Annotated in this window: 63 protein-coding genes and 1 pseudogene (1 of these 64 cut by a window edge); 42 read left to right on the forward strand and 22 right to left on the reverse strand. The window is 48.2% G+C overall.

The features are described from left to right. Positions 1 to 62 precede the first annotated feature (62 nt). Both KNP93_RS08085 and KNP93_RS08090 read right to left on the reverse strand, forming a co-directional pair. Positions 63 to 263 (reverse strand): cold-shock protein, encoded by a 201-nt coding sequence (locus KNP93_RS08085; RefSeq protein ID WP_012370557.1) that lies wholly within the window; start codon positions 261 to 263, stop codon positions 63 to 65. A 286-nt stretch (positions 264 to 549) separates the two neighbouring features. Beyond that, the gene (locus tag KNP93_RS08090) at positions 550 to 810 is read right to left on the reverse strand and encodes a hypothetical protein (protein ID WP_251138720.1); all 261 of its coding nucleotides are present in this window, start codon (positions 808 to 810) and stop codon (positions 550 to 552) included. A gap of 158 nt (positions 811 to 968) precedes the next feature. On the opposite strand from KNP93_RS08090, the gene KNP93_RS08095 reads away from it, so the two are divergent. The 4 genes from KNP93_RS08095 to egtD all read left to right on the forward strand — a co-directional run bounded on the left by KNP93_RS08095 (position 969) and on the right by egtD (position 5,127). Next, the gene (locus KNP93_RS08095) at positions 969 to 1,511 is read left to right on the forward strand and encodes a GNAT family N-acetyltransferase (RefSeq protein WP_214854378.1); all 543 of its coding nucleotides are present in this window, start codon (positions 969 to 971) and stop codon (positions 1,509 to 1,511) included. Positions 1,512 to 1,772: 261 nt separating this feature from the next. Further along, complete coding sequence (gene guaC / locus KNP93_RS08100) at positions 1,773 to 2,756, forward strand: GMP reductase (protein WP_131503668.1); 984 nt, start codon at positions 1,773 to 1,775, stop codon at positions 2,754 to 2,756. A gap of 136 nt (positions 2,757 to 2,892) precedes the next feature. Next, positions 2,893 to 4,164, forward strand: coding sequence for an ergothioneine biosynthesis protein EgtB (egtB, locus tag KNP93_RS08105; RefSeq protein ID WP_251138721.1), 1,272 nt, complete (start codon positions 2,893 to 2,895; stop codon positions 4,162 to 4,164). Beyond that, complete coding sequence (egtD, locus tag KNP93_RS08110) at positions 4,165 to 5,127, forward strand: L-histidine N(alpha)-methyltransferase (protein WP_131503670.1); 963 nt, start codon at positions 4,165 to 4,167, stop codon at positions 5,125 to 5,127. It abuts the gene before it with no gap. A gap of 131 nt (positions 5,128 to 5,258) precedes the next feature. Here egtD and KNP93_RS08115 read toward each other — a convergent pair whose 3' ends face one another. Together KNP93_RS08115 and KNP93_RS08120 are read right to left on the reverse strand one after the other, a co-directional pair. After that, entirely contained in the window at positions 5,259 to 5,597 is a 339-nt protein-coding gene (locus KNP93_RS08115) for a hypothetical protein (RefSeq protein WP_131503671.1), read from the reverse strand. A gap of 99 nt (positions 5,598 to 5,696) precedes the next feature. Further along, positions 5,697 to 6,797, reverse strand: a complete 1,101-nt coding sequence (locus KNP93_RS08120; RefSeq protein ID WP_251138722.1) for an NAD(P)/FAD-dependent oxidoreductase — start codon at positions 6,795 to 6,797, stop codon at positions 5,697 to 5,699. A 270-nt stretch (positions 6,798 to 7,067) separates the two neighbouring features. Between KNP93_RS08120 and KNP93_RS08125 the strand changes: the two genes are divergently transcribed. From KNP93_RS08125 to KNP93_RS08135, 3 genes are all read left to right on the forward strand, one after another. Then, on the forward strand, positions 7,068 to 7,616 hold the full coding sequence (locus tag KNP93_RS08125; RefSeq protein WP_114595662.1) for a hypothetical protein: 549 nt from the start codon (positions 7,068 to 7,070) through the stop codon (positions 7,614 to 7,616). Positions 7,617 to 7,728: 112 nt separating this feature from the next. Next, a complete protein-coding gene (gene corA, locus KNP93_RS08130; protein WP_131503673.1) occupies positions 7,729 to 8,685 on the forward strand; it encodes a magnesium/cobalt transporter CorA in 957 nt (318 codons plus the stop codon). 14 nt (positions 8,686 to 8,699) lie between these two features. After that, positions 8,700 to 9,653: a LysR family transcriptional regulator gene (locus KNP93_RS08135; RefSeq protein ID WP_131972593.1), complete on the forward strand. Its 954-nt coding sequence runs from the start codon at positions 8,700 to 8,702 to the stop codon at positions 9,651 to 9,653. Positions 9,654 to 9,709: 56 nt separating this feature from the next. On the opposite strand, the gene KNP93_RS08140 is transcribed toward KNP93_RS08135, so the two are convergent. Together KNP93_RS08140 and KNP93_RS08145 are read right to left on the reverse strand one after the other, a co-directional pair. Next, complete coding sequence (locus KNP93_RS08140) at positions 9,710 to 13,297, reverse strand: dynamin family protein (RefSeq protein ID WP_214854386.1); 3,588 nt, start codon at positions 13,295 to 13,297, stop codon at positions 9,710 to 9,712. A 266-nt stretch (positions 13,298 to 13,563) separates the two neighbouring features. Beyond that, on the reverse strand, positions 13,564 to 15,024 hold the full coding sequence (locus KNP93_RS08145; RefSeq protein ID WP_188004445.1) for an NAD(P)H-binding protein: 1,461 nt from the start codon (positions 15,022 to 15,024) through the stop codon (positions 13,564 to 13,566). Positions 15,025 to 15,222: 198 nt separating this feature from the next. Between KNP93_RS08145 and KNP93_RS08150 the strand changes: the two genes are divergently transcribed. The 4 genes from KNP93_RS08150 (at position 15,223) to KNP93_RS08165 (ending at position 18,799) form a co-directional block, all read left to right on the forward strand. After that, on the forward strand, positions 15,223 to 15,612 hold the full coding sequence (locus KNP93_RS08150; protein WP_131503677.1) for a hypothetical protein: 390 nt from the start codon (positions 15,223 to 15,225) through the stop codon (positions 15,610 to 15,612). A gap of 260 nt (positions 15,613 to 15,872) precedes the next feature. Further along, positions 15,873 to 17,231, forward strand: a complete 1,359-nt coding sequence (locus KNP93_RS08155; RefSeq protein ID WP_131972596.1) for a phenylacetate--CoA ligase family protein — start codon at positions 15,873 to 15,875, stop codon at positions 17,229 to 17,231. Positions 17,232 to 17,410: 179 nt separating this feature from the next. Further along, a complete protein-coding gene (locus KNP93_RS08160) occupies positions 17,411 to 18,142 on the forward strand; it encodes a DUF5694 domain-containing protein (protein WP_131972597.1) in 732 nt (243 codons plus the stop codon). A gap of 12 nt (positions 18,143 to 18,154) precedes the next feature. Continuing rightward, positions 18,155 to 18,799: a VOC family protein gene (locus KNP93_RS08165; protein WP_131972598.1), complete on the forward strand. Its 645-nt coding sequence runs from the start codon at positions 18,155 to 18,157 to the stop codon at positions 18,797 to 18,799. Here the strand turns inward: KNP93_RS08165 and KNP93_RS08170 are convergent. Continuing rightward, complete coding sequence (locus tag KNP93_RS08170; protein WP_214854389.1) at positions 18,764 to 19,696, reverse strand: zinc-dependent alcohol dehydrogenase; 933 nt, start codon at positions 19,694 to 19,696, stop codon at positions 18,764 to 18,766. The genes KNP93_RS08165 and KNP93_RS08170 overlap by 36 nt on opposite strands. A 217-nt stretch (positions 19,697 to 19,913) precedes the next feature. Between KNP93_RS08170 and KNP93_RS08175 the strand changes: the two genes are divergently transcribed. From KNP93_RS08175 to KNP93_RS08185, 3 genes are all read left to right on the forward strand, one after another. Then, the gene (locus KNP93_RS08175; protein WP_251138723.1) at positions 19,914 to 20,498 is read left to right on the forward strand and encodes a hypothetical protein; all 585 of its coding nucleotides are present in this window, start codon (positions 19,914 to 19,916) and stop codon (positions 20,496 to 20,498) included. 312 nt (positions 20,499 to 20,810) lie between these two features. After that, entirely contained in the window at positions 20,811 to 21,008 is a 198-nt protein-coding gene (locus KNP93_RS08180) for a hypothetical protein (protein WP_131503682.1), read from the forward strand. Positions 21,009 to 21,113: 105 nt separating this feature from the next. Next, a complete protein-coding gene (locus KNP93_RS08185) occupies positions 21,114 to 21,509 on the forward strand; it encodes an RDD family protein (protein ID WP_131503683.1) in 396 nt (131 codons plus the stop codon). Between the two features lie 82 nt (positions 21,510 to 21,591). Here the strand turns inward: KNP93_RS08185 and KNP93_RS08190 are convergent, their stop codons facing one another. Continuing rightward, positions 21,592 to 22,479 (reverse strand): aldose epimerase family protein, encoded by an 888-nt coding sequence (locus tag KNP93_RS08190; RefSeq protein ID WP_214854392.1) that lies wholly within the window; start codon positions 22,477 to 22,479, stop codon positions 21,592 to 21,594. A gap of 174 nt (positions 22,480 to 22,653) precedes the next feature. Between KNP93_RS08190 and KNP93_RS08195 the strand changes: the two genes are divergently transcribed. The 5 genes from KNP93_RS08195 to KNP93_RS08215 all read left to right on the forward strand — a co-directional run bounded on the left by KNP93_RS08195 (position 22,654) and on the right by KNP93_RS08215 (position 29,324). Further along, a complete protein-coding gene (locus tag KNP93_RS08195; protein ID WP_214855125.1) occupies positions 22,654 to 23,646 on the forward strand; it encodes a LacI family DNA-binding transcriptional regulator in 993 nt (330 codons plus the stop codon). Between the two features lie 130 nt (positions 23,647 to 23,776). Continuing rightward, a complete protein-coding gene (gene ganS, locus KNP93_RS08200; RefSeq protein WP_214854395.1) occupies positions 23,777 to 25,051 on the forward strand; it encodes an arabinogalactan oligomer ABC transporter substrate-binding protein GanS in 1,275 nt (424 codons plus the stop codon). A 57-nt stretch (positions 25,052 to 25,108) separates the two neighbouring features. Next, complete coding sequence (ganP, locus tag KNP93_RS08205; RefSeq protein WP_214854398.1) at positions 25,109 to 26,365, forward strand: carbohydrate ABC transporter permease; 1,257 nt, start codon at positions 25,109 to 25,111, stop codon at positions 26,363 to 26,365. Between the two features lie 5 nt (positions 26,366 to 26,370). Continuing rightward, positions 26,371 to 27,219 (forward strand): galactooligosaccharide ABC transporter permease GanQ, encoded by an 849-nt coding sequence (gene ganQ / locus KNP93_RS08210; protein WP_114595678.1) that lies wholly within the window; start codon positions 26,371 to 26,373, stop codon positions 27,217 to 27,219. Between the two features lie 44 nt (positions 27,220 to 27,263). Beyond that, positions 27,264 to 29,324: a beta-galactosidase gene (locus tag KNP93_RS08215; protein ID WP_214854401.1), complete on the forward strand. Its 2,061-nt coding sequence runs from the start codon at positions 27,264 to 27,266 to the stop codon at positions 29,322 to 29,324. Between the two features lie 68 nt (positions 29,325 to 29,392). On the opposite strand, the gene KNP93_RS08220 is transcribed toward KNP93_RS08215, so the two are convergent. Further along, positions 29,393 to 30,277 carry a LysR family transcriptional regulator gene (locus tag KNP93_RS08220; RefSeq protein ID WP_214854404.1) on the reverse strand — a complete coding sequence of 295 codons (885 nt, stop codon included), beginning with the start codon at positions 30,275 to 30,277 and terminating at the stop codon, positions 29,393 to 29,395. Between the two features lie 112 nt (positions 30,278 to 30,389). On the opposite strand from KNP93_RS08220, the gene KNP93_RS08225 reads away from it, so the two are divergent. The 4 genes from KNP93_RS08225 to KNP93_RS08240 are packed head-to-tail and all read left to right on the forward strand — an operon-like array spanning position 30,390 to position 32,587. Further along, a complete protein-coding gene (locus KNP93_RS08225; protein WP_131972609.1) occupies positions 30,390 to 31,127 on the forward strand; it encodes an SDR family oxidoreductase in 738 nt (245 codons plus the stop codon). After that, positions 31,124 to 31,708, forward strand: a complete 585-nt coding sequence (locus tag KNP93_RS08230) for an LbetaH domain-containing protein (RefSeq protein ID WP_370528929.1) — start codon at positions 31,124 to 31,126, stop codon at positions 31,706 to 31,708. Before KNP93_RS08225 ends, KNP93_RS08230 begins: the two co-directional genes overlap by 4 nt. 1 nt (position 31,709) lies before the next feature. Continuing rightward, positions 31,710 to 32,180, forward strand: a complete 471-nt coding sequence (locus KNP93_RS08235; RefSeq protein ID WP_214854407.1) for a cyclophilin-like fold protein — start codon at positions 31,710 to 31,712, stop codon at positions 32,178 to 32,180. Further along, complete coding sequence (locus KNP93_RS08240; protein WP_214854409.1) at positions 32,177 to 32,587, forward strand: cupin domain-containing protein; 411 nt, start codon at positions 32,177 to 32,179, stop codon at positions 32,585 to 32,587. Before KNP93_RS08235 ends, KNP93_RS08240 begins: the two co-directional genes overlap by 4 nt. A gap of 76 nt (positions 32,588 to 32,663) precedes the next feature. On the opposite strand, the gene KNP93_RS08245 is transcribed toward KNP93_RS08240, so the two are convergent. Both KNP93_RS08245 and KNP93_RS08250 read right to left on the reverse strand, forming a co-directional pair. Then, a complete protein-coding gene (locus KNP93_RS08245) occupies positions 32,664 to 33,134 on the reverse strand; it encodes an NUDIX hydrolase (protein ID WP_131503693.1) in 471 nt (156 codons plus the stop codon). A gap of 44 nt (positions 33,135 to 33,178) precedes the next feature. Next, positions 33,179 to 33,928 (reverse strand): SDR family oxidoreductase, encoded by a 750-nt coding sequence (locus KNP93_RS08250; protein WP_131503694.1) that lies wholly within the window; start codon positions 33,926 to 33,928, stop codon positions 33,179 to 33,181. 152 nt (positions 33,929 to 34,080) lie between these two features. Here KNP93_RS08250 and KNP93_RS15640 point away from each other — a divergent pair, with 152 nt between their 5' ends. From KNP93_RS15640 to KNP93_RS08260, 3 genes and pseudogenes are all read left to right on the forward strand, one after another. After that, the gene (locus KNP93_RS15640; protein ID WP_251138724.1) at positions 34,081 to 34,278 is read left to right on the forward strand and encodes a hypothetical protein; all 198 of its coding nucleotides are present in this window, start codon (positions 34,081 to 34,083) and stop codon (positions 34,276 to 34,278) included. 12 nt (positions 34,279 to 34,290) lie between these two features. Then, positions 34,291 to 34,626: pseudogene (locus KNP93_RS15645) on the forward strand (DUF402 domain-containing protein); the annotation flags it as partial. Between the two features lie 256 nt (positions 34,627 to 34,882). Further along, the gene (locus KNP93_RS08260; protein ID WP_131503696.1) at positions 34,883 to 35,545 is read left to right on the forward strand and encodes an HAD hydrolase-like protein; all 663 of its coding nucleotides are present in this window, start codon (positions 34,883 to 34,885) and stop codon (positions 35,543 to 35,545) included. Between the two features lie 64 nt (positions 35,546 to 35,609). Here the strand turns inward: KNP93_RS08260 and KNP93_RS08265 are convergent, their stop codons facing one another. From KNP93_RS08265 to KNP93_RS08275, 3 genes are all read right to left on the reverse strand, one after another. After that, positions 35,610 to 36,314, reverse strand: coding sequence for a class I SAM-dependent methyltransferase (locus tag KNP93_RS08265; protein WP_214854412.1), 705 nt, complete (start codon positions 36,312 to 36,314; stop codon positions 35,610 to 35,612). A 2-nt stretch (positions 36,315 to 36,316) separates the two neighbouring features. Continuing rightward, positions 36,317 to 36,979 carry a creatininase family protein gene (locus KNP93_RS08270; RefSeq protein WP_251138726.1) on the reverse strand — a complete coding sequence of 221 codons (663 nt, stop codon included), beginning with the start codon at positions 36,977 to 36,979 and terminating at the stop codon, positions 36,317 to 36,319. A gap of 187 nt (positions 36,980 to 37,166) precedes the next feature. Further along, entirely contained in the window at positions 37,167 to 37,430 is a 264-nt protein-coding gene (locus tag KNP93_RS08275) for a YciI family protein (RefSeq protein WP_251138727.1), read from the reverse strand. A 219-nt stretch (positions 37,431 to 37,649) separates the two neighbouring features. Between KNP93_RS08275 and KNP93_RS08280 the strand changes: the two genes are divergently transcribed. From KNP93_RS08280 to KNP93_RS08290, 3 genes are all read left to right on the forward strand, one after another. Further along, positions 37,650 to 37,859 carry a hypothetical protein gene (locus tag KNP93_RS08280; protein WP_214854415.1) on the forward strand — a complete coding sequence of 70 codons (210 nt, stop codon included), beginning with the start codon at positions 37,650 to 37,652 and terminating at the stop codon, positions 37,857 to 37,859. Further along, positions 37,786 to 38,352 (forward strand): tubby C-terminal domain-like protein, encoded by a 567-nt coding sequence (locus KNP93_RS08285; RefSeq protein WP_214854418.1) that lies wholly within the window; start codon positions 37,786 to 37,788, stop codon positions 38,350 to 38,352. The genes KNP93_RS08280 and KNP93_RS08285 overlap by 74 nt, the downstream gene beginning before the upstream one ends. A 93-nt stretch (positions 38,353 to 38,445) precedes the next feature. Beyond that, a complete protein-coding gene (locus KNP93_RS08290) occupies positions 38,446 to 38,814 on the forward strand; it encodes a PH domain-containing protein (RefSeq protein ID WP_214854421.1) in 369 nt (122 codons plus the stop codon). Between the two features lie 225 nt (positions 38,815 to 39,039). On the opposite strand, the gene KNP93_RS08295 is transcribed toward KNP93_RS08290, so the two are convergent. Both KNP93_RS08295 and KNP93_RS08300 read right to left on the reverse strand, forming a co-directional pair. Then, on the reverse strand, positions 39,040 to 39,306 hold the full coding sequence (locus KNP93_RS08295) for a hypothetical protein (protein ID WP_371819891.1): 267 nt from the start codon (positions 39,304 to 39,306) through the stop codon (positions 39,040 to 39,042). A gap of 136 nt (positions 39,307 to 39,442) precedes the next feature. Continuing rightward, a complete protein-coding gene (locus tag KNP93_RS08300) occupies positions 39,443 to 40,063 on the reverse strand; it encodes a serine/threonine protein kinase (protein ID WP_214854424.1) in 621 nt (206 codons plus the stop codon). Between the two features lie 144 nt (positions 40,064 to 40,207). Here KNP93_RS08300 and KNP93_RS08305 point away from each other — a divergent pair, with 144 nt between their 5' ends. From KNP93_RS08305 to KNP93_RS08325, 5 genes are read left to right on the forward strand one after another with little or no spacing between them, the layout of a single operon-like run. Continuing rightward, a complete protein-coding gene (locus tag KNP93_RS08305; protein WP_214854427.1) occupies positions 40,208 to 41,686 on the forward strand; it encodes a carboxypeptidase M32 in 1,479 nt (492 codons plus the stop codon). Further along, a complete protein-coding gene (locus tag KNP93_RS08310; RefSeq protein ID WP_214854430.1) occupies positions 41,683 to 42,414 on the forward strand; it encodes a glycerophosphodiester phosphodiesterase in 732 nt (243 codons plus the stop codon). The genes KNP93_RS08305 and KNP93_RS08310 overlap by 4 nt, the downstream gene beginning before the upstream one ends. 12 nt (positions 42,415 to 42,426) lie before the next feature. After that, positions 42,427 to 42,903 carry a hypothetical protein gene (locus KNP93_RS08315; protein ID WP_214854433.1) on the forward strand — a complete coding sequence of 159 codons (477 nt, stop codon included), beginning with the start codon at positions 42,427 to 42,429 and terminating at the stop codon, positions 42,901 to 42,903. Continuing rightward, positions 42,893 to 43,462 carry a guanylate kinase gene (locus KNP93_RS08320; protein WP_131503706.1) on the forward strand — a complete coding sequence of 190 codons (570 nt, stop codon included), beginning with the start codon at positions 42,893 to 42,895 and terminating at the stop codon, positions 43,460 to 43,462. The genes KNP93_RS08315 and KNP93_RS08320 overlap by 11 nt, the downstream gene beginning before the upstream one ends. Positions 43,463 to 43,521: 59 nt before the next feature. Further along, the gene (locus KNP93_RS08325; protein WP_214854436.1) at positions 43,522 to 44,439 is read left to right on the forward strand and encodes a phosphotransferase family protein; all 918 of its coding nucleotides are present in this window, start codon (positions 43,522 to 43,524) and stop codon (positions 44,437 to 44,439) included. A gap of 93 nt (positions 44,440 to 44,532) precedes the next feature. On the opposite strand, the gene KNP93_RS08330 is transcribed toward KNP93_RS08325, so the two are convergent. From KNP93_RS08330 to KNP93_RS08340, 3 genes are all read right to left on the reverse strand, one after another. Then, positions 44,533 to 45,444, reverse strand: coding sequence for a tetratricopeptide repeat protein (locus tag KNP93_RS08330; RefSeq protein ID WP_214854439.1), 912 nt, complete (start codon positions 45,442 to 45,444; stop codon positions 44,533 to 44,535). Between the two features lie 69 nt (positions 45,445 to 45,513). Further along, a complete protein-coding gene (locus tag KNP93_RS08335) occupies positions 45,514 to 45,957 on the reverse strand; it encodes a MarR family winged helix-turn-helix transcriptional regulator (protein WP_026828229.1) in 444 nt (147 codons plus the stop codon). 63 nt (positions 45,958 to 46,020) lie between these two features. Further along, positions 46,021 to 47,100 (reverse strand): GTP pyrophosphokinase, encoded by a 1,080-nt coding sequence (locus KNP93_RS08340; RefSeq protein ID WP_255508309.1) that lies wholly within the window; start codon positions 47,098 to 47,100, stop codon positions 46,021 to 46,023. A gap of 133 nt (positions 47,101 to 47,233) precedes the next feature. Between KNP93_RS08340 and KNP93_RS08345 the strand changes: the two genes are divergently transcribed. Further along, positions 47,234 to 48,373: a Six-bladed beta-propeller, TolB-like protein gene (locus KNP93_RS08345; RefSeq protein WP_214854442.1), complete on the forward strand. Its 1,140-nt coding sequence runs from the start codon at positions 47,234 to 47,236 to the stop codon at positions 48,371 to 48,373. A 201-nt stretch (positions 48,374 to 48,574) separates the two neighbouring features. Here the strand turns inward: KNP93_RS08345 and KNP93_RS08350 are convergent, their stop codons facing one another. Next, positions 48,575 to 48,997 carry an organic hydroperoxide resistance protein gene (locus KNP93_RS08350; protein WP_131503710.1) on the reverse strand — a complete coding sequence of 141 codons (423 nt, stop codon included), beginning with the start codon at positions 48,995 to 48,997 and terminating at the stop codon, positions 48,575 to 48,577. Between the two features lie 105 nt (positions 48,998 to 49,102). Here KNP93_RS08350 and KNP93_RS08355 point away from each other — a divergent pair, with 105 nt between their 5' ends. Beyond that, positions 49,103 to 49,537 carry a MarR family winged helix-turn-helix transcriptional regulator gene (locus KNP93_RS08355; protein ID WP_214854445.1) on the forward strand — a complete coding sequence of 145 codons (435 nt, stop codon included), beginning with the start codon at positions 49,103 to 49,105 and terminating at the stop codon, positions 49,535 to 49,537. A gap of 22 nt (positions 49,538 to 49,559) precedes the next feature. Here the strand turns inward: KNP93_RS08355 and KNP93_RS08360 are convergent, their stop codons facing one another. Further along, complete coding sequence (locus KNP93_RS08360) at positions 49,560 to 50,015, reverse strand: hypothetical protein (protein WP_114595703.1); 456 nt, start codon at positions 50,013 to 50,015, stop codon at positions 49,560 to 49,562. 132 nt (positions 50,016 to 50,147) lie between these two features. On the opposite strand from KNP93_RS08360, the gene KNP93_RS08365 reads away from it, so the two are divergent. The 4 genes from KNP93_RS08365 (at position 50,148) to KNP93_RS08380 (ending at position 53,921) form a co-directional block, all read left to right on the forward strand. After that, positions 50,148 to 50,651: a PH domain-containing protein gene (locus KNP93_RS08365; RefSeq protein WP_251138728.1), complete on the forward strand. Its 504-nt coding sequence runs from the start codon at positions 50,148 to 50,150 to the stop codon at positions 50,649 to 50,651. Continuing rightward, a complete protein-coding gene (locus tag KNP93_RS08370) occupies positions 50,648 to 52,102 on the forward strand; it encodes a PH domain-containing protein (RefSeq protein ID WP_214854463.1) in 1,455 nt (484 codons plus the stop codon). Before KNP93_RS08365 ends, KNP93_RS08370 begins: the two co-directional genes overlap by 4 nt. Before the next feature lie 40 nt (positions 52,103 to 52,142). Further along, positions 52,143 to 53,066 (forward strand): alpha/beta hydrolase, encoded by a 924-nt coding sequence (locus KNP93_RS08375; protein WP_255508307.1) that lies wholly within the window; start codon positions 52,143 to 52,145, stop codon positions 53,064 to 53,066. 66 nt (positions 53,067 to 53,132) lie between these two features. Then, positions 53,133 to 53,921, forward strand: coding sequence for a PP2C family serine/threonine-protein phosphatase (locus KNP93_RS08380; protein WP_131503714.1), 789 nt, complete (start codon positions 53,133 to 53,135; stop codon positions 53,919 to 53,921). A gap of 46 nt (positions 53,922 to 53,967) precedes the next feature. Here KNP93_RS08380 and KNP93_RS08385 read toward each other — a convergent pair whose 3' ends face one another. Then, complete coding sequence (locus KNP93_RS08385; protein ID WP_165871614.1) at positions 53,968 to 54,120, reverse strand: hypothetical protein; 153 nt, start codon at positions 54,118 to 54,120, stop codon at positions 53,968 to 53,970. A gap of 145 nt (positions 54,121 to 54,265) precedes the next feature. Here KNP93_RS08385 and KNP93_RS08390 point away from each other — a divergent pair, with 145 nt between their 5' ends. Beyond that, positions 54,266 to 54,859 carry a hypothetical protein gene (locus tag KNP93_RS08390; protein ID WP_131503715.1) on the forward strand — a complete coding sequence of 198 codons (594 nt, stop codon included), beginning with the start codon at positions 54,266 to 54,268 and terminating at the stop codon, positions 54,857 to 54,859. Between the two features lie 19 nt (positions 54,860 to 54,878). Beyond that, positions 54,879 to 55,835, forward strand: partial view of a hypothetical protein gene (locus tag KNP93_RS08395; protein ID WP_214854466.1) — the 5' portion only. It continues 246 nt past the right edge of the window; 957 of the gene's 1,203 nt are visible here — the first part of the coding sequence; the start codon lies at positions 54,879 to 54,881; its stop codon lies beyond the right edge, outside the window.

Here is a 55,835-nt window from a genome sequence, read left to right on the forward strand (position 1 = left end):
ATAGGGGTAGGCGGAAAAGAATTAAAAAAGAGGATCCGCAGTTGCGGATCCTCTCAGGAAAATTAAAGTTTAGTAACGTTAGTTGCTTGCGGTCCGCGTTGGCCTTCTTCAACTTCAAACGAAACTTCTTGACCTTCGTCAAGTGATTTGAAACCGTCTGTTTGAATAGCTGAGAAGTGAACGAAAACGTCGTCGCCGCTTTCACGTTCGATGAAGCCAAAACCTTTTTCTGCGTTAAACCATTTTACTTTACCTTGTTCCATGTGTGTTGCCTCCTGCGTATGACTAAGTCACACTGATTATTACTACTGTGATCAATTTCATCGAGTCGAAAGTGTAAACTTTGTATCTCCACCGAACAACAATAATTGTTTATAATATACCATGAAAAAATGAAAAAAGGAAGTAATAAACAAAAAAAGTGGCAATCTCCCCTAAAAATATCAAACTCACTTGAAGAAAGGTTATTCCTTGAAGGAATGTATGCATGCAGTTCGAATATCTATAAAATGTTCTTCTTCATATAAGAGGAACAAAATCGCGAAAGGATTAATGGATCGGTTCGCGCTGGGATCGGGCTTGTTTTACAGCAGTAATCAAATAGCCGTGAATAGTAGAATGTTGGTTCGGGCTTGTCCAGACATCCTGAAAAATTTGTCTTAACGTAAGTTGAACTCTTTTTTCGTCATTCAACATACGTGTGAGAAGTAAGTATAAGGACTTTTCGTACCGATCGTATAACGCTTCGAGAGCGTGCTTATTTTTTAATTCGATTTGTTTAAATAACTCTGTATCTGTATTTATACGCATGCTCTCCTCCTTTTAATTGTTTACAACACGTTTGTAAACACTTTGTTACTTATGCAGATATTTTATAATTTTCCCGAAAAAAGAATTATCAAACGCTTTAACTCTCTAAAGTTAAAGAATTATGAATTCATACTATTTTTTTAAGGAGGAAATTAATCATGGGAACCATTTTTCTTCGACCATATCAACTGTCTGATGCAGAACAGCTACTCCGGTTAAGCCTCCGGAATCAATTACATTTTGAATACTGGATGCCTGTAAAACCGAAACCGGATAGTTATACATTGCCGAAGCAACTGGAACGAATCGAACAGATGCTTGAAAACAGTTTGGTGGATCGATCATATGCCTATGGAATCTTTTTAACGGAAAACAATCAATTAATCGGTGAAGTTTCTGCAGCTTTTGTCGAACGGTTTCCGGCAGAGACATGTATGATCGGATATCAATTGGACCGGGAACACAATGGAAAAGGAATTATGGCGGAAGCTGTTCGACAGGCGGCTAAACTTTTATTTGAGACCCATCAGTTTCACCGTCTACGGGCGGAAGTGATGCCGGAAAACATCGGTTCCATCCGTGTGTTAGAAAAAGTGGGATTCAGAAGAGAAGGGCTTGCGAAAAAAAGCTTGTACATCAACGGTGCATGGGAAGATTTTATTTTGTTCGCGCTGTTAAAAGAAGAGTTTGCACCCGGTTAACAGATCCATATCAAAGTGACGTCGTCCTGATGACTGGGCTATAGAAGAAACGGAATCTATCTTTTTTAATGATAAATCACTGAAATGGTCAATCGACAGAGTGAAATGACCTTAAATCCGAACATTAAGTGCTTTTATTTTTCAAAAAGTATGTTTTTTGACGAAATGTTTTTGACAAACCATTAATTGTTCGTTACAGTATTATAGTACGAACGTTAAAGTGTTATTCATAAAAAATATTCGTTATTTGAGGTGTTAGTGATGGATGTAGTATTTGATTACGAAGATATTCAATTGATTCCAGCTAAATCAATCGTCGGAAGTCGTTCGGAATGTGATACGACGGTCGAATTCGGAGGACGACGCTTTAAATTGCCTGTCGTGCCAGCTAATATGCAGACGATCATCGATGAAAAAATCGCAACTTTTTTAGCTGAAAACGGCTATTTTTATATCATGCACCGGTTTGAGCCGGAAACGCGACTGAACTTTGTTCGCACGATGCAGGAACGGGGATTGATTGCTTCCATCAGTGTCGGTGTGAAAACGGAAGAATATGCGTTCATCGAGACATTGGCACACGAAGAATTGACGCCGGAATATATCACGATTGATATCGCGCATGGACATTCAGAAGCGGTCATCCGGATGATCCAACATATCAAACACGTGTTACCGGACAGCTTTGTCATCGCAGGTAACGTCGGGACACCGGAAGCTGTTCGCGAACTGGAACATGCCGGCGCAGATGCAACAAAAGTCGGGATCGGACCAGGGAAGGTTTGTATCACGAAAATCAAAACGGGATTCGGTACGGGCGGATGGCAGTTGGCAGCATTGAGATGGTGTGCCAAGGCTGCCAGTAAACCAATCATTGCAGATGGTGGCATCCGGACACACGGAGACATTGCTAAATCCGTCCGTTTCGGGGCGACGATGGTCATGATCGGTTCATTGTTTGCCGGACACGAAGAGTCTCCTGGTGAAATGCAAGAAGTCGACGGTTTACAGGTGAAGGAATACTTCGGATCCGCTTCGGAATTTCAAAAAGGTGAAAAGAAGAATGTCGAGGGTAAAAAGATGTTCGTTGAATTTAAAGGAAGTTTGTCCGACACCCTGATTGAGATGGAACAAGATTTGCAATCGGCGATTTCCTATGCCGGCGGCAATAAACTGCAGGCGATTCGAACGGTTGATTATGTCGTTGTCAAAAATTCGATTTTTAACGGCGATAAAGTGTATTAAACAAGTCGGAGTGGGACCAGCATGGGGTCTCACTCCGATTTGTTTGCAGTTGATTGTAAACGCTTACTTAAAAGGAAAACGGGTAAAGATAATGGTGCATATTTTCAGAATATTTTATTTGAAGGAAGTGGATGAATTGAGTCAAGAGATTACGACTTACTTAGCAGACAAGTTCAATACGGTCCGGAATCAGACATTAACCTTGATTGAACCGTTGGAACAAGAGGATTTTGTAATTCAGGCAAGTACGGATGTCAGCCCGCCGAAATGGCATATTGCCCATACGACATGGTTTTTTGAACGGATGATCCTTCAAGAGTATGACGATACGTATCATGTTTTTGATCCGGTATACAACTATTTATTTAATTCCTACTACAATTCGATCGGTCCGTATCAACCGCGCCATCAGCGAGGGGTGTTGTCACGTCCGACCGTCAAGGACGTCATTGCTTATCGTGAACATGTCGATCAGGCAGTCTTGACATTGTTGCGACAAGAACGAGAGACGGCCCTTCAACAGGTCATCGAGCAATTGGTCGAAATGGGACTGCAGCATGAACAGCAACATCAGGAGTTAATCTTGATGGATGTAAAATACAACTTCTTTACTAATCCGTTATTGCCGGCGTATCAGACCCGACAAGTCGAGCGGCGTGGAACAGCTCAGTCGCCGCCGCTTACGTTTACGCGATTTGAAGGGGGACTCGTTGAAATCGGTCATGAGGGTGTGGGATTTGCCTTTGACAATGAAAGTCCGGTTCATAAAGCGTGGTTAGAACCATTTGAACTCGCAACACGCCCCGTCACCAACCGTGAGTTCATGGCATTCATTGAGGCGGGCGGGTATGAGCAAGCTGAACATTGGCTGTCGGACGGCTTCCAAGTCGTGACGCAACAACAGTGGAAAGCACCTCTCTACTGGATGAAAGATCAACAGGGTGACTGGTCCATCTTCACATTGAACGGTGTTGAACCTTTGCAGTTGGATGAACCGGTTTGTCATGTGAGTTTTTATGAAGCCGATGCCTACAGCCGGTGGTGCGGGAAACGTCTACCAACTGAAGCCGAATGGGAATACGTCGGGCGGCAAGTTGATCAACAGGGGAACTTCATGGAACAAGGTTCCTATCATCCCGTTCCGGTTCAAGACGCGAATCAGTCGGTGAACGGCATGTTCGGTGATGTCTGGGAATGGACGGCAAGTGCATATGCTCCGTATCCGAAAAGTCGACCGCTTGAAGGAGCACTCGGGGAGTACAATGCCAAGTTCATGTGTAACCAGATGGTTCTTCGCGGCGGTGCCTGTGTGACTCCGGGTAATCATATCCGTGCGACGTACCGGAATTTCTTCCCACCTGCTAAACGTTGGCAGTTCAGTGGCTTCCGATTGGCGGGTGACCTCTAAATGCGGCAACAAGTCGAAAGTTTTGATATGTACACGGATCAGCAGAACATGCTCCAAGAAGTATTACACGGTTTAGCGCAACCTCAAAAGGTGTTGCAAGCAAAATACTTTTATGATCAAACCGGATCGGAATTATTCGAACGGATTACACAGCAACCGGAATATTATTTGACGCGGACGGAAATCGATATTCTATCCGAACACCAAACGGCCATTGCAGATTGTATTGGACCGGTCCACACACTAATTGAGTATGGAAGCGGAAGCAGTCGTAAAATCAAAAGTTTACTCAGTTCCCTCCATCAATTGGAACAATATATGCCAATCGATATTTCGAAAGATTTTCTAATCCAATCCGCGCATCAATTATCTCAAGATTATCCGGGACTCCGGATTAAAGCGGTTTGTGGTGACTATTCTGCCCCTTTGCATTTACCGATTGAAGATAAACAAAAAAAGGTGATTTTCTTTCCCGGTTCGACAATCGGAAACTTTAATCCGCAGGAAGCAGCAGACTTTTTACAACAATCGAGTCAATTGCTGGAGAAGGGAGACGGTTTCTTAATCGGAATTGATACAAAAAAAGAAACTAATCTGCTCCATGCGGCTTACAATGATCGAGCTGGCGTTACGGCACAGTTTAACTTAAATATCTTGCGGCATATCAATGAAACACTTGGAGGGACGTTTGATGTAGATTTGTTTGAACATATCGCCTTTTATAACGAACAGCAGGGGCGGGTTGAAATGCATCTGAAAAGCCGGATCGATCAAATCGTCACGATTGCCGATCAGCGCTTTCCGTTTAAAGAGGGGGAAACGATTCATACGGAAAATTCCTATAAGTACAGTCAGGAAGAATTTCAATGGTTAGCCAAACAAAACGGATTTACTCCAATTAGATGTTTTACGGATGCAAAGCACCATTTCAGCGTACACTACTTGGAAAAGACGCGGATCTGATTGAAACGATAAGGGCTGAAACATCAGTCCGTGTCATAAGCCAAAAAGAAGGGATTGCTCATCTGTGACGATGGCGATTCCTTCTTTTCGTTCAAGACAGCGCGTTGTCTGCTGACTTCTGCTTTTCTGTGTTAACTCAGTCGACTACCGTCAGGAATCGGATGTTCCGGACACGCCAGTACTGGCATCAGATGATCTTGTGTCCCTAGTTCGAGAACACGGCCGGTCGTACCGGCAACGATTCCCGGAACATTCAGCAGGACCAAAGCCTGTTTCCCGACGATTTCTTCGTACTCGAACCGGGATTCTTTCCAATCCAGAAATATGGCCTGTTGAAAGTCTCCAAACACAATCGACAGATTTAAAAAGCCGGGTTCTGCATCTGAAACATGGAGGGAGCGGATGGTGCCGACGCGAATATCCAGTGTTTCGAATTGTTCAGGGGTCACCATATCTTTTATCGGGTGCACATCCAAAACTCCTTTGAATTTCATTTTATAAGAACGTTTGTTCCTTTTTAGAAAGGGTATACCTTTACTATAGATGGAGATATGTGAATCATCAGCAGGTTATTGCAAAAGATAATCGTTCAAATCAATGTCCAAATCTTTTCCTAATGCCAATTTGGATAACTCCTGACCGAGATACGGACCAATCGTTAAACCGGAAGCCCCGAGACCATTGGCGACAAGGACATTCGGATGAGTCGCCAGTCGACCGATGACAGGTAAGGAATTGCTCGTATACGGGCGAAGACCGACCCGCATTTCGTTGATGTTTGCTTCTTCCAGTACAGGTGCGACCGGAATGGCACGTGTCAATAAGGCGTACATTCCTTTAACAGTCGGCTGAAGATTGTAATCGAGCTGTTTTTCATGCGTCGAACCGAGTGCGAGTTTTCCATCTTCGATCGACACGAGATACAAACCGCGTTGTCCCATGATGACAGGCCAATCTTTTGATTGTTCGTTCGAAATATCCAAATGAAGAATCTGTCCTTTTTCGGCACGAATATCAAGACGCGTTTGCAACGGTTCGAGTAATTCATTAATCCAGACACCGGCCGTCAAGATGATTTGATCGGCATAATGGATGTCGGGCCCGATTTGAACCCCTTTGACATGACCGTCGACGACGACTAGCGAAGCATCGGCTTCAAGAACGGTAGCCTGGTGGTTGATTGCTCCGCTTTCTAAGGCAGCCCGTAAGGCACGTCCGTCGACACGGGCTCCTCCAGAGACGAATAAGGCGTCCTCAATCGACTCAATCAAGGGAAACATTGATCGGACTTGATCAGCTGTCAACCGTTCAATTTGTTGGATCGCCGGTGCTTCCGGGAAACGATTTTCTGCAATCGTTTGCATCTTTTCAATTTTTGACGTCTCATGTAAGGCGATGGTTCCGACTTTTTGATAGCCCGTCTTCGTTTCACCGAGTGCTTCCAGTTCTGGAATTAGCGTATCGTAATAATGAGCACCGTTATTGGCTAGTCGATACCAGGCTTTGTTGCGTCGTTGTGTCATCCAGGGACAGATGATACCAGCTGCGACATGAGTGGCACGTCCGGCTTCTTTCCGGTCAATCAGCAGGACCGTTGCACCTTGTTTCGCTAAATGATAAGCGGTCGATGTTCCGAGGATGCCGGCACCGACAACGATATGGCTGTACATGTTTTTCATCTCATTTCTAAAGTGATCTGTATCAAGTGTAAAGAAAAAACAGACAAACGACAAATCCGATCGATTCAGCACATTATAAATATGGGGAATGATGGGAAAGTAAAACTATTTATCAAAATGTTTCGTATACTGAATATAAACCGATATTTCACACAAAATATACGATTAGAAACGGTCCAATCAGGAAACATACCCTTATAGGCATTAGATCCCGACATCATCGACTCGAACATGTAGTCACCATTGAAGGAGGGGAAGGCAATGAACATTAGTCGCGCCATCGTACGCAAACGCTACACGGATCACACTTTGTTTTATTCTGCCATCCTAATTTGGAAGTTGCTCTTCTTCCTGCCCTTGCTCATGTATGTCAACAGTGGGTCGGACAACGTTTTTCGTCTTTATTTTGTACCTTATTTGACGGTCATCGTTTTATTTCGTGTCATGACCTATTTTGCCACGTATAAAGCGTCTTTTATGGAGATGACCGAGATGGGATTATCCGTCTTTTTAATCATCGCGGATTTTTATTTAATTGCGTTGTTTGATGTACCGTTACCGTTTGGGATGATCATCATGCTGTTATCGATTTTACACTTTACAGCTGCGTTTAGTCGGTTCCGTTGGTTCCGCCGCCGGTTATGGCTAAATCGTCATTTAGAGATTTTAAATTTTTTGACCGATCACGGAGAGACCCCCGTCAAGATTGCTGTCGTTTCGGAAGATGAAATGCTTGTGACAACAAAAAGTGGTAAAGAATTTACGTATCGTCATGTCTACTGGAATGGCTTTTACTTCGAACGGGGATAAAGCAGGGGGACTGTAGTGCTGAAATAGGGCTGCAGTCTTTTTTTTATGGAAATCGAGCGGATTGTTTGCGATACTGTGTGAATAAACCGTAACGAAAAGAAGGTGAATGTTCATGATACGCTGTCTAATGGTGACGACAGATCATCAGGTTTTAGTGGATGATAGTTTAAATCGTCTTCACGCACCCGGTATCAAATGGTATTTTGTCGATTTTAATCAACCGACGGAGCAGGAAAAACAACAGCTGGTGTCCGCTTTTGATTTTCATCCGTTGGCCCTTGAAGATTGTTTTCAATACTTGCAGCGTCCTAAGTTAGAATATTACGACGGATACAGCTTTTTTGTGTTGCATGCCCTGGATACGGAGTCACTCAAAGGAAAAGAGATTAACCTGTTCGCCAATGAGAATTATGTCGTTTCTTATCACGAGGAGCCGTCGAGTGAAATCGATGTCGTGTTTCAAGCTTTCCAGCGTATACATAATAATCCGGAACAGTGGACTATTGAGATCGTTCATAAAATCATGGATAAAATCGTCGATGGTTACTTTCCGATTGTTCATACGTTAGAAGATAAGATTTTTGCACTGGAAGGACGGTACGAACAGCGCGGGAATGATAAACGGATCATGGAAGATGTATTTGAGATTCGATCCGATTTGTTAGTCGTCGCCCGGACCATCTTACCGATGCGGGACTTGTTGTACCGGGTCGTTGAATCCCGTCGGCTTGCGATTAATGCAAATAAAAAAGCGTTTTTTCAGGATATTTATGATCATCTGCTTAAGCTGAACGAGATGATTGAATACAACCGGGAAATGACGTCTGAATTCCGGGATAATTTTATTTCACTCAACTCCTACCGGATGAATAATATCATGAAGACGTTGACGATTTTTACGACCATCTTCATGCCATTAACGTTCATCGCCGGCATCTACGGGATGAATTTTGAACATATGCCCGAACTGACGACGCGTTTCGGCTATTTCTTCACACTGGGAGGGATGGCAGTCATTGCGATGGGAATGATTCTATATTTCAGAAAAAATCACTGGTTTGATGAGTAAGAGGAGGAAGTCAGATGGACATTCGGCAATTGACATTTTTTACGACAATTGTAGATCATGCGTACAATTTAACACGGGCTTCCAAGCATCTTCGTATTTCACAACCGGCGCTCAGTCAACTGGTGCGGGAATTTGAAGAGGTGGAACAGGTAGAGTTGTTTTTGCGTCACCATGGACGATTAACCGGTCTGACGGACGCCGGACAGCAATTTTATGAGGATGCCCTGAGTGTTTTGCACGGACATCAACAAATGATGGAACATCTTCACGAACGGTCGCGTGTCATCCGAGGGAAAGTCCGGTTGGGGATTCCACCGGTCATTTTGCCTGTCCTTTTTTCGCAACTGATTCCGAAATTGATGGCGGAACATCCCGGGATTGAGTTGGAAATCATCGAAGAAGGCGCATTTGAATTGAAGCGCCGCCTGTTGCTCGAAGAACTGGACCTGGCGATTTTAATTGAACCGGGGGAATCCTATGGCATAAAACGGTATCGATTGATCGAGGATGAGGTCGTCGTCGCGGTGAGACCGAGCCATCCGTTAAGCGAGGCCAAAAGTGTCTCTTACCGTGATCTTTCAGCGGAACCGTTGGTCATCCTCAATGATAGTTTTATGCTGCATCATCAGATTTTATCCCAGTTCCGGCACGTACAAGTCGAACCGCAGATCTTTTTTACTTCCGGTGCGTGGGATTTGTTGATCGGCATGGTGCAGGAACTCGACGTCGTGTCGATTTTGCCGGAGCCGATTCTCCGATTTCATCATGCGGAAGACATCCGGATTTTACCGTTTGACCCCCCGATGCTATGGGACGTGTCGTTAAATCATTTAGCAGGAATCGAGCAGCGTCCGCTCGTGCGGCACGTCCAGGACTATGTCTTACATTATTTTAAATCCTATTGGCCGCATCCGTCCAATCGTGGAGAAAGCGTTAAAAAGAACCCGGATCAGCCACCTCTTTTCTAAGAAGTGGAACTGATTCGGGTTCTTTGTATAGGAATGGGTCCAATCATGGAGGGAAATTAAACGGTTTGATTCAGATGGCTGATGCTCGAATAAGCTTGTTTGAATTGTTCGAGTCGGTCCGTCGTCGCCAAACTGTTTCGTTCCATCTCGATTTGTTTTTGTAACGTTCCGGATAACGCGGTGTACATCTCGTCGAGCAAGTGGGCGATGTGTTGCTGCGCCAGTTCGCGTAACCGCTGCTCTTCCGTTTCAAGATAAGATGCCGCATCCGGTTTCGTCAACTGCATCAAGGCATCTTTTAATTGTTCTTTTTCATTCCGTTCAAAAAAGGCTTTCGGATTACGAAAATACTGTTTGACAGACTGGTACGGTGTCGCATCTTGGAAAGGACCCTCAAAATGGACGGATGTCATCGCCGGTGCTTCGAACGGCGAAAGCTGGAAAGAAGGGTTCAACTTCGTCGCATACCGCTCTTCATCCTGGAAGCGTTGGACGAGAGCTGTTTTGATCCAACCGTCAATCCGAAAATGAGTCACGCGTAATTCTTGTTCGAAATCATATTTCAAAAAGCCGAGTAGCTCGACCAATGCTTCGTGTAAGGCTTGCTGCTTTGTGGCATTCGCGAAGCGGACAGGATGATATGCTTCTTTAAAGAAATCCGGAAAACGGTAATAGATCCGTTGGTTGACATGATGTAACAGTTCATGAATTTCAGCGAATAAGGCATGACGGAGTAAATCGGTCCGCCGGTCTGAAAAGTGTGTGTCGATCGTCTGACTCAAGTCGTCCAGTTCTTCTAGCCGTGTTTCTTTTCGGGCGATGTTGAATTCGGTCTGTTCCATCAATTGGCGTAAACGATGGACGGTTTTCTCCGTTTCTTCCGACAATACTTGAACGGCCAGTCCTTTGAGATCCCGTTCCAGGAACTGATGGAAGGCGGATTCAAAGACTGGCAGACCTGAATCCAGCGTGCGGTCCATCTGCTTCTCGGCTAATGCGTGAAGGCTTGAGACGCCGAACAGACGAGGCGACCGAATACCGAACCGTTGTAATTCAGTCCCGACGTACTGCAGGACTGCTTGTTTTTCAGTGTCGTTTTGTGCCAGGTCAATCGCATTGACGATGAAAAACATTTTGTCCAGTTCAAACGCATCTTTGACACGACCGAGCTGAATCAGAAACTCACGGTCGGCACGGGCGAAGGCGTGATTGAAATACGTCACGAATAAGATAGCGTCCGCATCTTTGATGTAGTCAAAGGCAACGTCGGTATGACGGGCATTAATCGAATCGGCACCCGGTGTATCAACGAGAGTGATCCCAAGGCGGGTCAATGGACTATCGAAGTACAAATCGATGACATCAACAAAGCAACTGAGATGCTCTTGTGCGACATAGTCCGTAAACGTCGTTTGATCAACGGTTTGTATCGTTCCGACGAACGGCGAAACAGACGGATACCCTGTTAAAAAGGCACGTAAAAAAGAGGTATCCCGCAATGTATGGTCCGGTTGAGATTCAATCCAATGTGCTGCTTCCTGCAAGGACGTAATCGTCACGTCAAAAGCCTGAAGCAGGTCATTTAATTCGTCGACGAGTTCCTGTTCCGACTTAAAGCGGATCGTCGCAGTACCGTGCGGATGTACCGTACTGACCGGATTGATCCGGTTGATCGAAGCGGTCGTCGGATTAGGTGAGACAGGCAAGACCGGTTGTCCGAGTAACGCATTACAAAACGACGACTTGCCGGCACTGAACGCACCAAACAAAGCAATCGTGAACGTACTGGAGGAGACACGGTTCAGTTTGTCTTGCAGGTAGGCGACCGTGTCTTCGAATCCGGAAACGGATGCTAAAATCGTTTGGATCTGTTGTATGTCTTCCAACGTATAAGCCCGTGTCTCCTCGACGTCTTGTGAAAGAGTTGCTTCTTCAGCAACGGCGACTTCCTCGATTACTTCCTGCGGCTGGAACGGAACTAACGCTTGCTCGGCTTGGCTCAGTTCCTGTTGCCATTTCAAGACCTGTTGTCGAGCCGTTTCCAGTTGTTGGTTCGTCGGCGAGTCCGCCTGTTCAAGATACATTTGGAGCAATTGCCGGGAGTCGGCTTCGGTTTTCAACAGCTCACATTTTTGGCGTAATGCGGCTTGTTCCGTCAGCAAGTCCTGTTTGACGTTGCCATCTGTCTGTTCCAGTTCTGTTCGAATGCTGTCACGCCAGCGGTTCGTCTCTTTTGTATACCAGTCGACCGTCAAACTGACGACACGATTCGTAAACTGGAGGACTGACTCACCGGTAATCGTGATACCTTCCTGGACGGCATCCTCGATGACGCGGAGTGGCGGGTCGAGTGGATAGGTATCAATCTGCATCGTGTGCTGATCAGATAAGAGACCGGCTTCCGCTAAAGATTGTTTCATCAACTTCCGCAGATGCAAAGCGATTTCAGATGTCGTAACGGAGCGGTACGCCCGTATGAGTTCGTCCGCGACCTGTTGCTGGGTGATCTGCGTCTTTTTGGCACTTCTGAAAAACCCGACTTTAAAGGATGCTTGTCGTGTTTCCAAAAAGGTTCGCATTTTTTCACGAAGCTCAAACGGCATTAGTGTAGCATTGCGCAATAAGCTTTCCCGGTGCTGTGAAAAACGGCTGACCCACTGTTCCGGTGCCATCAGTTCGAGTTGCAAATCGAGCTGATGCAACTGTTCAAACAAGGCTTCGGAGTGTTGCCGCTCTGACGAAGTGATGAGTTCGTCCGTCGACTGGACCGCTTCTTCGATGCGTGTTTCAAGATACGATACGTGTTCGGCGTGTAAGGACTCCAGTGTCGTAACAGCTGATTGCAATAATTTCGGCTGGACGTCACGAATGCTTTGGTCGACAAGCTGTTTAACGGTCAGGAAATCATTTTCCGGATGATCCGCTTCCCGTAAGCTCGTAAAGAAAATTCCTTTAGGCTCGACGCCATGGGTTGCAAATGACTGAACGACCGAACGCTTAAAGGCGGCAAACGATAGTTCGCCGGACTGGTGTTTATCGATTTGATTGACGATCAAATACAATGCAGGCACGGAAGTCAACAATTCACGGGTGACAGTGAAATTCAATTCGGATTGGACATGGTTGTAGTCCATGACGTAAAAAATCATGTCCGCTAAGTGTAAAGCTGACTCCGTGGAAATCCGGTGGGCGTCATCGACGGAATCAACACCGGGCGTATCCATTAAAACGAGTCCTTCCGGTAAGCTTGAACCGGCATGTGTGATATCGATCCGTTCGACGGTGCCGTCCCGTCCTAATGTCTCAAGATGCGGTAAGTCGGTTGCGGCCAACTGGACGGCAGGACGATCATGAAAATGGACGATGGCCGCATCCTCCTCCTCCCGACGTAATGTGACGATATTGGCACTGGTCGGAATCGGGCTGGTCGGTAAAATGGACTCGCCCGTCAAGGCATTGATCATGCTGGATTTCCCGGCAGAAAAATGACCGGCGAAAGCAATCGTAAATTCGCGTTTTAATAGTTTTTCGGAAAATTTATTTAATTTGTCGAGTCGGAGTTGATCCGACGAGGGTTGAATCAATGTCGTGAGAAGCGCGGTCGCTTCAATGTGATTTGTTAACCGTTCTTCAAATGAGCGCATACGTGTGAAACCCCTTTCTTACAATCCAGTTTCAGTGTATCACGCTTATTTTGGTTCCGTCATCTGTTCATCCGTAAGTTCTACAACCGAGTGTGAAAAGGACCTTCAAGACTTACGAATTCTGCAAAATAGTATATGATGAAAAAAGAGCATATTCAATCCAATTCATCGGTCATGGACAGTAAATTCGTGAGGAATAAAAAAAGATTGAATTCCTGAGAAATAAGGAATTCAATCTGCTCGATGGTGACGTTTTTTTATGAAAATCATCCGGTTGTATCAGGGACAATCATTTCCGATTCGTCCGGAGATTGTTCCGTTGTCTGCATCAGACGTAGAAGGTGGAGTTTAAACAGGTACATGACGAGCAGGTGAATGTTGGCCTGCGTCGATTTGTAAATGATCCACGGTAAGGCCGGTACATACTCATGAATGGCAATCAGGCACTCCTGGGATCCTGGAATCTGTCGAAACTCAATCCGCCCTTTGCTGCCTTCCTGAACTTGTGCAAACAGTCCGCCGGTAATCCGGTACGTCGCTTGCTCGGCATCCTGAAACGGATCTTTTGTTAATTCAAGAAGCGGTGCATCGACGAACGGCACTTGAATCTTTACGACGGTCTCATTCGCAATGCTTGAAGTCAGGAACGGCTTGGCGAAAGAGGAAAGCCACGATACATAGTTATCGGCTGCCCAGTTGGCATCGCGACCTTCCGGCAAGCGGACGCGCTGAACGGATCGCACATCAAGCGCTTCCTCTTTTTGAGAGGAATGACCCGACTGTTTCTTCTGTTTCTTTTGGTCCTTTTCTTCCTGCTCTTCTTTTAACGCCATGCGGACAGATTCTTCAAACGTGATTTTCCCGTCGCTGATGCCATCGACCATCTTATCTGGATCTGCGACCATCTTATGAACCATACTTTCGACAAGAGGATAGACCGTCTCTTTTGGTTCGCCCGAAACTAACGTCACCCAAAGGCGGGACAGTTTGACCGTCATCAAAGGGATGTCAAACGTCGGTTGGTGTTTCCCCATGACTTCTGCGGTTTTTAAAATCATTTCCTTATAGGTCATCGATTCCGGACCACCGACATCAATGGCACGGTCTTTCAGATCCTCCCGTCCGACACTTGCTCCAAGCGCATGAATGACGTCCGGCAATGCGACGGGATGTGTCTGATTCCGTGTCCATTCTGGTAGCAACATGACAGGAAGTCGTTTGACGAGCTTCGATAAAATCGGGAAGGAAGACCCTTTTGGGCCGACAATCAAAGCGGCACGAATTGTCGTTACCGGTGTCCCGTAAGCACCGAGAACACGTTCGACTTCCAAGCGGCTTTTCAAGTGGCGCGACAATTCTTCCGTCTCCTCCGGAATGATCCCACTTAAATAGACGATTTGCTGAATGCCGTTTTCCTTGGCAGCGCGGGCATAATTGTCGGCTAAAATCAAATCCATATCTTCAAAGGACCCTTGTGTCAATTTAGCGGACGGCATCATGGAGTGGACCAAATAAATGGCGATATCCGCCCCTTTTAATCCGTCGATTGTATCCTGGAGTGAAAACAAGTCGCACGAGCGCCATTCGACATGGGATTCGTCGTCCTTATCGTCCCCGTTTCGTGACAAAGCGATGACGTTATATTTTTTCTTGAGTTCGTTTAAGAGATTGTGTCCGATATATCCGGTTGCACCTGCAAGTGCCAGGCGTTTGCGTGTTTGCGTCATATGTTTTCCCCCTCGATTGGCATTACTTGTTGAATTTACCCGAATCAAACCATTCGTAATCCCTTCAGATGTTTTCATGAGATAACAGGCTTGATGTGTGAAAAACAGGGAAAAAGAAAAAGAGATCAAATGAGTGAAGGCGAATTATCGTTTTCCAGGTACATACTACTTACTTTTTAATTTAAGGAGAGGGCGAATATGAATCCAGTCTGTTTCTTAGATGATCAACACAATAAGCGGTATCAGATGATTTTAAAACGCTTGAGTACACGGAATCGGGCGAAAACGCCGTTTCAGGCAATCCTGTTTTTAGCAACGGGGAATCTACAATTGATGCAATTGTTCAGTGATTATTTTTTTCCGGAAACGGGTGAGTTTTTTTATCAGGAAATGTTGGCTGAACCGATTGATGACCGGATGATCGATGTGGAACGTCAGCTTTTGGTACAACTGTATAACGGTCGTACGACGTTGACCGTAATCGAAATCATCGACCAGTTGAACCCGAAAGAGTTAAAGCTCGTGCTCGGAGCGATTCAGGTGCGGATGTTTGGGACAGACGAAGAGCTGGGGGAACGAAAAATATGATGACGGTTCAAGGAGGCTGAAATAGCCTCTTTTTTTGTTTTTTTTCACCGAAAACAGTAAAAGAAAAAGAATAAAGGAAGAATCGTTAAAAGATGTTTGTGATATCAGTTTATTATCATAAAACGGTATCCGAATAAAAGCTAAGCTTGTTTATTAAGATTTGATTGAACAGGTGAAACACTGGAAATAAGATGTAAGTAACAGGAAATGGCTGACGTTACAACTGAAATTTCTGACTGGGATATGAGAGGAGTGAGCGTATGCAGCTCAAGCAATCGATTTACTTTCATTCACCGATTTTTCTTCAAAATATCTTAACGACGGTTTACGGTCGCATGCTCTACCAGGAACGATATGGTCCGGTTTATCAAAAACGGTTACAAGAATTGAAGGAAAAAGAACGTTTTCGGACGAATGCGCAAGTGGAACAACTGGCACGACTGAATCAATTTCTGCTATTTTGCCAGACGTACAGTTCCTATTATCAAGAGCTGTTCGAGCAACATCAAATCAGATTACCGCTCCAGGCATTGGATGAGTTAAAGCAAATTCCGATATTGAGCAAGGAAATCCTCCGGACGCGTAATGCAGACGTCCATGCTAAAATCCGGGCGCCGATCCTCGGGAAAACAGGCGGGACGACAGGGAAGTCGATTCAAGTCCATTACACAAAAGAAGATATGCAGATCCGGATGGCGCATCTCGACTACTTTAAGTGGACACACGGGATTGAACGCGGCATGCGACGCGCCAGCTTCACGGCTCAGACGTTAGCGGCAGAATCACAAAAAGCACCGGTGTATTGGCGGATGAATAAAGCGATCAATCAGATGTTGTTTACGATTAAGAATATTAATCCACAAACGGCAGCCTCGTACATCGAACAATTGAACCGGTTTAACCCGGAATCAATCGACGGTTTACCTTCAGGCATGATCGAAGTGGCCCGTCATGCCAAAAAATACAATATTCCGTGTACGTTCCGCCCGAAGGCGATTTTCCCGACGGCGGAAATGATGACGCCGGCGGAACGCCAATTGATTGAGGAAGTGTTTCATGCGCCGATTTTTGATCAGTATGCCTCATCCGAGGGAGCACCTATCGTTGCAGAATGTCGCTATGGTAAAAAACATCTGCACTATGAAATGGGCATCATTGAGGTCGAAGAAGATGGTCAGATTCTCGTGACGAGCTTTGATACACACGGTACTCCGCTCGTCCGGTACCGTGTCGGAGATCGTATGACGCTGAGTGAAACAACGTGCCAGTGCGGGCACGCCGGGCCGGTCATCGCGTCAATTGACGGACGGGGACGAAGTTTCATTCAACTGAAAGACGGTCATCGGATTTTCGAGGGAGAACTGGCCGGTATCGTTCGCGCTTTCCCGAACTGTATCGAACGGGTCCAATATATTCAATCCGACAAGGAAGAAATCGTCATGCTGTACGTACCGGATGAACGTTGTTTTAAAGAAGAACACGAAAAGGAACTGTACTTCGTCTTGAAGCGGTTGTTTGGCGGACAAATGGAAGTGTTGTTACGGGCAGTTCCGGAAATTCCGAAAGAAATCAGCGGGAAAACGTTGTTAATCAAACAATTGTTACCGGAGACCAGTTGAAAATTCAAAACGTAAAAAACGCTGGCAGATTAACCTTTCTTTTCAAAAAAGGTAATGATGTAATCGTAACGCGGATCCAAATGAGGATCCGTGTTTTTGTCGGATATTTTTTATGGGGTATGGTTTTTTTTGACAATTGTTGTAATATGTGAGAAGAGAATTAAGAAAGGGGGATTGAGATGAGGTCACGCGCCAATGTCTTACTGCTTGGATGTATACATTTTGATCGTCCGGATAACGGTGATTTGCTTCATCTACAAGGTAATTCAGTCCTGACACCGGACCGGCAAACACAAGTTAAGGATGTTTTGAGTGTCCTGTCTAACTTTCGTCCGACAAAAATCATGCTGGAAACGCAATTGGAGAACCAACAGGATTTGACGCATGAATACGCGGCGTATCGTGCTGGCAACTTGACGCTGACCGCGGATGAACGGCACCAGCTGGGTTTTCGTCTCGCATCCCAAGTTGGTCTCAATTTAATTCAAGCAATTGATTGGAATCAGTTGCTTGACGGGATACCATCGCTTGGACAGCTTAGAGAGGAAAAGCCTGAACGATTTGACGAAATCATTTCCAAGGAGACAAAACGAATGCAACAGATGGAACAGGAATTTGCCGAACTGCCGTTGCTTTCTTTTCTACAAACAATTAACACAGATGGACGGGTGCAGGAGATGCATCAGACTTATTTAAAACTTGCTTGTCTTGGTGAACCTGGAATGGAGTGGGTATCGCGATATTGGTATTATCGCAACCTGATGATTTTTAAAAATATCCTTGCATGCCTTACAGGACAAGATGAGCAGGTTGTCATCATCTATGGTCTTGCACACGTCCACTTGCTAAAACAGTTGCTAACGGAGAGTGGCGAGGTTAATCTTTTGACGCTTGACGATATCATGATATAGGGAGAGATACATATGTTATTTCATTATCATCTATGGACACCTTTCGTTGAAGAAACGGAACGGTTTTATCAGCAGCTCGGTTTTCAGGTGACACAACGGATTGGTAGATACGAAGGAGCGTTCACCTCGTTTGATCCTCCGCTCGACTGGGATGATTTCCGCGAGCAACCGATTCTGTTTCGGATCATTGAGATGAAACGCGGAGCGATCAACATGACGTTCGGTTACGGAAAAAAGGTGATGTTTGATCATATCGGATTTCTCGTGACAGAAGCCGACCGGCTGCAGATCCTCGGCCGGGCGGAAGCGGTCGGATTAACGGTCCAGGCAAACGAACGCCGGACGTTCATTCAGACACCGTTTGGTTTCCGGATCGAACTGCAGACCCATCCTGATGCCGTCCAGTCAGAAACGGGTGACCAACTGCTGCAACTCGACATTGCGACGTCGACACCAGGTCTTGAGAAGCTGTTGTCTCAATTACTGGATCGGCCTGTTCCGGAAATTACGACGATTGTAGCGGAACGGATGCATTTCAGACAGGCTGTGTTTTCCGGAACGCCTACGCTGCCTGGGCAGGATCCAAACGGTCTTGAAGTCCGGACCGTGAGTCCGCTCGCGTTAATCAGTGGACGGGTACGTGACGAAAACCTTTAAAGGCGTCGTGTCTGTCAGCAAGTTCTCGAAACATCCGGCTAAATCCTGAGAAGCAACTGTTTGTTCAAACAGCCGTTCGAGCTGCGGGACATGTGGTGCCGTCTTAAAAAACCATGCGGCATGGTCCTGATAATCCCAGCCGTCACTTGAGCCGATCAGCCGCAATTCCTTTTCGTAAAAGGCGGCAGTCAACGATAAGGTCTCGTGATTCCCGTCTGAAAGAATGCAGAGCTGTCCATGGGGAACAAGCTTTTCCTGCAATAAGGCGAAAGCGTCCTGGCGTGCGGAACATTCCAGTGCATGTGTAAACGTCTCGACGAATGGATCAGTGTCTGAGTACAAAGTATGCGCCCCGAGTGACAGGGCAAGCGATGTTCGGACCGGATCAGGGTCGGAGACAACAATTCGGTCGACATGATAGTAATGCCGCAGATAGAAAACGGTCAGCAGTCCGATGACACCCATCCCGGTCACTAAAACCGTGTCCGTCGGTTTTGGTTCTAGTTTCCGGACGCCTTTCGCAGCATCGCACGATAGGATGTTCAGCAATGCGAGTTTGGCGGATATGCCGTCCGGAACAGGAATGGCTTTGGCTTCTTCGACGAGTGCGATATCCTGATGTCCGTAAAATGCAAGCAGGCGGTCGCCGACTTGAAACCGGGTGACCTGATCTCCGACAGCGATAACGGTGGCGTAGCTTTCGTAGCCGGTCTCTTTCGGATAGGCTGGAGACGGATCAGTGGGGTCGTCGCCCCGGACTTGCGGCAGTTCAGCCCCGATGCTGATCGCGCCGGCAATCGTCCGGACAAGCAGTTCGTGTTCTTGGACCGGAGGAAGGTGGTGTCTGGTCCAGGTGACAGACCGGGCTGCCGTAACCTGTAATCGGTGTTGATGCATAAAAAAACCTCTTTTCTGAAAAAAATCGTCTTCTTCTAGTATAAGGTAAATAATCCCTTATCAGATTAAAAATATGACAATTTTGTAAGGTGGAAACTGTCGGATGAGGATCCATTTCCAATTCAGGATATGTTATTCTGAAAAAAAGATGGAATCAGAAAAGGGTGTGGTCCTCATCGAACGAATCGAAATGTCCATCCATCGTGGATTAGTAGAGTTGAAGAATTTAGATAAACGGATTCAAAAAGCGCAGACGAAATCGTTTATCGGTGTGCAAAGTGGCAGTCAGGCACCGGCAGGATATCCGTCTGTCGTGGTATTTGCGGAAGAAGCGAAAGCGAACCTTCAGTCAGTCCGCGATTTAATGGAGCGCCGGAACCGGATTAAGTCTTCTATCACGGCATCGAATGCCGTGACGATCGTCCGGATGGAGGGGCGTGAGATGACCGTCGCAGAGGCGATTGACCGTCGGGATACCGGCCTTGTCTATGAACGTCAACTGTTGCAGACGTTACGCGAACAACTCCGACAAGTCGAACAGACGATTGAGACGGAACGGCAAGACGTCGTACGGCGGGCGGACAGCCATATCGAAGCGACATACGGGTCGCGGGAAAAAGGGAATGCGGACGAGATGGAAAAGTCACGCCGTCTGTTCCTCGAGCGGCTGGAGCCGAATCTGATTGATCCGTCGAACCTGCGTCAGGTCATTGCTGAACTCGATGAGACGATTGATACGTTTGAAACGGAAGTGGATTTTACGTTATCGGAAAGCAACACAGTGACCAAAATTTTCGCCTGAGGAACATCCCCTGTTTGCCTGATACTCCTGTGACCAAACACGCTTGTTTTGTGCGATAACAAAACAACGGTGCGCTGGCACCTCACATCGGTTCTATCCGGAACCTGACGTGAAAGTTCAACGTTGACAGCTCAACCGACAACGAACAAAGGTGAACGCTCAGAGCATTAAAGTAGAACCTTCAACGAATAAAGAAGGATCAAATCCACGAGAACATGGTAATAGAGAGGACTTGTTTGTTGCCTCTAGGAGTACCGCGTGGCTGGGCCGACAGGGGACATACATAATAGTCGACGGGAGAGGATGGGGAAGATGTTGAATTGGTATTTAACGGTTCTTGATATACCGAATCTTGCGCTGGCAGCACTCATTATCGGTATTGTTTTGACTGTAAGGTACGGACGTCTCTTTGTTCGTCGAGACATCCCGATATCCGGTAAACGACTGGCAGCCGTCCTGTACGGTGGCTGTCTGTTCGGTTTGGGCGGGATTGTCCTGTTGTATGCGTGAAGAGACAACCTTTTTTGAACGGAGATCTCCGTTTTAAAAAAGGTTTTTTTGTTTCCATCACGAAGGAGATAATGTCAGTGGAATTGAAAAAAGGAGGAACTGAACATGGATGGATTATTAAAACGTCGAATCGGAGCGGGAGTTGTCGACTTAGTTGTACAAGGGATGGTTTCCGGTGTGCTCGAGAAAACGGTATTGAAGCGTATCAAGAACAAAGCAGTGCATTCACTCATTACGGAGCCGGTCGTTAATTTTTTGATTGAGACGGTCCAACTGTCAACAGGTAGCGGACAAACCGTCGGGCAACGTCTGTTTCAAATTCAGGTCGTCAGCGAGAACGGCCAGCCGCTCGCCATCAAACAGATTGCGAAACGGATTGTGTACCGGGAGACGATTGCTCCGATTAAAGGCTGGAAAAATCGGGAAGTATATCTGCGAGACGGATCGATCCTGCCGGAGGATGAATTTGCCGGGACCAGGGTCATCCGGAAAATCAACTAGGTTCGCGGGTGGACTCGTAAAAACAAATCAAACGGAGGAGGATGACAGATGCACAGTCTGCTGTCCTCCTCTTGCTGTGAAATCAATACGTCGTGCTGAACGAATAAGTCGTCTCGTGAAAGGAGGGAATTGGACCGTTAATGAGAGATGACAGAAGGAAATCGGTTGAATCAAAACAAATACCGGAAAAAAAAGTATCGGTATGATGCGCTGCTGTAGACAACACAAAGCCGGGCTGGGAAGTTTCCATTGTCATCCAGCGGCCGCTTACGGCTTCATGAACAGAGATGACCGGTTGTTGATGAAATAAATAATAGGTATCGGCAGGAGACCTTGAAAACATCTTGTCTAAAAAGAAACGGTTCAGACGACGCCCTAACCGAAAATCAAAGGGTGTTCCTTTCGTCTGTTGCAAGCAGGGATTAATCGACAACGCCGGTACGGGGTGGATGAAACAAGAACTGGCAAACTTTAAATCATGTTGTGTAATACTAGCTTTTAAATTACCGCTTAGGTTAAAGAAAATAGGAAGCGACAAAGAGAGGCGAAGAGGCTGGTTGGTCGTCGCTGCATAACGGAGAATCAATTGATTGTTGTTAGTCAGCACATAAAGAATGTCGATTGCGATCACCTGTCCATTGACAGCTATTTCCGCCGACAGACGAAGTCCGGATTCTTGTGTTGTCGAAAACGGTTCAGCTGTGAATGAAAGCTGATGTAATGCCAGATCGATTTCGTGAACGGAACCGGATGACGTATCATACAACCGGCCGGATAAACCGCGAGGAATCGCAGGAACCGTTACCAAAGAACAGTCAAACATAATATTTTCGGGATGACCATTTCGGTCAGGTACGATCAAACGTTCAATGCTTCCTCCTTTGCTTGCAATCTCGACTTCCATTCCACAATCATTGTTCAAACGATATCGTGCCGACCTGTCTTTTTGTGAATTCATCCGGACCTGCAATTTCTTTCCTCCTCTTTTCATGTGAAATTTAACCCTTTTTAACGGTATAATACATATACAATAATCAAATCAGTAAAATTATTCCCTTTTACTTTACCACGCATAAAATATTTTAATCTATTTATTTACTAAAACTTTTTACTTAAAATAATTTAAAAAAGAGGCGGATGCATGATGGCGACGATTAAAGATATTGCAAAAGAAGTGGGTTGTTCGATTTCGACGGTATCCCGCGTATTGAATAATGATCCGACGTTATCAGTGGGAGACGAGACGAGAGCCAGGATTTTTGAAGTGGCGGAAGAAATCGGATACCGGAAAAAAACACTAAAAACACTCGTGAAGAACATCGCGTTTTTATATTGGCTGACCGATAACGAAGAGCTCGAAGATGTCTATTTTCAAACGATGCGGGTGGAAATCGAAAAAAAAGCACGGGAAAACAACATCGAATTGACGACCTACAAACTCGAAGGCGGGATTGAAAAAATCCCGTTGGATATCGACGGATTCATTGCCGTCGGTTCATTCATGAACCGTGAGCTGGAATATTTGAGAGAATTGACACCGCATGGCGTATTCATCGACTCTACACCGGATCCCGCACATTACGATTCGGTTCGTCCGGATCTTGCGCAAATCACCCGTCAGGCAGTTGAAGTACTGGTGGAGCAAGGTCATGAAAAGATCGGGTTTATCGGCGGCACGTACCATAACATCGATACGGACGCGGAAGAGATGGATGGACGGGAGCGGGCATTTCGTCAAACGATGGAAGAACGTGACTTGTTGCGGGAAGACTTCATCTTTTGCCGGCAGGGATTTTCGGTCGACAATGGACATTACTTAATGAATCAGGCGGTCGAACAACTCGGGGAAGAGTTGCCGACAGCGTTTTATGTAGCGGCGGATCCGATTGCAGTCGGTTGTTTACAAGTCTTGAACGAGCAACAGATCGAGATTCCGAAACGGGTCAGTCTGATCAGTGTCAATGATACAAGTATTTCGAAATATGTGTCGCCGCCTCTGACGACATTCCATATTGACCTCGAGGAGATTTGTCAAAATGCGATTCAACTTTTACTGGAACGTGTGTTGAAGAAACGAAATATCGTCAAAACGGTCTATATCGGTGCGGAATTGATTACGCGTAAAAGCACTTTGTAAATAAATTTAGTAAAATTTTTTACTAAATTTATTTACAAAGTTTTCTTGTGGTGCTATATTTTGATTATTAAAGCGCTTACAAAAAGTGTTTTAATCTTTTCATAATATGATCCACAGGAGGAAAAAGTAGATGAAAAAAACCATTACATATATGACGGTCCTGAGTAGTCTGGCATTGACAGCCTCGCTCGCTGCGTGTGGTCCAGGGGAAGAAGCGCAGGGAAGCAAGGAACAATCATCAAACAAAGAAGCGAAGCTGATCGTCTGGGAAGACATTGAAAAAGGTGAAGGGATCAAAGACATCGTTTTAAAATTCGAACAAGATAACGGCGTTGATGTAAAAGTCGTTGAAAAACCGTATGCCAAGCAAATCGAGGATTTGCGATTAGATGGTCCGGCAGGGACGGGTCCCGATTTATTGACGATGCCGGGGGATCAGATTGGGACTGCCGTAACAGAAGGAATCATCAAGGAGATGGATGTTCCGAAAGAGGTCCAGTCGATTTATACCGATGTTGCGCTCGATTCGCAAAAAGTGGACGGGAAACTCTATGGTGTCCCGAAAGCAGTGGAAACAACCGTTTTATACTACAACAAAAAACTGGTGTCAGAAGAGAAATTACCGAAAACATTGGAAGAGTGGTATGCCTTATCGAAAAAAACGGCAACGGGACAATCATTTGGATTTCTCGCTTTATTTGATCAAATTTATTATGCCCAAAGTGTCCTGAGCGGATATGGCGGCTACATTTTTAAGCAGGATGACCAAGGGAAGTATCAGACGAACCGAGTCGGGCTTGGGAATACCGGAGCAATCGAAGGTGCGACGTATATTCAAAAGTTTTACAAGGAAAAATTATTCCCGGCAGGCATCATCGGTGAGCAGGGCATCAATGTCCTCGAGTCCCTGTTTACGGAAGGGAAAGCGGCCGCCATCATCTCCGGTCCCTGGAATGTCGAGCCGTTTACGAAAGCCGGCATTGATTTCGGTATCACAAAACTGCCGGAACTTGAAAACGGGAAAAATATGAGTTCTTTCATCGGCGTCAAAAGTTATAATGTCAGTGCCTATTCCAAACGATCGGAGCTTGCGAGCAAACTGGCGCTTTATTTGACGAATGCGGAAAACTCTAAAAAACGTTTTGTAATCACAAAAGAAGTTCCGGCCGTCAGTGCGTTGGCAGAAGATCCTGCGGTCACAAAAAGTCCAGCCGCACAAGCGGTAGCCGAACAATCTAAATTTTCCGAGTTAACACCGAACGTCCCCGAAATGAATGAAGTCTGGAAGCCGGTTGATGCCGCACTTCAAACGATTGCCACCGGAAAAGCGGGACCGGAAGCAGCGATGAAGCAAGCCGTCAAGACGATTGACGGTCAGATTAAGGCGAAACACGGAACGAAATAACCGTGTTTAATATGACAATGCCTGACAGTCGGAGATTCTAGTAAAGAGGTGAAGGACGTGCAACACCGGAAAATTGGATTGATGTTATCAATCATTCCAGGACTTGGCCAATTGTATCACCGGCAATGGATGAAAGGCGGACTCTTGCTCGCAGTCAGCATTGCCTTTTGGATAGCGTTCGCCGATCTGCTCAACATGGGGCTATGGGGAATCGTAACACTCGGAACAGAAGTGCCACGCGACAACTCGATTTTTTTGTTGGCACAAGGCATCATCGCGATCATCGTCCTGTTATTTGGGATCGGTCTGTATGTATTTAATTTACGGGACGCCTACCGTAATGGAGAAAAGCGGGATCAAGGCGTCCGACCGGATTCTTTGTGGTCGGATTATCGGAATTTAATGGATCAGGGTTATCCCTATTTAGTCAGCGGACCTTCGTTGTTTCTATTGATCTTTGCCGTAATCTTTCCCATTTTGTTCAGTTTCGCCTTGGCGTTCACGAATTATGATTTGTACCATTCCCCGCCTGCCAAACTGGCGGATTGGGTCGGATTTTCTACCTTTGCTCAAATCTTCACAGTTGATATTTGGCGGTCGACGTTCTTTGATGTGTTGTCTTGGACAATTGTCTGGACCTTGGTCGCCTCGACCTTACAAGTGTCGCTCGGTATTTTTTTAGCAGTACTCGTCAATCAAAAAGAGGTCCAGTTCAAACGTGTCATTCGGACGATTTTCGTCTTGCCGTGGGCGGTTCCTGGTTTTGTGACGATTCTTGTCTTTGCCGGACTCTTTAATGACAGCTTCGGTGCCATCAATCTGGACATCTTGTCTCTGTTCGGTCTTGATCCGGTCCCGTGGTTAACGGATGAGAAGTGGACACGTGTTGCCCTCGTTTTTATGCAGGGATGGCTCGGATTCCCGTACGTCTTTTTAGTGACGACAGGTGTCCTGCAATCAATTCCGGATGATTTATACGAAGCAGCAACGATTGACGGGGCGTCGATGTTTGCGAAGTTTCGACATATTACGATGCCGATGGTACTGATTGCAATGTCGCCGATCATCATTACCCAGTTCACGTTTAATTTCAATAACTTTAATATCATCTATCTCTTTAACGGGGGCGGACCGTCCGTACCCGGTTCCAATGCCGGCGGAACGGATATTCTCGTCTCCTGGATATATAAATTGACGATGCAGTCCGGTCAATATGCGTTAGCGGCCGCCTTGACAATCTTACTGTCGATTTTTGTCATCGCGATTGCGTTATGGCAGTTTAGACGTACGAACGCCTTTAAGGAAGGAGCGTGATCGGGATGGCGACTGGAAACAAGACACGGACGGTTCGTCTGACGCTGACCTATTTGATTCTGCTGTTCGTTGCGACCTGCATCATCTATCCCCTCCTGTGGACGATTGGTGCGAGCTTTAATCCGGGCAACAGTTTAGTCAGCACATCGATCATTCCGAAAAATCCAACACTTGATCATTACCGGGAATTATTTGCCGGAAAAGAAAGTCTGCAATACGGTCATTGGTATATGAATTCTTTGAAAATCAGTCTCTTTACGATGCTCGGGACGGTTGTCAGTGTTTCTTTTACAGCCTATGCTTTTTCAAGGTTTCGCTTCAAAGGACGCCAGCAAGCCTTGACGTTGTTCTTGCTGTTACAGATGATTCCGCAGTTTTCAGCATTGATTGCCCTGTTCGTGCTGGCCCAGCTACTTGGCATGATGAATAGTCATTGGCTGCTGATTCTGTTATATATCGGCGGGCAAATTCCGATGAATACCTACTTGATGAAAGGATATATGGATTCAATTCCGGTCGATCTCGATGAAAGTGCCAAACTCGACGGCGCCGGTCATACCCGGATTTTCATCCAAATTATTTTACCGCTCTGTCGTCCGATGCTTGCCGTGGTCGCGATGAATGGATTTACGGGACCACTCGGGGATTTTGTGCTGGCTTCGACAATTTTACGGACGCAGGAAGCGTATACGTTGCCGATTGGACTGTTTAATCTTGTCAACGAAGCGATGGGAGCGAGCTATACGACGTTTGCTGCCGGAGCGATTTTGATCAGCATCCCGGTCGCGGTTCTGTTTGTCCTGCTGCAAAAACATTTTGTGTCCGGACTGACGGCCGGGGGAACAAAAGGGTAAGAGAGAAAGAACAGCTAAATTGGTGAGTGAGGGAGAGTTTAATAATGGGACGAAAAATCTATACATCAAAGGCCAGGCATCTGTTGCATGGCGGGGACTATAATCCGGATCAGTGGCTCGATGTCCCGGACGTCTTGCAGGACGATTTACGGTTGATGCGTCTCGCGCACACGAATACGTACTCGGTTGGTATCTTTGCCTGGAGTGCGCTCGAACCGACCGAAAATCAGTTCACATTCGACTGGCTCGACCGGATCATTGACGATATTCATGCGAACGGGGGCCGGGTCATCCTCGCGACACCAAGCGGGGCGCGTCCGGCCTGGTTATCGCAAACGTATCCGGAAGTCCTGCGTGTCGATGAGCGGCGTGTCAAACAGCTCCACGGCGGGCGTCATAATCACTGTCTGACGTCACCGGTGTATCGAAAGAAAACGCAGCAAATAAACCGTTTGTTGGCCGAACGGTACGGAAATCATCCGGCGCTTTTGATGTGGCATGTTTCAAATGAATACGGGGGCGACTGCCATTGTCCGCTCTGCCAGGAAGCCTTTCGGGACTGGCTGAAAGTGAAGTATGAGACGCTCGAAGCGTTGAATGCCTCGTGGTGGAGTGCCTTTTGGAGTCATACATTTGACGACTGGTCGCAAATCGAATCGCCGTCGCCGATCGGTGAAAGTATGGTCCATGGCTTGAATCTGGACTGGAAACGCTTTGTGACGGATCAAACGATTTCCTTTTTTGAACAGGAAAGCGTCCCCTTGCGCGAATTGACGCCGGCACTTCCGATTACGACCAACTTCATGGCGGATACAGAGGACTTGATTCCGTTTCAGGCCCTCGACTACAGTCGATTTGCCAAACACGTCGATGTCGTCAGTTGGGATGCCTATCCGACCTGGCACAATGACTGGGAAACAACAGCCAACTTAGCGCTGAAGGTCGGATTCATCAATGACTTGTTCCGAAGTTTAAAACAGCAACCGTTTCTCTTGATGGAATCGACGCCGAGTGCCGTCAACTGGCATCCCGTCAATAAAGCGAAACGTCCAGGCATGCACCTGTTGTCCTCGCTGCAAATGATTGCCCACGGTTCCGACAGTGTCCTTTATTTCCAGTGGCGCAAATCCCGCGGATCATCAGAAAAGTTCCACGGGGCGGTCGTCGATCATGACCGGTCGGAGCAGAACCGGGTCTTTCAAGAAGTCGCCCAAGTCGGACGGACCCTCGAGCAACTGGATGCCGTCGTCGGAACGACGCGTCCGGCAGAGGTCGGGATTCTTTACGACTGGGAAAACAACTGGGCCTTAAATGATGCCCAAGGGTTCGCAAACGACACGAAACAGTATCCGCAAACCCTTCAGGAACACTACCGCTTTTTTTACGAGCAGGATATTCCCGTCGATGTCATCACGAAGGAACAGCCGTTTGATGCTTACAAACTGTTGATCGTGCCGATGCTGTATTTAGTCAGTGCGACGACCCTGGAGCGGTTGCAGCGTTTTGTCGAACAGGGTGGAACGTTAGTCACGACGTACATGACGGGTCTCGTCGATGAGCATGATTTGGCGTATACCGGATGGCCGGAAGAACTGCAGACAATCTTTGGGCTGACACCGGCGGAGACGGACACGTTGTATCCGAGCGACCGCAATCACGTGATGTTCAACGGGAAACAGTATGAACTGCAGGAGTATGCGACGGTCATTCAGGTCGACGAAGCGGAGGTCGTCGGCCGCTATACGGACGACTTTTATCGACAGACGCCGGCTGTGACGAAACATCGGCTGGGACAAGGAGAGGCCTGGTATATCGGCGGGCGACTCGAGGCTGCCTTCCAGCGTGACCTGTATACATTACTGACGGACCGTTTACGGATCGAGGCACCGCTCGCGACATCGCACCGTGCGGAAGTATCCGTTCAAGTACGTCGCGGTCAGGAGAAAGATTACGGATTCATCCTGAACTTTTCCGAAGTCGAGCAACCCATCGAACTGTTGGAACCGTTGCTGGAATCTGCGACACAAACGGAGATCAGCAGTCAGTTGATACTTGCCCCCTATGAAGTCAAGATCGTTGAACGGAAGAATCGCGATCAAATATGAATGTAATCAAAAACGGCTTTTCAGACAGAAATAACTTCTGTCCGAAAAGTCGTTTTTTGGTATGGCCGTTAAAAGGCGGTGTCCTCTTGCGGACAACTCATCCATTCGAGCAGTGTTTTAGCCGGACGCGACAAGACCGCTTGCTTTTTCCAAATCAAGTAGGTGTTGGCGGTGAGCGACGGCGTCAGCGGGACGAAGATGAGTTCACTTCCGCTTGTATTGACGATGCGGTCGAGACACAAAGCATGACCGACTCCTTCCTTGACGAGGAGCGAAGCGTTGAACAGCAGGTTGTATGTTCCGACGATATGGACCGTGTCCCAGTCCAAACCGGTCCGTTCCGCGAACGTCCGATTTCCTTGGAGTTGTTCCGAAACGATTAACGGGAGGTCCCGTAAATCGTCTGCCGTTACCGTCGCCTGTTGCCCGAGCGGATGATCGCGCCGTGTCAAAATCCCCCATTGATCAGGCTGATTCAGTTTCAGGTAATGATAGGCCTTGACGTCAAACGGTTCAATGACCAGTCCGAAATCCAGAATTCCTTTATCGAGCTTATCCAGAATATCCTGACCGTTCCCGCTGTGAATCCGAATCGTGACGTCCGGATGCTGTGATTGCATTTGTTTGAATGACCGGATGACCGGCAACAGACTTTCCGTTTCACCGCCGCCGATATAAAGTTCGCCACGCAACGTTTCCTCGGTCACAAGATTGATGACGATTTTATCGGCCAGCGTCACAAGTTCGCGCGCCCGTTCCGCCAAATAGTACCCGCTTTCCGTCAGGACGATGCCTCCCGGAGTCCGGTCGAACAACGGACCGGCCAATTCGTCTTCTAACCGTTGGAGTTGACGGGACAGTGCGGGCTGGGAAATCCGGAGAATCCGGGCCGCCCGGGTGATGTTTTTTTCCTCGACGACTGCCAAAAAATAACGTAATTGTTGAATTTCCATGACGTCCTCCTATGCGTTTTAGTTATGGATAATGATTTCATATTAGCATTAGACATGGAGGATGGATACTCGTAACCTTGTAGACAAGCAACAACTAAGAGGAGGAATACAAATGAACACACCACTGAATAAAGTCATCGTCATCATGGGCGCGTCAAGCGGAATCGGCGAAGCGACGGCACGTCTGCTCGCGTCACGCGGAGCCAAATTAATGCTCGCCGCCCGTCGAATCGAGCGGTTACAAGTCATTCAGGAAGCCTATCCTGAAGCGTATATTCAAATCAAACAGGCCGACGTCACCCGATTCGATCAGGTTGAAGCCGTCGTCGAGGAAGCAAAAGCCGTCTACGGACGGATTGATGTTCTCTTCAACAATGCCGGCATCATGCCGACCGCTCCGCTTGCGGCCGGACACCGGGAGGACTGGAAAAACATGCTCGACATCAACGTGATGGGCGTCTTGAACGGAATTACCGCGACACTGCCAATCATGGAACAGCAACAGTCCGGTCATATCATTGCGACAGATTCGGTTGCGGGACATGTCGTCTATCCGGAATCCGCCGTCTATTGCGGGACGAAGTTTGCCGTCCGGGCAATTATGGAAGGATTACGTCAGGAGCAATGCGAAAATAATGTCAAATCGACAATCATTTCACCGGGAGCCGTGCAGACGGAATTGTATACGACGATCAGAGATCAAGCAACAGGCGAGTCACTGCGTCAAGCGCAACAAGAGTGGGGATTGACGAGCGAAGATGTCGCCCAAGCCGTCCTGTATGCCATCGATACACCGGACCGTGTCTCAATCAGCAACTTAATCATCCGTCCGACGCAACAACAAGTGTGATGCGGATGGAGCATTCATCGATCTACCATCAAATCGAAAATCGGCTGGTCGAGTCACACGATGCCGTATTCGAGCAAATTCATGCCGTACAGCGGGACGGGGAACGACTGCTCCACCGGTTGAATCAGCACCTGTTGTCTCCGGCCGAGTTTCGCGAGACGCTGGGCGAGCTGATCGGTCAGCCGGTGGATGAGAGTGTTGTCGTCTTACCCCCGTTTTATACAGACTTTGGACGGCATATCTCACTTGGGAAAGACATCTTCATCAACCGCGGAGTCATGTTGACGGATCTCGGTTCGATTCAAATTGATGATCATGTGCTGATCGGTCCGTTTGCCAAGTTGTTGACCGTCAATCATCCGGTCAGTCCGTCGAAACGGCGGGGGCTGTCGGTGAAACCGATTCACCTGAAACGAAATGCCTGGATCGGAGCAGGGGCAACGATTCTGCCGGGCGTGACCGTCGGTAAACATGCGATTGTCGCAGCAAATGCGACCGTGACAACAGATGTACCGGACTTGGCGATTGTCGCCGGCACTCCGGCGCGAATCATCCGTTATATCGATGAATCGGAGGACTGACATGAAGCGTCGAGTCGGGACTGTCATCGTTCTCCTCTCGCTCGGACTTTCAGGTTGCGGTCCGTCAGTTTCGGTTTCAACCGAAGTCAAACAAGAAATCAAGGAGAGCGATACGATGAACATCAACGTCAACGGTCAGGTTGCTTCCGTACAACTGGAAGATAACGCGACGGTAAAAGCTATACTTGCGGAAATGCCGTTTACAATTCAGATGGATGATTTACACCAGAATGAGAAATACTATTATTTCGATAAGTCGTTTCCAGCGAATCCCCAACCGATTCAGACGATTGAAGCCGGAGACGTGCTACTGTATCAAAATAACTGCCTGGTGATTTTTTATCAAGCGGCTGAACCGATTGTTCCGTATACACGGATTGGAAAAATCAGTCGTTTTCAGGAAATCCAGGCGTCGTTCGGAAACCAGTCTGTTTCCGTGCAATGGTATGAAGGAGAGGGAGGACAACTATGACAAAATCGAAGACACCTGTAGAACATCCTTTTCAACGGGGAGAAAAAAATGAAGCCTTTGAAGCGTATTTCACGGGACAAAGTTACCTCCATCCGTTAGTCAATGATTCATCGCTCGAAATTTCAGTCGGTCAGGTGACATTCGAACCGGGCTGTCGCAACCATTGGCATATCCATCGGGGCGGATATCAAATCCTACTCGTGACAGATGGGGAAGGGTGGTATCAGGAGATGGGCAAACCGGCCCGTCTGTTGCGAAGCGGAGATACGGTCGTCACATATGACGGCGTCAAGCACTGGCATGGCGCGACGTCAGACAGCTGGTTTTCGCACCTGACTATCACGGCAGGGACTCCGGACTGGCTGGAGCCGGTTTCGGAACGGGAATATGACTTGCTGAAGAAATAAATGAAAAACGAGATCTACCTTCAGTCCGTCATCTGGACCAAAGCGTAGATCTCGTTGTCGTTTGGAGGGAAAAAAATTAAAACGAACTTCCGAGTGTCCAAAAGGAATCTCCCAGTTGCTGCATCAGTTCGTTGGCCCGACTTTCAATGCTTTCCGGTAACGTCGCTTGACTAAAGTAGGCCAGGTCAAGACTTTCTCCGTCAAGCATCGCAAGTGTCCCCGTGACGTTTTTCGCATGATAGAGATGAATGACGCCATGCACTTCATCGCCGTTCGGATACTGGTAGTAAAAGCGGGGACCGGAAAAGACGCCGATCAGTTCCAGTTCGCTTGTCTGTAATCCAGTCTCTTCCTGCAGTTCACGGATGGCGACTTCTTCGAGCGTTTCGCCGAGTTCCATCGATCCGCCAGGCAGTCCCCAGTCAAGCGTATCGGACCGGTGTTGGAACAAAACTTCCTGCTGGTCATTTGTCACAAGGATGGTAGCACCGACACTGATGATTGGACGACTGCCGATGAGTTGCCGTAATTCTGAGATGTATCCCATTTAAATCAATCCTTTCTTTTTCATCGTTTTGACAATATGGATGTTTACCGTGCGAATCCGCCTTCGGCATGGATGACCTGTCCGGTGATCCAGGCGGCGTCTGCACTGACGAGAAACGCAATCGTGCGTGCAACGTCCTCCGGTGTCCCGATCCGTCCGAGCGGAAACTGCGGTATCAGGTGCGTCCGGATGTCGTCCGTCATCCAGGTCGAATCGGTCGGTCCAGGATTAAGCGCATTGACGGTAATGCCGAGCGGTGCGACGGCTGTCGCAAAGGAAGTCGTGAAAGACGAGACAGCCCCTTTCGTTGCAGCATAGGCCAGTTCTTCGGGCATCGCGCCAAGATCCTGGCCGGACGTCAAATTGACGATTCGGCCGTCCTGCAAACCGGCTTCTGCGAAAGCCCGGGCAAACAAGGTCGATAATAAAAGCGTACTCCGTACATTGACGGCGTAATGGGCATCGAGTGCCGTCGCGTCAAGCGTCGCGAGATCCGTTTGTGTCGAATGTGCCGCATTGTTGATCAGGACGGACGGGGTGCCGAGAGTCGAGCACGTATGCGCAAGCACACGTTCTGCCGCATCCGGCGCCGACAAGTCGATTTCGAGCGCCTCGCTTCGGACACCGTTTACCGCCAGTTCTGCTTGAAACGTGTTGATCCATTTACGATCCGCTTTCCAGTATGTAAAACAAATCGTCATCCCTTCTGCCGCAAGCTTCCGGCAAATGGCTGTGCCGATATCGCGGGGGTGGCTTGCCCCGGTGATAAGGGCAATTCGGGGAGTATGCGACATAACAACGCCTCCAGTTCCATTAAGTATGTGCTTGTTCATCTTACCGCTCCCGAAGGAACAACGTCCAGAAAAAAGAGGGATTTTTTTACAAAAATCAATAGGAACAGTCGATACGGAAATGATAGGATGGAAAAAAGAAGGAGGGAGCCGTTGTGGAACGTAAATATGCCGCTCGATCTTCATGGAAGCGGATCGTAAAACGCGATTACCGGGAGCTTTACCTCGAGACCGACGGCTTCACTGGTCATGTGACACGTCTTGAGATGATCCGGGTGACAGATCCGTTGTTTGTCCACTATTCAGAACAAGCACTCCAGATTGCGGATGACGACTATGTCTGGCTTCAATAGTTTCCGGCAGGGCAGAAGCACGTCATCACGACAATGTTTAATGCACACGGACAAATCGTACAGGTGTACGTCGATATTTGTCTTCGGCATGGACGGGATACGACCGGGATTTTTTGGGACGATTTAATGCTCGATCTCGTATTATTGCCATCCGGAGAATATTTTGTGCTGGATGCGGAGGAGTTGGAAACGGCTTTGACGGCCGGCGAGATTACCCGGGAGGATTACGACCGGGCGTGGAAGGAAATCAACCGGCTGCAACAACAAATCCGGTCAGCGGAGTTTGGTCCCGGTCCACTTGCCTGTGCCCATGACGACCTGTTCAGGCAGACAAACAAGTCCCGTTGACAAAATCAACGGGACTTGCGAGACGGTTAAACCATCTTGTTGCGGTTATTGTAGACGACAAATACGACGATACTGATGACAGCTAAGGCAACTACGATGAGAACCATGAGGATTCATCTCCTTTTTCCCGCCGAAAAAAATAGCAACTGCTGTTACTGGTCTTTACCCGTCATTCAAAAAAACGAATAGAGGGTATCAAAAAAGAAGTTATCAAACGATGACGAAATGAGGAGTCACCATCAAGGAGGAAATGATCGTGAAACAGGCATACATTTTTGATATGGACGGCACGTTATTTCAAACAGACCGGATTCTCGGTCATGCGCTGGAGGATGTCTTTGTTTTCCTGCGTGAACAGGGTCGGTGGACGAAAGAGACGCCGCTCGCCGAATATCAGGCGATCATGGGCGTACCGTTGCCGGAAGTCTGGCGGACATTGTTGCCGGCACATACGGAGGCGGACCGGGCACAGGCCGATCAAATCTTTCAAAACGCATTGATCCGCCATATTAAACAGGGGCATGGTGCCTTGTATCCGGGGACGGAAGAAGTACTGGCTGCGTTACAGGAAAACGGACATGCTCTGTATATCGCGAGCAACGGCTGGAAAGTGTATTTAACGGCCATCGTCCGGCAGTATGGACTGGACCGCTGGCTCGATGGCGTTTATAGCATCGAAGACGTCGCGTCGTCACAAAAAAGTGATCTCGTCGCCTACATCTTGTCTGGGCACCAGTTAACGGAAGCGGTTGTCGTCGGAGACCGGATGTCTGATTTTCAGGCGGCTAAAGTCAATGGGTTACCAGCAATCGGCTGCCGGTTCGATTTTTCAAACGAAGCCGAGCTGGAACAGGCCGATGCCGTCATTGAAGACTTACAGGGACTGATGCAACTGGATTTAAAGGCCATAACACCGTGACAGAACAGACGAAAACCGGCTCCTCTCCTACAGCGGAAGAGACAGCCGGTTTTGGTTTACCCGATCAGTGTTTTTGGAACAGGGCCGTCCACAGTCCGGACAGCCCGAAGACGGAATCGGTCGGAGCGGCCTCCTGCATCAAGCGGATGTCACGCACAGCAAACGTGTCGAAAATCGACCGCAGTTTCTCTTCCGTAAAGCCGAGACCGCCGTTTAGACTCCGTTGCCGGTAGACATCCCAGTCGGTCATGTCGGATCCGCCGTACTGTCCGCCTTCGACGAAGCAGGTCAAAGCAAAGCAGCCGCCTGGCCGCAGGGCATCCGAGACGATCCGGATGTAGTCGGGCCGCCGGTGCGGAGCGATATGATGAAAACAGCCGGAATCATAGACAAAATCGTAGGCGCCGTGTTCGAACGGCAGTTCAAAGAGATTTCCTTGACGGAACGAAACATCGAGTTGCCGGGCCCGTGCCCGTTCATTGGCCCAGTCGACCGAGGTTTTCGCGAGATCGACCGCGTCGACCTGACTACCGTGTTCCGCGAGATACAAGGCATTTCGTCTGGGACCGCTTCCTAGTTCGAGCACCCGGTTCACCGGAATCTCCAGTTGATCGACATAGCGGACCAGGTTCTCATCCGGTTTGTCGACGAAAAAAGGGATCCGTTTCGTCCGGTCGGCATAAAATCCGTCCCAAAAAGCGGTCGGTTCCCGTAGTAAAGCGTCAAGCATCTGTAACAGATCGTCGTGCGTCCGAATTGTTTCGTTCATCATCAGTCCTCGTTTCTTCCCGGCAGGTTTCGCAGGCGGACTGCCGTTGTGAGTGTTTCTTTCAAGTGTTCCGTCCGTTTTTCGGTAAAGGTCGTCCAAAACGTCTCACCAATCGTTGCCAGTTCGTCCGGTGAATAGACACCGGGTTCAAACCTTCCCCAGCAACCGTCCGTCGTCAGTTGATCCCAAAAGACATAATCAGCAACCGGATAATGGGACAGCGGAACGTTTCCGCCCATCGGTTGCAGGTCAACGAGCTCCGGACAAAGCCACATCGCGGTCGCGACGGACAACAGACCGCCGTGCCGTTCGTTTAATCCGTCGAGTCCCGCAGCATGCAACGCTTCCTCGAAGGCTCGGTAGCGGTGTGTCGTGATGACGACGAGTTCCGGATACTTAAAATTGATCTGTTTGACGAATGCCGATTCCCAGTATGCCCCTCCGTGCCCGTTGCAAAGGATGAATCGAGTGAACCCTTGCCGGTACAGATTGACGATGATTTCTTCGAGCATCATTGAGATCACCGTCGGACTGACGGTGACGGTCCCGATTTGATTGGCATGTTCTTCGGAGGTGTTAAACGGCAGTGTCGGTAAGACATAGGCGTTTAACCGTTCACCGAAAACAGCGGCCTGGTGCTCGGCAATCAATGTATCAAGATGCATCGGCAGATACGGTCCGAACTGTTCGGTTGCAGAATCGCGGTGACAGTCTGACTGTCTTGAATAACCTTCGTACTGTTTTTATAACTAAGCATGAATTCATTTCCCTTCATTCAAAAACTTGGCGTAACTCGATTTGTCCTTCACCGTGACCTTGCGGATCCGGCATACGTCTTGCCCAGGCCACTGCTTACGCGACCTCAATCAAAATGAATCCTGCCAAATGGTCCATCGGCGGCTCAAACGGTCCGGATGTGACGTCCGGCTCCTCGTCGGGGCGGCGAAACGAAAACCGGAGGGCTTCCCGTGTCGGATGAAGTCCTTTCGCCATGACCCGGACACCGGCTTCGACCAGTTCACGGTTAAAGGCGGCCATCGCTTCCTGGAGTGATGGATCCGGAAAAAGACCGGCTTCTGAACGTTCTGATGCTTTAACGAGCAATAGGAATAACATGGATCGACCTCCTTGCAAAATGTGAACGGTGGGGATGAAAAACTTCTATTGTATTTATTTCGACCAATCGGTTACACCTCCTACATTTTAACTAAAAAATGGATGTTAAAATTCTTTTGGTGGAAGAAGAAAGGAAAAAACGTTGCCGCGTCAGATTCCTTCGATTAGCGTAAAGTCAGAAGACTGAAAATCAGGTCTCACCAGGAAAGGAGCAGGGAAATGGTCTATTGTATCGGCATGTTTGTGCTCGGTGTCGTTGCTCTGACGGCGCGGGGACTGTATTTTGACATCTTCCGCTTAACGGAGTGGGGGAGTGTCTTCGTTTTTCTCCCGGCAGCGCTGTTGCTTTTTTTGGGTGGAACGGTGGCAACAAAAACAAGATGCGGCATTCAACGGAAGCGGAACCGGTTACACGTCGCGTCTCAGTGACCGGCAATCGACGGGGATCAAACAAATCTACCGGGCAGATACGGTCGTCGGTTCCTACCGTCGGACGTTTAAACAGGTCTGGCACCGCTGGTTCGTCGCTTTTCCGAAAGTGGAGAATTTTTTTCTGAACCTCGTTTTTGATCTTTCGCAGCGTGAACTCCGATTCGAGGAAAAAACCGGTCAACGACTGTGGAGCAATCAGACCGAATGGACGATCGAAGAACGCGGCGAAACCGTCGGCGACATTAAAACCGAAAATACGGTCCTGCACACCGTCGAATTCACTGAAGTACTGAGGATGACGTACCGTGGCGAGACGTATCAGATCCGGTCGCCCCGGTTATCCCGACGGATTGAGGTAAGGCGTGCTAAGAAAACGATTGCGACAAGTCACCGGAAACGGCACCTGCTGACGTTTGATGTCCCGGATCTTGAGACACGGTCGGTCCTACTAGCTGGCATGATTCTGTTTCGTCTCCATTTTCGCGAGTGAAGCCGGATAATTTTACATGACTTGGTACAGACAGGGAAATCAGCTATCCTAGACAGGTAAGCAAAATTAAAAGCAGAAAGCAGGCGATTTTTGATGAGCAATCCACTGAGTCAACTCGCATGGACCTTTGTCTCCGAGTGTGACATCCCGCATGACGTGCAAGGACTATTGATTCAAGGGGAAGAGGCGTTGTCTGCCTATAAGACGATCCGGGACGTCGCGATTTTTACGACACACCGGCTGATCATTCGCGACGCGCAAGGGTTGACGGGGAAGAAGGTCGAAGTCTATTCAATTCCCTACAAGTCGATCAACATGTATTCAACGGAAAACGCCGGCGGCATGTTTGACATCAATTCGGAAATCCAACTGTTTACGCGGGCCGGAACGATTAAAATCAATCTCAATAAAAAGGTCGATGTCCGAAAAATTGACTTGCTGATTGCGAACGCGATTCTTTAAAAAGGGGGACTGGACGATGAAACGAGGAATTCAAAAAACGGCGGTGCTGGTTGTCTTGACGTTACTTGCAAGCCTCTGCCGGACGAAACGGGTTCGTTAATTTTATTTCACTTCCCGTAATTCGTGTATAAAATGATTTCATACAGTCACGGGCGATGCTACTCCTTCCAAACCTTCAGCTGTCATAACAGGTAAAAAAAGAAAAATGTTCAAAAAACGGATCCGTCAAGGACCCGTTCCGCAACTGACGCTATACTGTTGTACTGTTTTTTTGCTGTAACAGATCGTCGGGGTCATGCCGGTTTCGCTGTCATAGTCGTACCACACGACATCATACATGCGACCGTAGTCCGGATCGATCATTCGTTTGTCGAGGATGGCGGTGTAACTCTGATACGGATGACCCTGTTCATACAAATAATGGCGGGTGGCGCCGCTTTCGGTCTCATTTGAAAAGACGACCGGCGACAGCAGAGGGAAGACGATTAACAAGGTGAGGACGAATCCACCAATCCACAGCCCGATTTTTTGCTAACGCTTCATTTGAAAATCACTCCATTTCAGTTAAAATATTGAAGTTTTATGTAAAACAACGACCGACAGCCACTGGATTGTCGGTCGTTTTGGTTTACCCTGTCTTTCGCATCGACTCAAACAAACGTCCCTTGTAGACGTCCGCGATCGTGTTCAGGAAGGATTCGGAAAAACGTTTCGGGAAGTACGGTTTCGCATAAAAATACTGATAGGCCCGTTTTAAGTCATCCCACTGCGTACACGGATCCGTCTGCCGGAACCGGGCGACATCAATGATTCGCGTACCGGTCGGCGTCAGCAGGATGTTTCGTAAGTGAATGTCGGATGGGTTCAAGCCGACCGAGCGGGCTTCTGCTAAAGCCTGATCGACGGTCTGGATGACATCGTCCGTGATGAGTGTCCCGCTGATCAAACATTCGAACAACGTCTGTCCTTCGATGTATTCGATGACGAGGTAGTCCGAACCATACTCATACTGTTTGGCGTACGTCGCAAACGAATCCAATTGTTCGTAAATCGATCCTTCAATTGCTGCCAGATGACGGTGCGACGGGAAAAAATTTTTAATCACCCGGTCGGTTCCGGTGATGCGAAATACAAAAGCACTGCGGCCTGTTCCAATCCATTCCAGTTCGTCCGGATACGACGTTACCGTAAATCCCTCCGGCGTCTCCGTCAGATGGATGGCACAAGCCAGTTCGGAATCTGTCTTCACACATGCCACTTCCTTTCTCTTCTTTTATATTATACGACGTTTGCCCGCGGATGGTTTCATAAAACGGCTCCTGTGTGAAAGTTTTGAACATTTTGTGATATGCTGAAAATGTACGGATACTACTTAGCTCAAGGGGGCATTTTGATGACTACTTTACAACAATGGCGTGACCATTTTGAAGCGCTTCGTGCATACGATGAAGCCGTCGCGTTACTTTACTGGGACATGCGGACATACATGCCGGAACAATCCGCCGACAACCGTTCGAAATCAATCGGCTTCTTATCGACGGAAAGTTTCCGCCGCCGGACGGGAACAGCGTATCAAACGTTGCTTGAAGCGATGGGGCAAGAGACGTTGACAGGCGTCGAAGCCGTTTCCTACGTCAAAGCAAAACAAGCGTACGACCGGGACTCGAAGATTCCGGAAGCGGAATACCAGACGTTCATCACGTTAATTTCGGAAGCGGAAAGTGTCTGGGAGAAAGCGAAGGACGCAGATGATTGGGACTTGTTTGCACCTTACCTGGAAAAGATTGTCGCGATGGAACGGAAGTTCGTCGAGTACTGGGGGTATGACAACCATCCGTACGATGCGTTGCTCCATGACTATGAACCGGGCATGACCGTTGCGGAACTTGATCCGTTATTCGCTGAACTGCGCCAGGCGATCATCACGCTCCTGCAACAACTCGACGGAAAAACATTCCCGTCACTCGACTGGTCAGCCGACCGCGAGACACAGATTCGATTGAATCACGAGTGGCTGCAGGATATCGGTTATGACTTCACGGCGGGGCGACTCGATGAGACCGTCCATCCGTTCCAGACGACGATCAACCGGAAAGATGCCCGCGTCACGACGAAGTACGATGAAAATGATTACCGCAATTCGGTTTTCGGAACGATGCATGAAGCCGGACACGCAACATATGAACAAGGCATCGATCCGAATCTCGATACGCTCGGACTCGGGGACGGGGCTTCGATGGGAATCCATGAATCACAGTCGTTGTTCTTTGAGAATTTCATTGGTCGGAATCAAGGATTCCTGTCTGCCCGCTATGCCGGTCTGCAACGAGCGATTCCTTCATTGACGGATGTCCCGTTTGAGACGTTTTATGCCGCGGTCAACGAAGTCAAACCGTCGCTGATCCGGATCGAAGCGGACGAATTGACGTATGCTTTGCATATCATCATTCGCTACGAGCTCGAAAAACGCCTGATTACGGGCGAACTCGAAGTCAAAGACCTGCCGGCGGAATGGAACCGTCTGTACAAGGAATACCTCGGGGTTGATGTCCCGACGAACGCAAAAGGTGTTCTGCAGGATGTCCACTGGTCCGGCGGATCGTTCGGCTACTTCCCGAGTTACGCGCTTGGTCTCGTCTACAGTGCTCAGCTCAACGAAGCGTTACGCCGTGACGTCAATGATGTTGATCAACTGATTGCCGACGGAACACTGGCACCCATCAAGGAATGGTTGAACGTCAACATTCACCGGCACGGAAAAGCGAAGACCCCGGCGGAACTGATTCAGGCGGCAACCGGACAATCGATTTCCGTCCAGCCGTTGATCAACTACTTGACGGCGAAATATACACGGGTCGTCGAAGCACTATGATGCGCTGGTTCGCCCATCGCGGAGCGAGTGACCGGTTTCCGGAAAATACACTCGAAGCAATCGAAGCGGCAATTCCGTACGTCGACGGCATTGAATTCGATGTTCACTTTTCACGTGACGGAGTCGGAGTCATCATTCATGACGAGACGGTGAACCGGACGACGGACGGAACGGGGCGGGTCGTCGATTTGACGCTCGCTGAACTGAAACAGCTCAACGCCGGAGCCCGGTTCAAAGGAGACGGCGGACCGGTTCAAACGACGATTCCGACGCTTGATGAAGTACTGACCCTGCTTGCGCCGACAAAGCTGTTGCTCAACATCGAGCTGAAGACGGATACGATCCGGTATCCCGGGATCGAAGCATACACACTCGAACGGTGTCGTGCCCACGGTATTGCGAATGACCGCCTGATTTTCAGTTCGTTTAATCATTATTCGGTCGCGACCGTCCGGGAACTTGATCCGACGATCGAGACAGCGATTCTCTATCCGTATCCGTTGTACCACCCGGAGCAGCAAGCCATCCTGCTCGGGGCAAAGGCGATCCATCCGGATTACCGCCGGGTGACGCGAGAAGATGTCATCCTTGCCCATCAAGCCGGGATTGAGGTCCGGGTCTATACGCCGAAAACGGCTGCTGATGTCAGACGGATGATGGAGATCGGGATTGACGCCGTCATCGTCAATGATCCACAAGCATTTCAGAAAAGTCTATCCATCCCATAAGGAGGTAGCGTCATGCGGAAGGAGCATCTGTTCATCATTTTAGCGTCATTGGTCGCACTCGTCATCGGTCTGCAGATTGGTTTTGCCAGTCTGCCGGCACCAAAACCGAAACAGGTCGAGGAATCGGTGACGCGACCGGATGATTTTCAGGCAGGACTCCGCGACGCCAAAACCGAATTAAAGATGGTACAACGGTTTGCTCGTACCAGCACGCTCGAGCACACTCGTGCGAGCCAAACCTGGATTTATTCCAGTCCGACACCGACGCGTATCGCCGTCGATTGGTATTACGTTGCGAGTTATCCTGAAAAAAATGTTCAGATGACCCGAAATGACGTGTCCCGGATTTTAACGTATGACCGGTACCTCGTCGTCATCCGCACGATTTACGGGGTGATCGAAGATAGTGAACTGGAACAATTTGCGCTTCGCTTTTCGAGCTATTTCATGACAGTACAACAACAAAAGGAGGATGACGATGTCAGGTAAAATCATTCTGTTGATTGGTGGATCGGGCAGCGGGAAATCTTCCTTGATCAAACGCTTACGTCAGGAATATGAACGGGTCCGCTTTATTCCGTCTGTGACGACACGACCGAAACGTCCGACGGAACATGACGGAGAAAGTTATCATTTCGTTGACGTCAAGACGTTCCAACAATTGATCCAGGAGAACGGATTCATTGAGTATGCCCATGTACACCGGGCATGGTACGGTACACCACGAAAGGCGTATGAAGAAATTTTGGCGACGGATGGAATCGTCATCAAGGATATTGATCCGAAAGGGGCAACAGCGTTCAAGACGTTGTATGCCGACCACGTCATCACGATTTTCGTCTCCGTTCCGCCGGATTTGATGAAGGAGCGGTTGCTGATGCGGGGGGATACCCCGGAATTTGAAGCACGGCTCGTCGATTATGCTGATGCCTGGAAAGAACGGGATCATTATGATTACATGATTGAAAACATCGATTTTGAACAAGCCTATGCCGATCTGTTAGGAATCATTTCCGCTTATATTCCCGGACAACCGTCCGAATCATAACAGCAGGGAAGATTCCCTGCTGTTTTTTGATGCCTGCCTGGAAGAAAGGAGAACCTGCGATGGATGTACTCGTTCAGCTATTGCAACAGCAACCGGAACTCCGGCATCTGACCGGCTGGACCCGTCTGCCAACGCGCTACTCCGCTTCACCGAAATATACAGCCCGTGACGAAAGCGGACTATCAATTCTCCATACGGCTCCGCTCACATCATTTCGACAGAAAGAACGGGAGTTTGAGATTTTACGGCAACTGAAACAAGACGGACTGCCGGTCCCGGAACCACTCGACCTGAATCAGCTTCCGGAAGGATCTGTCTGTTACAGCCGTTACCGTTTCCTGACCGGTTCGACGATCCAGGATTGTGTACCGCTTGGTCGAGCCGGCGAGTATCGACTCGGTCAAGAGACAGGACGGTTGTTGAACCAAATTCATCGTTATGAAGGACCGCTGGCAACGAAGTGGGCGGTCCGATGTCGGGCGAAACACAACCGGTACGTCGCGCTGTATCAACAGGAAGCGTTACCGTTGACCGGCGATCAAGCAATTTTGTCCTTCATCGAACAAAACATCGGATGGATTGCAGATCGGCCGAATCGTTTGCAACACGACGATGTTCATCTGGCCAATCTGATTACGGACGGGGAGCATCTCGTGGGAATCATTGATTTTTCGAATCACGATAGTGGCGATCCGTGGCATGATTTCGTCAAAATGGGATTGTTTCAGGTCGAAAACAGCATTCCGTTTGCCGTCGGTCAAGTCAACGGTTATTTTGAGGGAGATGTTCCGAAACAGTTTTGGAATGTATACAGCGTCTATCTGGCGATGGCCTGTTTTTCATCCATCGTCTGGACGAGCCGTCATGCACCGGAAGAGATGGAGCAGATGCGTGGGCGGCTGGAACATGTCTTATCCGACCATCAGCGATTTGAGCGTGTGATTCCGGAGTGGTATGAAACGTTCAGCCGGCCTTGACCGGTGTCCTCGTATGGTACCGGTCTTTCTAAAAAAATCCGTCTCCTGCACCGAGTTGTTCGGTCCAAGAGACGGATTTTTTTACCGTACAGTTTATTCGCTGTCCCATGTCTCGTCGACACGGGATGCGTAAAAACGCAGGGCATTGGCATATGCGAGGATTTCGGGATTCTCCGTCGTATCAACAAGCGTTTCGATCAACCGTTCGATCGCTTCCGATGACCGGTCGAGATTATGTAACGTTAATGCGAAAAAGGTCTGTAAGGCGGCATGATTCGGGAAGTGAATGAGTCCTTCCGATAGGGTCTGATACGCCTCGTCGTATCGTCCGAGGGCGCGGTATGTACTACCGAGCCCGACATACGCTTCCTGCAAATCGGGTGCAGCCAGACCCAGTTCGATAGCGGTGACATAATAAGGAACAGCCGCTGCTTCTTCCCCCAGATTGTCGTGACACCACGCCATCTGGTAATGGACCACCGGATCATCCGGTTTTTGGTGCAGATAAGAAGCGACCAAGGCTTTCGCTGCGTGATACTGTTTCACTTGACGGAGACGTGAAACGGCAGAAAAGTCGAAATGAACCTCAGAAGATATGCGGTCTGATTGATGATAGACGAAGGTCAGGGGATGACGCGGCTGTTCATCCGGTAATACGCTGTAGCGAAACTGCAGACCGAGCCGAAAAGCGACAGCGAGCGCCGGTTCGTTGTCCGGATGGATTGAAGTTTCAATCTGTTGGAAATCAAGTCTCGTGAAGACAAACGCCAGCACGGCAGGAAGGGCTTCTGTGGCATAGCCCTGTCGTAAAAACAGCGGATTGATCTGGCAGTGGACGTGTGCCGTCCGGATGTCCGGACGATGAAGGGCTGAGACGATAATCGTTCCGAGCAGTGTTTCGTCGTCTGCACGAAACAACTCAAATCTATATTCGTCTCGCCTGGATGGATTAACGGCGCCTTGAATCCGTAACCGTGTGGTCTCAAGCGTCATGGAAGCTGTCATCTGAAATCACTCCTCGCATGTGGAATTGATACAAAAACCCTTCAACCAATGGGGCTGAAGGGAACGAGATTAATTTTGTTGTTCGAGTTTCGTCAAGAGTGTCCGGAACGTATCCAGTTCAGCATCCGAAAAGTCAGCGAAGACGTCAGACAGGTATTCCATCTTCATCGCTTCGAGCTTCCCGTATAATTCGATGCCTTCTTCTGTTGCCCGGAGTTCAACGACACGACGATCCAGTTCGCTCCGCTCGCGTGAAATCAAACCTTTTTTCGTCAACTCATCGGCCAGTGCCGTAATCATACTCGCTGAAAACTGAAATTCGTTGGATAAAGCCGATGCGATTTGAGGACTGCTTGTGCAAAGCGACTTCAGGATAAAAAATTCGTTTCGCGTCAAGTAAGTCGTGAACATACTCCGGACATCTTTTTTGATGGCGCGGTAGTTCATGCGTAAGCCTTTTTCTGTATCGACGATCAACTGATCGCGGTTTGCCACTTCTAATGTAGTTGCCATAGTTTCACTCTTTCTGTTCCGTAGTTTCTTCTTCCGAGATTTAGTATAGTGAAAAATTTTAGTTTAATCAATATTTTTCTCTTGAATCATCTGTTTAGTTAAAGGTTGGACCTGTTTGATAATGTCCTCGACATTTCGGAGTTCCGGGTAGAACCGGCGGAAGAAATAGTCAATCCGGTGCGGATCGTTCCCGGCAATCGTTACGGCCATACAGATATAGGCGATGCCGATCCCTTGGCGGGGCAGGAACGGGTTTGGCATGACCTGGGCACATTTCAAGGCGAGCGGACTATGGACGGAGACGGCTTCGATCAATTCACCGTAATTGCGGATATCGACGTAATGGAACATCCGGATTAATTCATTGATCAACTGTTGATCGGAATCAAGCATCATCTGGGACGTGACCAGTTGTTTGTCGAGATCGTTGATGACGGCGGAGTGATCAATGAAATAGTTTAAGTTGTCCGACGTGATCCGAACCTTATGAGGATCCGATAAAATTTGTTGGACCGTCTCGTCTTCAAATTGTTTTAACTGTTTTTTGATGTTGACGAATTCCTGATCGGCGATTTCAAGGAGTCCGGCGACACGGCTGAAACTGCGGCGGACTTCAGCTGGTACGCTGTTCGGATTTTTGTATCCTAAATCGTGTTCGATTTCGGCCCAGGCGTGCTGCAGAATCGAACGAATCTGGATTTCAGCGGTATGTTCCTTAAAACGACCGTATTCGCTGAGGGCGAGCCGCTGTTCATTCAACGCAGCGACGAAGTGAACTGACAGATAACCGAACTCGGTCGTGTCGAGCAAAGTGGATTTGTCGACGGATTGATCCCGGTCAATTGAAAATTCATTTTCGATGATCCGGGCAGCTTCCCGGACATCATCGTGAAAATACGTCACGATCCGAATCCCCGTCAAATCGTGGACATCGCGAAGCGATTGGTATTTATTCGGTTGCCGTAACACTTTTTGGTACAGACTGTCGGACTCTTTCGTCCGGGCGACGATCGAATGGTATTTGATGCCGGCTGCATCGAGCAATTCCGATAATAAAACTTTTAATTTATCGGCAAAGGCATCATAGTCTTCCTTGTCATTGACATATTCGAGCATCATCGTGTTTAAGTCCTGCGATTGCACGGAATTCACCTTCCTCATCAATTCTTCTTGTTTTATTGTAGCATTCGTTTTCGACGGACGCACGGCAGGACCCTGTTTCAAGGAGCCCGCTTCGTGGGAAAGAAAGAGTAGAACATCTGGGAGGGGTGCTAGAATGGATATTTTGGACGCGCGGGCGTTACCAGCTGATCATTCTGATATCTTACATGTCACACCATCATCGGTTTATTTCCGACGCCGACTCAACAGCAGTCAATTTCATATCAGCCGGTTTGATTTAGAGGATCAAGAACAGAGTGATCTGACGCCTGATGTATTGCAAGACCACGGACCGACACGACCATTCGTCAAAAAGGGGAAAGTCTATTGTCTGAATGAACAGGACCGGGAAGACGGCGGAGAAACACAACTCCTTTCCATCGACCTGCATTCCGGAAAAAGCGAGCACCTCGCCACGTGGCGTCTAGGAGGCGATTTGACCCTCTACTGGGTGTTGAATGAACGGTATATGGTGTTGTTGCATGTCGATGGAACGACGACAGCCTTTTTATATGATGTCGAGACGACCCGCGAGCATCCGATTAAGGATGAACGATTGTACGGCATCACGGAAAACTACCGCGAACTGTACTTTTTCCTCGTCACGTTGGCGGATATCGATCATATCGTCTGCAATGCCCGGCTCGATGAATTTTCCTTTTACGATGCCCTGGAAAGTGGCGTCATCTCACCCGAAGATCCGATTGATCATTCGGAAAGTTTACTGATTGCCCCGCTATCGACGATTGTTGCTGAAATCGAACAAGGTGTAGAACATCTGTCATTTCGGACCTTGTTACGGTTGGACGGGGAAGGGGATACCGTTCAATATCTGGGGGAGCAGGACGGACACCTCGTCTTTAGTGCCTATACGGAACGTCTGAATGAAGAAGTTTTTTATGAAATCAAGGAACCATCGGCAATCACGGAACGGGAACGAATCCGATGGAGTGATTTCGAACCGCTGGACTTCACGTATGACGATGTCGAGTCGACGATTTTCATCGTGAATGACCGATCGAATAATCATCATGAAGTGATGAATCTGCGGACGGGTGCCCGTTATCTGGACCGAGATCCGTTTGAGCGGGTGTTACGTGACCGGTTCTACCTGCATGAATCGATCGGCACGGACGCGGAGCCGATGGTGACGGTATACGACGGTGAACAGGCGGTTCGTCACCGGTTCGAGGATGCCTACTATATGATTGTATCCGGGGAATTGGTCATTCTGTCCGTCAACCAATTAAAATAAATAATCGAACAAATCGTCGAATCACACTGTGAAGAAGGCAGTGTGATTTTTAAACTGAAGGATAATTTATTTCATGTACCATAATTATCATATAAAAAAATTCAAAGAAAAGAGTAAAGTCTACATTGCCCCTTTAAAAAAAACAACAAAAAACTCCTCCGGTTCAGCGAAATACGCTAATCCAGAGGAGGAGTGGTATGCTTATTCTGAATCAGTCGTCCGTGTGAAGATGTCGACTTGGATGTTTCCGGCTGTTGCACGTGAGTACGGACAAACGCTGTGTGCGAGTTTACCAAGCTCAGCAGCTTGTTCTTCTGAAACACCACGGACAAGAACGTCCAGTTCAACTGAAAGTGTAAATCCGTCTGCTGCTTCATTCAACGTGACGTGTGCAGTGACTTCACTTCCGTCATGTTTGATTCCTTGCTTACGGGCAACCAGATTTAAAGCGGAATCAAAACAAGCAGAGTATCCGGCAGCAAATAATTGTTCTGGGTTTGTCGCTTGTTTCTTCGATCCCGGTACAGGCATAGCGAGAGCGACGTCTAAAATACCGTCTTCCGATACGACGCGGCCGTCACGGCCTCCGACAGCTGTAGCAGATGATGTGAACATTGGTTTCATAATGATAACTTCCTTTCGGGTTGGCTGATTAATTTAAGTAGCTTACAATTAGATTGTATACAATCTATATGAGAACGCAACTATTTTGCTTGAAGGAGGATATATATGTCGAATCCCTTATTGCTGGAGGAACAACTCTGTTTTCCGTTTTATGCGATTTCCCGTGAAATCACGAAGCGATACCGTCCCTTGCTCGAGCCGCTTGGATTAACCTATCCCCAATATCTTGTCATGCTCGTTTTGTGGGAGGAGGACCAACAATCATTAAAAGCGGTCGGCGAACGGTTGCATCTTGATTCAGGGACGTTAACACCCTTATTAAAAAAATTAGAAGCTTCGGGCTTAGTGGAACGTGTCAAAAATCCGACTGACGAACGGCATATTCAAATCACGTTGACAGCAGACGGACAGACCCTCCGAAACGAGGCCGAACAAATTCCGCTGGCCTTAAAGGAGTTACTCGGTGTATCGGAAGAAGATTTGGAACTGGTCAAACAGACCTTAAACCGGTTGACTCTAAAAATGAACGGGACTGATTGACAGTCCCGTTCATTTTAACTATTTATTTGCGGCGGAATCCTTCTTCTTCCAGATAATTCGCTGCTTCTTTATACGAATTGAACGCACCGTCAAGCAAGTCGCCCGCGTATACCAGCCACGTATCGAGGTCTTCATTTAACAATGTCAATTCGAACTGGTTATCGTTGACCCATGTTTCTTCCAGTGTTTCCACGGTCTCGACCGTCTCAAGTGCTTTGATTGCATCTTGTAATAAGAGAATTAAAGCAGGCTCGGAGAATTCACGGATGTTGACGAAACCTTTCCGATCCGTTTCATATCCCGGTAATCCTGCAGCGTAGACAAAACCGTTGCCGTTCGGGTGAAGATGATAGACGACGATTTTTTTCTCGAACTGACTTTCCGGGAAATGAAAATTGACACGGTTAAGCGAGACTTCTTTCCGGACAAGTTGTGGGAAAGTCTCGATGATGTTTAATTTTTCTTCAAATGTTAGCATGGTTCCTCCTTGAAATACATTTCTACTCTCTTATATATGCGATGATTCGCAGCGAAATGTCAACGTCTGTTTATGACAATGAAACTTGAGCAAGTCTCTTCCCGTATGGAAAAAGGAAAGGCAGGCGATTGGATGCAACCAAATCAACCGACCGAGGACTGGCAACGTTTGCCACGTGCCTCGGTGACCGCCGAACGTCAATACGTCGGCATTAAGTATACCATTTATTTGCTATTGATCGGAACGGCAACCGTGGTTCAGGTCAAGTGGCTGGATTTATCCCCCTGGTGGATGTGGATTCTCGTCGGGGTGTGGATCGTATTCTTTTTACTCCAGTTTGTGTACATCCCGAAGATCCGGCAAAAGTATTTTAAATACCGGGTGGATGATGAATTTTTAGTCGTTGAGTTCGGTATCTTTATTTTACGCCATGTCGTGACTCCTTTAGTCAAAGTACAAATCATCGATACGTCGTCCGGTCCGTTGCTTCGCCGATTGAACTTGATGAACATGAACGTTCATACGGCGTCCGGTCAAATCGAATTGCCGGGACTCGATGTCACACAAGCGGTCATCTTTCGACAACGGATTGAACGATTTGCGAAACTTGAGGAACAGGAGGAGGAATCGTTATGACACGACGGGTTCATCCTTTGTTCATCTTAATGACGACGTTGACGCAGCTCCGGTCACTCGTCATCCCGATTGCCGTCATTTTGTTCAATGATTTAAAGAATGACGGATTCGGAAAGTATACGATGATCGGCGCCGTGGTCATCAGTTTCCTCTTACTCGTGTTCGGCATCATTTCGTGGTACTTTTATACGTTTACGATTGATGAACAGTCGATTCGGGTCAACAAAGGAATCTTTCGAAAAAGTGAACGGACGACGCAACGCCAACGAATTGAATCGATCGGGATCAATCAGAATCTGCTGGAACGGATTCTTGGTTTAGCGACACTGACCGTTGAGACTTCGTCCGACAGCGGCAAACCGGAAGTCGAATTAAAAGGGGTCCGGTTCGAGTTTGCGAAACAATTGAAGTCGACGATTGCAACAACGGTGTCGCAACCAACTGAACATACTGCTCCGGCTGCCACCTATACCGTCGGTTTGATGGATTTAATCACGGCAGGCGCGTTATCAGGCCGACTGGGTCTCGCGCTCGTCGGGTTCGGAGCCGTCTATCAGTTCGCCAACCGGTTCATTGAGAAATACATCAGCCGGGCGTTTGATGAGCTGTTGCATTTATCACTGGTCTTGTTACTGATCCTCGGCGGTCTGCTGTTGCTCTTGATCTATCTTGGATCAATTTTAGTATTCGTCCTCCGCTACGGATCGTTTCGGGCAACACTCGAGAAACAGCGGATGACGATCGGCTACGGTCTCCTGAACCGGACGGAAGTTGTGTTTCATCAGGATAAGGTGCAGGCACTCGTCATCGAGGAAAGCTGGATCAAACGGCGGTTGAAGCGGGCCCATCTCTCGCTGCACATCATCTCGGCAAGCGGCGAAGAAGAGAAGTTGCTGTTACATCCGTTCATCCGGACCGGAGAAATCGATGCTTTTTTAAAGGAATTTTTACCGCGTTTTCAATTGCAGCATCCACACAAGCGGGCCGTTGATCGGGGATTTTTTTACGTTGTCCGTTGGCCGCTGTTCGGTTACAGCCTGGGACTAGTTCTGCTGAACGGAGCGATGCTGTATGGATTACCGGAACCTTTTCGTTACTTCGGTTTACCGTTCATTCTGCTGTTACCGGTGTACTATGCGGTTGCCCGGTCCGGCTATCAAAATACCCGCTATGGACATCACGACGATTTGTTTATTTTACGAAAAGAACTCGTCAACCGGGAAACGATTTATGCGCCCCGCCTGAAAATCGAAGCCTTCTCCGGCCACGTGTCCCGTTTTCTCGAACAGAAAGATATTTTGAAGTTTCAACTTACATTACGCGGATCAAGCGTGTTTCATGCCGGTTACTTTACACAGGCGGAGTTTGAAGAGGTTTTAGCGTGGTACCAACAGACTTTTCTTAAACCGCCAACTCCACCGGCAGGGACACCATTGTCCGGTGACGAATAGATTCGTAGTAGAAACAGATGGAAAAAGGGAGTGAACACTAGTGCGGAAATGGATGTTTGTTCTCTTGCTGATTGTGCTTGGGATTGGAAGTCTGATCGGATATGACGGATACCGCATACAACAAACGTTAATCGGACAGTCCGACCGTTCCCGCCTCCTGCCTGCCGAGAAGAAGGACGATACAGCGGATCAAGCATGGATGAAACAACAGGACACGGAACAACTGCAATTGACGACGACGGATGAAGTACGGATCGGGCGTTATCTCCCGGCCACAACTTCTTCTGACAAGACGGTTGTACTCCTTGCCGATGATGTTCGTTTCGGTTCGTCACAGACGGCACCACTGATCCGCTTTTACCAGGAACAGCTGGGCTATAACGTGTTCGTCCCGGACCGGCGTGGTCAAGGAGCGAGCGATGGGACAGTGAATTATGGCTGGCTCGATCGGTTGGATCTGATTGATTGGACCAACCAATTGATGGAAGAGACCGGAACCCGGCAAGTCGTATATCACGGAGTAGGGATTGGCGGGGCGACGGTACTGCTCGCTGCAGGAGAACCGACCGTCCCGAAACAAGTGAAGGCCGTCATTTCTGAAGGCGCCTATGCCCGACTGGATGACTGGTTCCAGTCACTTGCGAAAGTCAACCTGCCGTATCCGGCCGGACCATCTCTTGCTGTCGCAAGTAGTTTTAATAAAGTCGAGCAAGACTTCTTCTATGGAGATGTCTCGGTCACGCGACAGACGAGTCGGATCATGGTACCGACGTTATTCATTCAGGGGATGGAGGACAAGGTGGTTCCGCCCCGGATGGTGTATGAACTGTATCAAGCCAAACCCGGCATCAAACAATTGTATCCGGTTCGCGGAGCCGGTCACGGCAGTACCTATTCCGATCATCCTGAGAATTATGAAAAACGTCTTCGCTTATTCGTTCAACCCTTTGTCACGACACCTTAACCTGTGGTGGAAAGAGAAGGGCTGACGGGTGTTCGGAAAGACGGACTGAAAGGGGCAACAAGAGAAATGACCGAGTTAGTTTGGGTAGGAAATGAAACACCGTTCGTCGACGTCATCTCGATGGAATCCGTCGGACCGATCACGGTGGGACGATTCGGAGGTTGCAGCCGTTCCGGACAGACCAAAAATGAAGACGGATGTGTCGTTTGGGTCGGGGTGGACTGGGAATGGACGATGCTGCTCGATGCACATGACACTGCCGAGAGTGCCGTCTTGTTAACCGGCTACTTGACGTCGCACCGTTTAGAGATCGAACGGATTCTGAACGAACCGGTCGAATCGATGTTTTCCTCACTGGAACGGTATGTCGTCTCGTTGTTGGAAAATAAAACGTTTCGGACCGCCTGTCAAACCGTTCGAGGTGAGACCGCCTGTCTATTTCTTGTCCGCAAGGGAAAATACGTCTGGTGGTTATCGGTCGGCGATGTTCTCGCCTATCTGTTCCATCCCGATTTAAGTAACCATCTGCAATACAAATTAAACGAACGGCAGTTTTTTGAATGGATCGGCCGGGTCAATACGTTTGATTTGCCCGTTCCCTGCTACAGCCGGGGAATTCGTGAGTTGCGACAGGGGATCAATCAGCTGTTGTTGACGACGGACGGATTGATTGAATGTCCGGGAGCGCCGTTCGAAGACGGGAAACAGCTGGAAAGAGTCCTGACGACGTCGTATGTCGGCGTCAAGACATTACTGACGACGATTGAACGGCTTGGTGTCCGGGACAGCACAACCATCTTAGCCTGGGCAGTCGAAATCGAAGAAAATGTAACGATGCCCGGTAACGCAAAATAAAAGCATGACCCGTCTTTTCCATATGTAAGGGAAAGGGGTCATGCTTTTATTCGGTTGCGGCCGGTTCAGCATCCGTCTGATTTGTTTGTAAGGGGATCGGCTCATGCGGTGTGTCTTCTTCTGCATGGGTCAACGGCAAGGCAATCCCGACGCTTGTCAACAAAGCAATCAGTGTGGCATTCGTTAAAGTTTGGTACATTCGTTACCCATCCTTTCCTAAAATTGCGTCACCTTTTTAACTATTCTGAATATTTATGTGTGATTCGTCAAGTAATCGCCATCTTCGTAGTATTCTTTTTTCCCGTTAAACCGGTATACTTAAACGTGAAAAAGGGGGATCTCGCTTGAAACTTACTAAAGCCAACACACGTATTTTAGAGTCACTGTTACCACGTTTGAACCTGAACGTCGAAGAACCGGAACGGACGGATATCGAACGCCGTCTCCAAGCGGATCTTTATGAAGCCCAACGCTTACAAAAACCGTTTGAAACGGTCCATGGCCAATCACCGGAAGAACGGCTGAATCAAATGATTGCCGAGATTCCGGAATTGCGACGGGTCGAGACCCAAAAGCGTTGGACGCGGAATTACATTTCAACGATTTTGATGTTTATTTTCATCGAAGGCATCGATGGTATTTTCCAGTTCGCCCTCGCGGATTACATCTTATTTTCCATCATCGCCTTATTTTTGATTGATGCGATGTCGATTTTAATCACGTCCCCGAAAATCCGCGACGTCAAAAAGCGGGTGTGGGTCCAATTTTTAGTCAGCTTCATCTTGTTTGCCACATATAAAGCAGTCCTGATTCAATTCGTGCCGAATCCGGTCGTTCTGATGCAAGTCAGCGGTACCCCGGCATATCTGATTGGAATCGGCGGATTAGTCGGACTGTATCTCTATTGGTCCAAAAATCCGCTTCGTAAACGCGCATAAGGCAGAAGGAGGGAAAAAGATGGAGTTCACGCACTGGAAAAGACGTTTGCAAGATCATCTGGAACGGATGGGATTTGATTTACGAATCGAACGACTTGCCATGCAGGATATCCTGAAACTTGAGGCAACCCATGGTGCTTTCTTATTTTTCCCGATTACGATCAATTTATATGAACGGATGGGATGGCAGATGGTGGCGATTGAGTCGCACCATCCGGAGGACATCGACGATTTGTTTGCCGAAGCCCAGGTCCAGTCCTTATTTCAAATGACGATGATGACCTTTGAAGAGGAAGAACGGGAATTCATCTTAGGGTTCTACAGCAATACCGGACGTTATCTGACAGATACGCTGTCATTGACCGGACAACTGGTCCGCATCATCGAAGAAGAATGGAATGCGGGCGAACCGCTCCGGATTGCGACGTTCGAACCGTTTCCCGGTCTGTTCGTCGCTCCGTCCTTTGCCCATCAGACGTATGCCTTTGCTGCCGTCGAAGACGATTGGCAAATGTTCGTCGGACGGACGGGACGTCCGGCGAGTGATTACCGTTTGGATGGAACGGTCCTCGCACCGCATCGTGTCCCGGAAGGCGAACTGTTTACCCGGATTCCACTGACCGTCCCGCTCCATCAGTTCGAGGATGTTCGGACACAACTGCAGTCGGAGCAGGAGGAAGTTCAAACGTTCCTCGCGCAAGCGATGGCGACGATCCAAGCTTACGATCCGTCATTCGGTTTTGCCTGGCGGGAGACGGTGACGTTTTTCCATGGCATTCCCGTCAATCCGTTTGCCCAGCGGCTCTGGCTGGAAGACGGACAAAAAAGGTTCCGGATCATGCAACAGGGATCACGGCGGATTTTAGCGATTGGTGACACGGCACCGGAAGCAATCGAACGTCTCGACCAAGCAGTCGGGGCGGGCGAACCGGACGGAACACCTGTCAGTGCCGTCGGTCAGCTGCTGTTAGGGATT

The sequence above is a fragment of the Exiguobacterium sp. s166 genome (assembly GCF_018618855.1).
Taxonomy (GTDB): domain Bacteria; phylum Bacillota; class Bacilli; order Exiguobacteriales; family Exiguobacteriaceae; genus Exiguobacterium_A.

Excerpts from the sequence above, each read along its gene's own strand:
- KNP93_RS08365 (WP_251138728.1), top strand. The coding sequence starts at position 50,148 with ATGCAACCAAATCAACCGACCGAGGACTGGCAACGTTTGCCACGTGCC.
- KNP93_RS08155 (WP_131972596.1), top strand. The coding sequence starts at position 15,873 with ATGCAGCTCAAGCAATCGATTTACTTTCATTCACCGATTTTTCTTCAA.
- KNP93_RS08170 (WP_214854389.1), bottom strand. The coding sequence starts at position 19,696 with ATGCATCAACACCGATTACAGGTTACGGCAGCCCGGTCTGTCACCTGG.
- KNP93_RS08090 (WP_251138720.1), bottom strand. The coding sequence starts at position 810 with ATGCGTATAAATACAGATACAGAGTTATTTAAACAAATCGAATTAAAA.
- KNP93_RS08330 (WP_214854439.1), bottom strand. The coding sequence starts at position 45,444 with ATGACAGCTTCCATGACGCTTGAGACCACACGGTTACGGATTCAAGGC.
- KNP93_RS08145 (WP_188004445.1), bottom strand. The coding sequence starts at position 15,024 with ATGACGCAAACACGCAAACGCCTGGCACTTGCAGGTGCAACCGGATAT.
- KNP93_RS08215 (WP_214854401.1), top strand. The coding sequence starts at position 27,264 with ATGGGACGAAAAATCTATACATCAAAGGCCAGGCATCTGTTGCATGGC.
- KNP93_RS08290 (WP_214854421.1), top strand. The coding sequence starts at position 38,446 with ATGAGCAATCCACTGAGTCAACTCGCATGGACCTTTGTCTCCGAGTGT.
- KNP93_RS08280 (WP_214854415.1), top strand. The coding sequence starts at position 37,650 with ATGGTCTATTGTATCGGCATGTTTGTGCTCGGTGTCGTTGCTCTGACG.
- KNP93_RS08135 (WP_131972593.1), top strand. The coding sequence starts at position 8,700 with ATGGACATTCGGCAATTGACATTTTTTACGACAATTGTAGATCATGCG.
- KNP93_RS08250 (WP_131503694.1), bottom strand. The coding sequence starts at position 33,928 with ATGTCGCATACTCCCCGAATTGCCCTTATCACCGGGGCAAGCCACCCC.
- KNP93_RS08140 (WP_214854386.1), bottom strand. The coding sequence starts at position 13,297 with ATGCGCTCATTTGAAGAACGGTTAACAAATCACATTGAAGCGACCGCG.
- ganQ (WP_114595678.1), top strand. The coding sequence starts at position 26,371 with ATGGCGACTGGAAACAAGACACGGACGGTTCGTCTGACGCTGACCTAT.
- corA (WP_131503673.1), top strand. The coding sequence starts at position 7,729 with ATGATACGCTGTCTAATGGTGACGACAGATCATCAGGTTTTAGTGGAT.
- KNP93_RS08270 (WP_251138726.1), bottom strand. The coding sequence starts at position 36,979 with ATGCATCTTGATACATTGATTGCCGAGCACCAGGCCGCTGTTTTCGGT.
- KNP93_RS08085 (WP_012370557.1), bottom strand. The coding sequence starts at position 263 with ATGGAACAAGGTAAAGTAAAATGGTTTAACGCAGAAAAAGGTTTTGGC.
- KNP93_RS08220 (WP_214854404.1), bottom strand. The coding sequence starts at position 30,277 with ATGGAAATTCAACAATTACGTTATTTTTTGGCAGTCGTCGAGGAAAAA.
- KNP93_RS08345 (WP_214854442.1), top strand. The coding sequence starts at position 47,234 with ATGGATATTTTGGACGCGCGGGCGTTACCAGCTGATCATTCTGATATC.
- egtD (WP_131503670.1), top strand. The coding sequence starts at position 4,165 with ATGCGGCAACAAGTCGAAAGTTTTGATATGTACACGGATCAGCAGAAC.
- KNP93_RS08225 (WP_131972609.1), top strand. The coding sequence starts at position 30,390 with ATGAACACACCACTGAATAAAGTCATCGTCATCATGGGCGCGTCAAGC.
- KNP93_RS08275 (WP_251138727.1), bottom strand. The coding sequence starts at position 37,430 with ATGTTATTCCTATTGCTCGTTAAAGCATCAGAACGTTCAGAAGCCGGT.
- KNP93_RS08370 (WP_214854463.1), top strand. The coding sequence starts at position 50,648 with ATGACACGACGGGTTCATCCTTTGTTCATCTTAATGACGACGTTGACG.
- KNP93_RS08325 (WP_214854436.1), top strand. The coding sequence starts at position 43,522 with ATGGATGTACTCGTTCAGCTATTGCAACAGCAACCGGAACTCCGGCAT.
- KNP93_RS08310 (WP_214854430.1), top strand. The coding sequence starts at position 41,683 with ATGATGCGCTGGTTCGCCCATCGCGGAGCGAGTGACCGGTTTCCGGAA.
- KNP93_RS08180 (WP_131503682.1), top strand. The coding sequence starts at position 20,811 with ATGTTGAATTGGTATTTAACGGTTCTTGATATACCGAATCTTGCGCTG.
- KNP93_RS08355 (WP_214854445.1), top strand. The coding sequence starts at position 49,103 with ATGTCGAATCCCTTATTGCTGGAGGAACAACTCTGTTTTCCGTTTTAT.
- ganS (WP_214854395.1), top strand. The coding sequence starts at position 23,777 with ATGAAAAAAACCATTACATATATGACGGTCCTGAGTAGTCTGGCATTG.
- KNP93_RS08240 (WP_214854409.1), top strand. The coding sequence starts at position 32,177 with ATGACAAAATCGAAGACACCTGTAGAACATCCTTTTCAACGGGGAGAA.
- KNP93_RS08245 (WP_131503693.1), bottom strand. The coding sequence starts at position 33,134 with ATGGGATACATCTCAGAATTACGGCAACTCATCGGCAGTCGTCCAATC.
- KNP93_RS08350 (WP_131503710.1), bottom strand. The coding sequence starts at position 48,997 with ATGAAACCAATGTTCACATCATCTGCTACAGCTGTCGGAGGCCGTGAC.
- KNP93_RS08265 (WP_214854412.1), bottom strand. The coding sequence starts at position 36,314 with ATGAACGAAACAATTCGGACGCACGACGATCTGTTACAGATGCTTGAC.
- KNP93_RS08195 (WP_214855125.1), top strand. The coding sequence starts at position 22,654 with ATGGCGACGATTAAAGATATTGCAAAAGAAGTGGGTTGTTCGATTTCG.
- KNP93_RS08095 (WP_214854378.1), top strand. The coding sequence starts at position 969 with ATGGGAACCATTTTTCTTCGACCATATCAACTGTCTGATGCAGAACAG.
- KNP93_RS08160 (WP_131972597.1), top strand. The coding sequence starts at position 17,411 with ATGAGGTCACGCGCCAATGTCTTACTGCTTGGATGTATACATTTTGAT.
- KNP93_RS08380 (WP_131503714.1), top strand. The coding sequence starts at position 53,133 with ATGACCGAGTTAGTTTGGGTAGGAAATGAAACACCGTTCGTCGACGTC.
- KNP93_RS08120 (WP_251138722.1), bottom strand. The coding sequence starts at position 6,797 with ATGTACAGCCATATCGTTGTCGGTGCCGGCATCCTCGGAACATCGACC.
- KNP93_RS08185 (WP_131503683.1), top strand. The coding sequence starts at position 21,114 with ATGGATGGATTATTAAAACGTCGAATCGGAGCGGGAGTTGTCGACTTA.
- KNP93_RS08150 (WP_131503677.1), top strand. The coding sequence starts at position 15,223 with ATGAATCCAGTCTGTTTCTTAGATGATCAACACAATAAGCGGTATCAG.
- KNP93_RS08165 (WP_131972598.1), top strand. The coding sequence starts at position 18,155 with ATGTTATTTCATTATCATCTATGGACACCTTTCGTTGAAGAAACGGAA.
- KNP93_RS08315 (WP_214854433.1), top strand. The coding sequence starts at position 42,427 with ATGCGGAAGGAGCATCTGTTCATCATTTTAGCGTCATTGGTCGCACTC.
- KNP93_RS08360 (WP_114595703.1), bottom strand. The coding sequence starts at position 50,015 with ATGCTAACATTTGAAGAAAAATTAAACATCATCGAGACTTTCCCACAA.
- KNP93_RS08385 (WP_165871614.1), bottom strand. The coding sequence starts at position 54,120 with ATGTACCAAACTTTAACGAATGCCACACTGATTGCTTTGTTGACAAGC.
- guaC (WP_131503668.1), top strand. The coding sequence starts at position 1,773 with ATGGATGTAGTATTTGATTACGAAGATATTCAATTGATTCCAGCTAAA.
- KNP93_RS08235 (WP_214854407.1), top strand. The coding sequence starts at position 31,710 with ATGAAGCGTCGAGTCGGGACTGTCATCGTTCTCCTCTCGCTCGGACTT.
- KNP93_RS08320 (WP_131503706.1), top strand. The coding sequence starts at position 42,893 with ATGTCAGGTAAAATCATTCTGTTGATTGGTGGATCGGGCAGCGGGAAA.
- KNP93_RS08335 (WP_026828229.1), bottom strand. The coding sequence starts at position 45,957 with ATGGCAACTACATTAGAAGTGGCAAACCGCGATCAGTTGATCGTCGAT.
- KNP93_RS08305 (WP_214854427.1), top strand. The coding sequence starts at position 40,208 with ATGACTACTTTACAACAATGGCGTGACCATTTTGAAGCGCTTCGTGCA.
- KNP93_RS08125 (WP_114595662.1), top strand. The coding sequence starts at position 7,068 with ATGAACATTAGTCGCGCCATCGTACGCAAACGCTACACGGATCACACT.